56 protein-coding genes (2 of these 56 running past the window's edge) are annotated in these 55,867 nt (G+C 62.5%); 37 read left to right on the top strand and 19 right to left on the bottom strand.

All coding sequences use genetic code 11. The features are described 5' to 3' along the window. Nucleotides 1-236, bottom strand: the start of a protein-coding gene (locus U873_RS0118505; RefSeq protein WP_025129651.1) for an OmpA family protein. 679 nt of this gene lie to the left of the window's left edge; only the first 236 of its 915 coding nucleotides appear in the window; its start codon is at nt 234-236; its stop codon lies off the left edge, out of view. A gap of 155 nt (nt 237-391) precedes the next feature. On the opposite strand from U873_RS0118505, the gene pyrC reads away from it, so the two are divergent. Both pyrC and rnt read left to right on the top strand, forming a co-directional pair. Next, a complete protein-coding gene (gene pyrC / locus U873_RS0118500) occupies nt 392-1,438 on the top strand; it encodes a dihydroorotase (protein ID WP_025129650.1) in 1,047 nt (348 codons plus the stop codon). Then, the gene (rnt, locus tag U873_RS0118495; protein WP_011063110.1) at nt 1,435-2,106 is read left to right on the top strand and encodes a ribonuclease T; all 672 of its coding nucleotides are present in this window, start codon (nt 1,435-1,437) and stop codon (nt 2,104-2,106) included. The genes pyrC and rnt overlap by 4 nt, the downstream gene beginning before the upstream one ends. Before the next feature lie 70 nt (nt 2,107-2,176). On the opposite strand, the gene U873_RS0118490 is transcribed toward rnt, so the two are convergent. Next, nucleotides 2,177-2,779, bottom strand: coding sequence for a peroxiredoxin (locus U873_RS0118490; protein ID WP_007922432.1), 603 nt, complete (start codon nt 2,777-2,779; stop codon nt 2,177-2,179). Between the two features lie 324 nt (nt 2,780-3,103). Between U873_RS0118490 and U873_RS0118485 the strand changes: the two genes are divergently transcribed. Together U873_RS0118485 and bfr are read left to right on the top strand one after the other, a co-directional pair. After that, nucleotides 3,104-3,322 (top strand): bacterioferritin-associated ferredoxin, encoded by a 219-nt coding sequence (locus tag U873_RS0118485; RefSeq protein ID WP_011063112.1) that lies wholly within the window; start codon nt 3,104-3,106, stop codon nt 3,320-3,322. A 212-nt stretch (nt 3,323-3,534) separates the two neighbouring features. Continuing rightward, nucleotides 3,535-4,008, top strand: coding sequence for a bacterioferritin (bfr, locus tag U873_RS0118480; protein ID WP_025129649.1), 474 nt, complete (start codon nt 3,535-3,537; stop codon nt 4,006-4,008). A 205-nt stretch (nt 4,009-4,213) separates the two neighbouring features. Here bfr and grxD read toward each other — a convergent pair whose 3' ends face one another. The 3 genes from grxD to U873_RS0118465 all read right to left on the bottom strand — a co-directional run bounded on the left by grxD (nt 4,214) and on the right by U873_RS0118465 (nt 7,183). Continuing rightward, complete coding sequence (gene grxD, locus U873_RS0118475; protein ID WP_025129648.1) at nt 4,214-4,552, bottom strand: Grx4 family monothiol glutaredoxin; 339 nt, start codon at nt 4,550-4,552, stop codon at nt 4,214-4,216. Nucleotides 4,553-4,648: 96 nt separating this feature from the next. Next, the gene (locus tag U873_RS0118470; RefSeq protein ID WP_025129647.1) at nt 4,649-6,757 is read right to left on the bottom strand and encodes a molybdopterin oxidoreductase family protein; all 2,109 of its coding nucleotides are present in this window, start codon (nt 6,755-6,757) and stop codon (nt 4,649-4,651) included. 135 nt (nt 6,758-6,892) lie between these two features. After that, complete coding sequence (locus U873_RS0118465; RefSeq protein WP_025129646.1) at nt 6,893-7,183, bottom strand: hypothetical protein; 291 nt, start codon at nt 7,181-7,183, stop codon at nt 6,893-6,895. Between the two features lie 414 nt (nt 7,184-7,597). On the opposite strand from U873_RS0118465, the gene argF reads away from it, so the two are divergent. Together argF and U873_RS0118455 are read left to right on the top strand one after the other, a co-directional pair. Further along, nucleotides 7,598-8,518 (top strand): ornithine carbamoyltransferase, encoded by a 921-nt coding sequence (gene argF, locus U873_RS0118460; protein WP_025129645.1) that lies wholly within the window; start codon nt 7,598-7,600, stop codon nt 8,516-8,518. Then, a complete protein-coding gene (locus tag U873_RS0118455) occupies nt 8,515-9,624 on the top strand; it encodes an ABC transporter ATP-binding protein (RefSeq protein ID WP_025129644.1) in 1,110 nt (369 codons plus the stop codon). Before argF ends, U873_RS0118455 begins: the two co-directional genes overlap by 4 nt. 60 nt (nt 9,625-9,684) lie before the next feature. Here U873_RS0118455 and U873_RS0118450 read toward each other — a convergent pair whose 3' ends face one another. Together U873_RS0118450 and ybaK are read right to left on the bottom strand one after the other, a co-directional pair. Beyond that, nucleotides 9,685-10,467, bottom strand: a complete 783-nt coding sequence (locus U873_RS0118450; RefSeq protein WP_025129643.1) for a PhzF family phenazine biosynthesis protein — start codon at nt 10,465-10,467, stop codon at nt 9,685-9,687. Nucleotides 10,468-10,587: 120 nt separating this feature from the next. Next, entirely contained in the window at nt 10,588-11,058 is a 471-nt protein-coding gene (ybaK, locus tag U873_RS0118445) for a Cys-tRNA(Pro) deacylase (protein WP_025129642.1), read from the bottom strand. Nucleotides 11,059-11,429: 371 nt separating this feature from the next. Here ybaK and U873_RS0118440 point away from each other — a divergent pair, with 371 nt between their 5' ends. From U873_RS0118440 to U873_RS0118375, 14 genes are all read left to right on the top strand, one after another. Further along, complete coding sequence (locus tag U873_RS0118440; RefSeq protein WP_025129641.1) at nt 11,430-12,278, top strand: MIP/aquaporin family protein; 849 nt, start codon at nt 11,430-11,432, stop codon at nt 12,276-12,278. Nucleotides 12,279-12,354: 76 nt separating this feature from the next. Further along, nucleotides 12,355-13,860, top strand: coding sequence for a glycerol kinase GlpK (glpK, locus tag U873_RS0118435; protein ID WP_025129640.1), 1,506 nt, complete (start codon nt 12,355-12,357; stop codon nt 13,858-13,860). 95 nt (nt 13,861-13,955) lie between these two features. After that, nucleotides 13,956-14,711 carry a DeoR/GlpR family transcriptional regulator gene (locus U873_RS0118430; protein WP_025129639.1) on the top strand — a complete coding sequence of 252 codons (756 nt, stop codon included), beginning with the start codon at nt 13,956-13,958 and terminating at the stop codon, nt 14,709-14,711. Between the two features lie 273 nt (nt 14,712-14,984). Next, a complete protein-coding gene (glpD, locus tag U873_RS0118425) occupies nt 14,985-16,523 on the top strand; it encodes a glycerol-3-phosphate dehydrogenase (protein WP_025129638.1) in 1,539 nt (512 codons plus the stop codon). Between the two features lie 360 nt (nt 16,524-16,883). Further along, complete coding sequence (locus U873_RS0118420; RefSeq protein ID WP_025129637.1) at nt 16,884-17,798, top strand: glutamate/aspartate ABC transporter substrate-binding protein; 915 nt, start codon at nt 16,884-16,886, stop codon at nt 17,796-17,798. 191 nt (nt 17,799-17,989) lie between these two features. Beyond that, nucleotides 17,990-18,736, top strand: a complete 747-nt coding sequence (locus U873_RS0118415) for an amino acid ABC transporter permease (protein WP_025129636.1) — start codon at nt 17,990-17,992, stop codon at nt 18,734-18,736. Continuing rightward, the gene (locus U873_RS0118410) at nt 18,736-19,407 is read left to right on the top strand and encodes an amino acid ABC transporter permease (protein ID WP_025129635.1); all 672 of its coding nucleotides are present in this window, start codon (nt 18,736-18,738) and stop codon (nt 19,405-19,407) included. Before U873_RS0118415 ends, U873_RS0118410 begins: the two co-directional genes overlap by 1 nt. Further along, nucleotides 19,404-20,138: an amino acid ABC transporter ATP-binding protein gene (locus U873_RS0118405; RefSeq protein ID WP_011063128.1), complete on the top strand. Its 735-nt coding sequence runs from the start codon at nt 19,404-19,406 to the stop codon at nt 20,136-20,138. The genes U873_RS0118410 and U873_RS0118405 overlap by 4 nt, the downstream gene beginning before the upstream one ends. A gap of 133 nt (nt 20,139-20,271) precedes the next feature. Further along, the gene (locus tag U873_RS0118400; protein ID WP_025129634.1) at nt 20,272-22,173 is read left to right on the top strand and encodes a sensor histidine kinase; all 1,902 of its coding nucleotides are present in this window, start codon (nt 20,272-20,274) and stop codon (nt 22,171-22,173) included. Next, the gene (locus U873_RS0118395) at nt 22,170-23,495 is read left to right on the top strand and encodes a sigma-54 dependent transcriptional regulator (protein ID WP_025129633.1); all 1,326 of its coding nucleotides are present in this window, start codon (nt 22,170-22,172) and stop codon (nt 23,493-23,495) included. The genes U873_RS0118400 and U873_RS0118395 overlap by 4 nt, the downstream gene beginning before the upstream one ends. 27 nt (nt 23,496-23,522) lie before the next feature. Then, nucleotides 23,523-23,852, top strand: a complete 330-nt coding sequence (locus U873_RS0118390; RefSeq protein ID WP_177330290.1) for a GlpM family protein — start codon at nt 23,523-23,525, stop codon at nt 23,850-23,852. A 187-nt stretch (nt 23,853-24,039) separates the two neighbouring features. Further along, on the top strand, nt 24,040-24,960 hold the full coding sequence (locus tag U873_RS0118385; RefSeq protein ID WP_025129631.1) for an arginase: 921 nt from the start codon (nt 24,040-24,042) through the stop codon (nt 24,958-24,960). Continuing rightward, nucleotides 24,957-25,331 (top strand): transporter, encoded by a 375-nt coding sequence (locus U873_RS0118380; protein ID WP_025129630.1) that lies wholly within the window; start codon nt 24,957-24,959, stop codon nt 25,329-25,331. The genes U873_RS0118385 and U873_RS0118380 overlap by 4 nt, the downstream gene beginning before the upstream one ends. Nucleotides 25,332-25,362: 31 nt before the next feature. Next, entirely contained in the window at nt 25,363-25,764 is a 402-nt protein-coding gene (locus tag U873_RS0118375; protein ID WP_025129629.1) for an EamA family transporter, read from the top strand. A gap of 441 nt (nt 25,765-26,205) precedes the next feature. On the opposite strand, the gene U873_RS0118370 is transcribed toward U873_RS0118375, so the two are convergent. Then, on the bottom strand, nt 26,206-27,072 hold the full coding sequence (locus tag U873_RS0118370; RefSeq protein WP_025129628.1) for a fatty acid desaturase: 867 nt from the start codon (nt 27,070-27,072) through the stop codon (nt 26,206-26,208). Nucleotides 27,073-27,205: 133 nt separating this feature from the next. Next, nucleotides 27,206-27,976, bottom strand: coding sequence for a MipA/OmpV family protein (locus U873_RS0118365; RefSeq protein WP_025129627.1), 771 nt, complete (start codon nt 27,974-27,976; stop codon nt 27,206-27,208). A gap of 229 nt (nt 27,977-28,205) precedes the next feature. On the opposite strand from U873_RS0118365, the gene U873_RS0118360 reads away from it, so the two are divergent. The 6 genes from U873_RS0118360 to U873_RS0118335 are packed head-to-tail and all read left to right on the top strand — an operon-like array spanning nt 28,206 to nt 35,455. Continuing rightward, nucleotides 28,206-28,901: an HAD-IB family phosphatase gene (locus tag U873_RS0118360; protein WP_025129626.1), complete on the top strand. Its 696-nt coding sequence runs from the start codon at nt 28,206-28,208 to the stop codon at nt 28,899-28,901. Beyond that, on the top strand, nt 28,894-30,288 hold the full coding sequence (locus U873_RS0118355) for an aspartate aminotransferase family protein (RefSeq protein ID WP_025129625.1): 1,395 nt from the start codon (nt 28,894-28,896) through the stop codon (nt 30,286-30,288). The genes U873_RS0118360 and U873_RS0118355 overlap by 8 nt, the downstream gene beginning before the upstream one ends. Next, the gene (locus U873_RS0118350; RefSeq protein ID WP_025129624.1) at nt 30,285-31,151 is read left to right on the top strand and encodes a carboxylesterase; all 867 of its coding nucleotides are present in this window, start codon (nt 30,285-30,287) and stop codon (nt 31,149-31,151) included. The genes U873_RS0118355 and U873_RS0118350 overlap by 4 nt, the downstream gene beginning before the upstream one ends. Before the next feature lie 14 nt (nt 31,152-31,165). Beyond that, nucleotides 31,166-32,293 (top strand): GNAT family N-acetyltransferase, encoded by a 1,128-nt coding sequence (locus U873_RS0118345; RefSeq protein ID WP_025129623.1) that lies wholly within the window; start codon nt 31,166-31,168, stop codon nt 32,291-32,293. Beyond that, nucleotides 32,290-34,068, top strand: coding sequence for a HAMP domain-containing sensor histidine kinase (locus tag U873_RS0118340; protein WP_025129622.1), 1,779 nt, complete (start codon nt 32,290-32,292; stop codon nt 34,066-34,068). Before U873_RS0118345 ends, U873_RS0118340 begins: the two co-directional genes overlap by 4 nt. After that, nucleotides 34,058-35,455 (top strand): sigma-54 dependent transcriptional regulator, encoded by a 1,398-nt coding sequence (locus tag U873_RS0118335; protein WP_025129621.1) that lies wholly within the window; start codon nt 34,058-34,060, stop codon nt 35,453-35,455. The genes U873_RS0118340 and U873_RS0118335 overlap by 11 nt, the downstream gene beginning before the upstream one ends. Nucleotides 35,456-35,521: 66 nt before the next feature. Here the strand turns inward: U873_RS0118335 and U873_RS0118330 are convergent, their stop codons facing one another. After that, entirely contained in the window at nt 35,522-36,556 is a 1,035-nt protein-coding gene (locus U873_RS0118330) for an alpha/beta fold hydrolase (protein WP_025129620.1), read from the bottom strand. Nucleotides 36,557-36,791: 235 nt separating this feature from the next. Here U873_RS0118330 and metR point away from each other — a divergent pair, with 235 nt between their 5' ends. Next, nucleotides 36,792-37,709 (top strand): transcriptional regulator MetR, encoded by a 918-nt coding sequence (metR, locus tag U873_RS0118325; RefSeq protein ID WP_025129619.1) that lies wholly within the window; start codon nt 36,792-36,794, stop codon nt 37,707-37,709. A 138-nt stretch (nt 37,710-37,847) separates the two neighbouring features. On the opposite strand, the gene U873_RS0118320 is transcribed toward metR, so the two are convergent. The 6 genes from U873_RS0118320 to U873_RS0118295 form a co-directional block, all read right to left on the bottom strand. Continuing rightward, entirely contained in the window at nt 37,848-38,357 is a 510-nt protein-coding gene (locus U873_RS0118320; protein WP_025129618.1) for a GNAT family N-acetyltransferase, read from the bottom strand. 2 nt (nt 38,358-38,359) lie between these two features. Further along, nucleotides 38,360-38,725, bottom strand: coding sequence for a nuclear transport factor 2 family protein (locus U873_RS0118315; RefSeq protein WP_025129617.1), 366 nt, complete (start codon nt 38,723-38,725; stop codon nt 38,360-38,362). 15 nt (nt 38,726-38,740) lie between these two features. Next, nucleotides 38,741-39,379, bottom strand: a complete 639-nt coding sequence (locus tag U873_RS0118310; RefSeq protein ID WP_025129616.1) for a LysE family translocator — start codon at nt 39,377-39,379, stop codon at nt 38,741-38,743. A gap of 24 nt (nt 39,380-39,403) precedes the next feature. Beyond that, the gene (locus tag U873_RS0118305; protein ID WP_025129615.1) at nt 39,404-39,838 is read right to left on the bottom strand and encodes an NUDIX domain-containing protein; all 435 of its coding nucleotides are present in this window, start codon (nt 39,836-39,838) and stop codon (nt 39,404-39,406) included. A gap of 100 nt (nt 39,839-39,938) precedes the next feature. Then, nucleotides 39,939-41,285, bottom strand: coding sequence for an HD domain-containing phosphohydrolase (locus U873_RS0118300; protein WP_025129614.1), 1,347 nt, complete (start codon nt 41,283-41,285; stop codon nt 39,939-39,941). A 196-nt stretch (nt 41,286-41,481) separates the two neighbouring features. Continuing rightward, entirely contained in the window at nt 41,482-41,751 is a 270-nt protein-coding gene (locus U873_RS0118295) for a type B 50S ribosomal protein L31 (protein ID WP_025129613.1), read from the bottom strand. Between the two features lie 311 nt (nt 41,752-42,062). On the opposite strand from U873_RS0118295, the gene U873_RS0118285 reads away from it, so the two are divergent. The 6 genes from U873_RS0118285 (at nt 42,063) to U873_RS0118260 (ending at nt 46,926) form a co-directional block, all read left to right on the top strand. Then, entirely contained in the window at nt 42,063-43,682 is a 1,620-nt protein-coding gene (locus U873_RS0118285; RefSeq protein ID WP_025129612.1) for an FMN-binding glutamate synthase family protein, read from the top strand. A 63-nt stretch (nt 43,683-43,745) separates the two neighbouring features. Beyond that, nucleotides 43,746-44,030 carry a putative quinol monooxygenase gene (locus U873_RS0118280; protein ID WP_025129611.1) on the top strand — a complete coding sequence of 95 codons (285 nt, stop codon included), beginning with the start codon at nt 43,746-43,748 and terminating at the stop codon, nt 44,028-44,030. Between the two features lie 71 nt (nt 44,031-44,101). Beyond that, a complete protein-coding gene (locus U873_RS0118275; protein ID WP_025129610.1) occupies nt 44,102-44,413 on the top strand; it encodes a cupin domain-containing protein in 312 nt (103 codons plus the stop codon). 66 nt (nt 44,414-44,479) lie between these two features. Further along, entirely contained in the window at nt 44,480-45,319 is an 840-nt protein-coding gene (locus tag U873_RS0118270) for an alpha/beta fold hydrolase (protein WP_025129609.1), read from the top strand. Between the two features lie 408 nt (nt 45,320-45,727). Further along, nucleotides 45,728-46,318 (top strand): papain-like cysteine protease family protein, encoded by a 591-nt coding sequence (locus tag U873_RS0118265; protein WP_025129608.1) that lies wholly within the window; start codon nt 45,728-45,730, stop codon nt 46,316-46,318. 8 nt (nt 46,319-46,326) lie between these two features. Beyond that, the gene (locus tag U873_RS0118260; RefSeq protein WP_025129607.1) at nt 46,327-46,926 is read left to right on the top strand and encodes a hypothetical protein; all 600 of its coding nucleotides are present in this window, start codon (nt 46,327-46,329) and stop codon (nt 46,924-46,926) included. A gap of 102 nt (nt 46,927-47,028) precedes the next feature. Here U873_RS0118260 and U873_RS0118255 read toward each other — a convergent pair whose 3' ends face one another. Beyond that, entirely contained in the window at nt 47,029-48,444 is a 1,416-nt protein-coding gene (locus U873_RS0118255) for an amino acid permease (protein WP_025129606.1), read from the bottom strand. Between the two features lie 578 nt (nt 48,445-49,022). On the opposite strand from U873_RS0118255, the gene U873_RS0118250 reads away from it, so the two are divergent. The 3 genes from U873_RS0118250 (at nt 49,023) to U873_RS0118240 (ending at nt 53,761) form a co-directional block, all read left to right on the top strand. After that, a complete protein-coding gene (locus U873_RS0118250; protein ID WP_025129605.1) occupies nt 49,023-52,130 on the top strand; it encodes a transglycosylase domain-containing protein in 3,108 nt (1,035 codons plus the stop codon). A gap of 270 nt (nt 52,131-52,400) precedes the next feature. After that, the gene (locus U873_RS0118245) at nt 52,401-52,979 is read left to right on the top strand and encodes a PadR family transcriptional regulator (protein ID WP_025129604.1); all 579 of its coding nucleotides are present in this window, start codon (nt 52,401-52,403) and stop codon (nt 52,977-52,979) included. After that, a complete protein-coding gene (locus tag U873_RS0118240; protein WP_025129603.1) occupies nt 52,976-53,761 on the top strand; it encodes a siderophore-interacting protein in 786 nt (261 codons plus the stop codon). Before U873_RS0118245 ends, U873_RS0118240 begins: the two co-directional genes overlap by 4 nt. 330 nt (nt 53,762-54,091) lie before the next feature. On the opposite strand, the gene U873_RS0118235 is transcribed toward U873_RS0118240, so the two are convergent. Both U873_RS0118235 and U873_RS0118230 read right to left on the bottom strand, forming a co-directional pair. Continuing rightward, entirely contained in the window at nt 54,092-54,760 is a 669-nt protein-coding gene (locus U873_RS0118235) for a Pr6Pr family membrane protein (protein ID WP_025129602.1), read from the bottom strand. An 8-nt stretch (nt 54,761-54,768) separates the two neighbouring features. Beyond that, nucleotides 54,769-54,999, bottom strand: coding sequence for a VF530 family DNA-binding protein (locus U873_RS0118230; protein ID WP_019093117.1), 231 nt, complete (start codon nt 54,997-54,999; stop codon nt 54,769-54,771). Nucleotides 55,000-55,363: 364 nt separating this feature from the next. On the opposite strand from U873_RS0118230, the gene U873_RS0118225 reads away from it, so the two are divergent. Then, nucleotides 55,364-55,867, top strand: partial view of a TonB-dependent receptor gene (locus tag U873_RS0118225; protein ID WP_025129601.1) — the 5' end (the start) only. It continues 1,536 nt past the right edge of the window; 504 of the gene's 2,040 nt are visible here — the first part of the coding sequence; it begins with the start codon at nt 55,364-55,366; its stop codon lies off the right edge, out of view.

The raw sequence follows: 55,867 nt of genomic DNA, 5'->3' as shown, positions 1-55,867 counted from the left end.
GTCGCAGAGCCCCCCGCCTGCATCGGGTTGAAGCTCTTGAGACGGAAAATCGCCTGCTCACCGGCGCGGCGAACGAATTCGCCGGAACCGAAATCGGTGACCGGTTGAATCAGGCGGCACTCGAATTTATCGCCTTCGACCGTCCACTCAATGCTCTCCAGACGCGTCTGGAAAGTGAGAGCCATCGCGGGCAGGCTGGCAAACACACTGAGCAAGGCTAGATAACGCTGGCGCACGGGAGGCTCCACTGACGTGTACTACAAAAATTCTACAGGCGTTATTACGCCATACCTTCGGGATATCGGTTGCTCGTCGCAAAACTTGATAGCGAGTGCCTGGAAGAGTCTTTTCCGGTAGCATTCCCCCGAGTTTTACCCGCCTGGAACCTCCAATGTCCGACCGCCTGACCCTGCTGCGTCCCGACGACTGGCATATTCATCTTCGCGATGGTGCCGTGTTGCCCAATACAGTCGCAGATGTCGCGCGCACCTTTGGCCGCGCCATCATCATGCCCAACCTGGTACCTCCGGTGCGCAACGCCGCGGAAGCCGATGCCTATCGCCAGCGCATTCTCGCTGCGCGCCCGGCCGGCAGCCGCTTCGAGCCGCTGATGGTGCTCTACCTGACCGACCGCACCCAACCGGACGAGATCCGCGCAGCCAAGGCCAGCGGTTTCGTGCACGCCGCCAAGCTGTACCCGGCGGGCGCGACCACCAACTCGGATTCGGGCGTGACCAGCATCGACAAGATCTTCCCGGTACTCGAGGCCATGGATGAAGTCGGTCTGCCGCTGTTGATCCACGGCGAAGTGACCCGCGGTGACGTCGACGTCTTCGATCGCGAAAAAATCTTCATCGATGAACACATGCGCCGTGTGGTCGAACGCTTCCCCAACCTGAAGGTGGTGTTCGAACACATCACCACCGGTGAGGCCGTACAGTTCGTCAAGGAAGCTTCGGCCAACGTCGGCGCTACCATCACTGCGCATCACCTTTTGTACAACCGCAATCACATGCTGGTGGGCGGTATCCGCCCGCACTTCTATTGCCTGCCGATCCTCAAGCGCAACACCCACCAGGAAGCCCTGCTGGATGCGGCCACCAGCGGCAACCAGAAGTTCTTCCTCGGCACCGACTCGGCACCTCATGCCCAGCATGCCAAGGAAGCCGCCTGCGGCTGTGCCGGCTGCTACAGCGCCTATGCAGCCATCGAGCTGTACGCCGAAGCCTTCGAACAGCGCAACGCCCTGGACCAGCTGGAAGCCTTTGCCAGCCTCAACGGCCCGCGCTTCTATGGCCTGCCGGCCAATACTGATCGCATCACCCTGGTTCGTGAAGAATGGACCGCCCCTGCCAGCCTGCCATTCGGCGAGCTGACTGTCATTCCGCTGCGCGCCGGAGAAAAACTGCGCTGGCGCCTGCTGGAGGATCACTCGTGAGTGACGACCATTTCGACGACGAACAAGAAGGTAGCAGCGGCGGCCCCCGCCATCCCATGGCGGCGCGTTTTCGCGGCTACCTGCCGGTAGTCGTCGACGTTGAGACCGGTGGTTTCAACTCGGCCACCGACGCCTTGCTGGAAATTGCCGCCACCACCATCGGCATGGATGAAAAGGGGTTCGTGTTCCCGGAACACACCTACTTCTTCCGGGTCGAGCCGTTTGAAGGCGCGAATATCGAAGCCGCAGCCCTGGAGTTCACCGGGATCAAGCTCGACCATCCGCTGCGCATGGCCGTCAGTGAAGAAACCGCCCTCACCGATATTTTCCGCGGGGTGCGCAAGGCACTGAAGGCCAATGGCTGCAAACGCGCCATCCTGGTAGGTCACAACAGCAGCTTCGACCTGGGCTTCCTCAACGCCGCCGTGGCGCGCCTGGACATGAAGCGCAACCCGTTCCACCCGTTCTCCAGCTTCGACACCGCCACCCTGGCGGGCCTGGCTTACGGTCAGACCGTCCTGGCCAAGGCATGCCAAAGCGCAGACATCGACTTCGACGGTCGTGAGGCCCACTCGGCCCGCTACGACACCGAGAAGACCGCGGAGCTGTTCTGCGGCATCGTCAACCGCTGGAAGCAAATGGGCGGCTGGCAAGACTTCGACGATTGATTGCCAGCTCCAATCGCCTGCATAAAAAAACCGGCCCTGAGGCCGGTTTTTTTATGCGTGAGGCTTGGCCTTACAGCTTGCCAGCGTTCTCGCTCAGGTAAGCAGCGACGCCTTCTGGCGAAGCGGTCATGCCCTTGTCGCCTTTCTTCCAGTTGGCAGGGCAGACTTCGCCGTGCTCTTCGTGGAATTGCAGAGCGTCAACCAGACGGATCAGCTCTTCCATGTTACGGCCCAACGGCAGGTCGTTGACGATCTGCGAACGCACAACACCCTTGTCGTCGATCAGGAACGCGCCACGGAAAGCCACGCCGCCTTCGGACTCTACGTCGTAGGCCTTGGCGATGTCATGCTTCATGTCGGCAGCCATGATGTATTGAACCTGACCGATGCCACCGGCATTGATCGGGGTGTTGCGCCAGGCGTTGTGAGTGAAGTGCGAGTCGATCGATACAGCGATCACTTCGACGTTGCGCGCCTTGAAGTCAGCCATGCGGTGGTCCAGAGCGATCAGCTCGGACGGGCAAACGAAGGTGAAGTCCAGTGGGTAGAAGAACACCAGGCCGTATTTGCCTTTGATGGCCGAGGACAGGGTGAAGCTGTCGACGATTTCGCCATTGCCGAGAACGGCCGGAACGGTGAAGTCAGGGGCTTGTTTGCCTACGAGTACGCTCATTGGATATCTCCTGGTGTGGACGTAGTAAATGAAGAAGGGGATTGGCCTCGAGTCTGCCACGCTGATGCGACAGCCCCATGACGCGACCCCGCTTCGCAAGGACCGACCATCATACACGGCGTTTTTGAGCTGTCCTTAGTGGTTTTTCTTCAGGCCGGCCTGCAAAGCGAAAAATGCGAATGATCTGTCATTAATGGCAAGAAAAGCCGTTCGTCACCCCGGTAAGAATCAGCAACAAAGGCCGTCGAAACCACTTTGACAATCATTCTCGTTAACATTAAGATCCATCGCAATTGAACCCTAACCAGCGACGGTTCTCATCTTATGTATGTCTGCCTCTGCACCGGTGTCACCGACGGACAAATTCGCGAAGCCATCTATGAAGGTTGCTGCAGCTACCGCGAAGTGCGCCAGGCCACCGGCGTTGCCAGCCAATGCGGCAAATGTGCCTGCCTGGCCAAGCAAGTGGTTCGCGAAACCCTGACCGAATTGCAGAGCAGCCAAGCGGCAATCCCCTACCCTGTGGAATTTAATGTCGCCTGATTTGCCGAATAAACAGTAGCGTTTCAAACAACCGGACCTAGCGTCCGGTTTTTTTATGCCTGTAATTCAATCGCTTAGAGGCAAAACGCGGAACACAAACATTCTTATTCCGATTAATTTTCATATATTATTCAATAACTTAGGTTTGACAGTAATGTTTATGCGGCTCAGACTCTGCCCATCTTCCACTAATTAAAGGGCAGGACCCCATCATGAAAGGCGACATTACAGTCATCCAGCATCTCAATAAAATCCTTGCCAATGAACTGGTCGCGATCAATCAGTACTTCCTGCATGCACGCATGTATGAAGATTGGGGCCTGAACAAGCTGGGCAAGCACGAGTACCACGAGTCCATCGACGAGATGAAGCATGCGGACAAGCTAATCAAGCGCATCCTCTTCCTCGAAGGCCTGCCAAACGTTCAGGACCTGGGCAAGCTGCACATCGGCGAACACACCAAGGAAATGCTCGAGTGCGACCTGCGCATCGAGCGTACCGGCCACGCCGACCTCAAGGCAGCGATCGCTCACTGCGAATCGGTCAGTGACTTCGGCAGCCGTGAGCTGCTGGAAGATATCCTCGAATCCGAAGAAGAACATATCGACTGGCTGGAAACCCAATTGGGCCTGATCGATAAAGTAGGTATCGAGAACTATCTGCAATCGCAAATGGGTGACGAGTAACTTAACTCGTAATACCCAGGCAATAAAAAGCCCCGCCTCTCTTACGAGGGCGGGGCTTTTTTATTACGCGCTTATAGTGGCGTAACAGGCAGGAGCGCAATGTCGCAATTAAAACCCTGAGAATGACTAAAGATCCTTGCCGACTCTCAGGGCGTCACTCGCATCAAGCGCGATAGCGCTCGGCGGCTCCTGCAGACAACGTGACTCAGGCTTCGGTCTTGGCAGCGGCTTTTTCAGCAGCGGCCTTGACCAGGGTCTGCAGCTCACCATTGGCGAACATTTCCGCCATGATGTCGCTGCCGCCGACCAGCTCACCGCCCACCCACAGTTGCGGGAAGGTTGGCCAATTGGCGTACTTGGGCAGGTTGGCGCGAATTTCCGGGTTCTGCAGGATGTCCACGTAAGCGAACTTCTCGCCACAGCCCATTACGGCCTGAGCGGCTTTCGCGGAGAAGCCACACTGTGGGGCATTCGGCGAGCCTTTCATGTAAAGCAGAATGGTGTTGTTGGCAATCTGCTCTTTAATAGTTTCGATGATATCCATGGAACACCTCGGCTGAACTTTCCGACTCTGTTGTCGGCACGGTGGCGCATTGTAACGGAATCCTGAGCGCCCTGCTCGGCCTCTCCGACAGACATCTCAGGCCGCCTCTACCCTGACCGGCACGCCATTCAACGCGGCGTTCCCCGACAAGGCATCGAGCTGACGCTCATCCGTCAGGTCATTGGCACTGCAACCCGGCTGCGCCGTGGCAATGCTCATGTGCACACCCGGGCGCCCATGCCCCCACCCATGGGGCAGGCTCACCACCCCGGGCATCATTTCGCCACTAGCCAGTACCTCCACCTCCACCACCCCCACCCGGGAACTGATCCGCACCCGCTGGCCATCACTCAAGCCGCGCCGTGCCAGGTCTTGCGGATGCATCAACAACTGGTGACGAGGCTTGCCCTTCACCAAGCGGTGATAGTTATGCATCCAGGAGTTGTTGCTGCGCACATGGCGACGGCCGATCAACAACAATTCATCCACCGGCGGAGGGCCGAGCGCGGCAAACCGCTCCAGGTCCGCCATGATGGCGGCCGGCGCCGCTTGAATTCGTCGGTTCTCGGTTTTCAAGCGCCCCGCCAGATTCGGTTGCAGCGCTCCCAGATCGATCCCGTGAGGGTGCTGATCCAGGGTGGCCAGAGACAGCCGCAGCGGCGAGGCATCCCCATAGGGCCCGGCTCGCAAGCCCAGCTCGATCATTTGCGCAGGCGCGATGGTGGGTTTGAGCAGGCTTTGGGTTCGCGCGGCAAACGCCTGGGCCAGGCCAACAAATATTTCCCAGTCGTGCAAGGCGCCTTCGGGCTTGGGCAGGATCGCCCGGTTGAAACGGCTGACATTGCGCACCGCGAACAAATTGAACGTGGTGTCGTAGTGATCGTTCTCCAGGGCCGAGGTGGAGGGCAGGATCAGGTCCGCATAGCGCGTGGTCTCATTGATGTACAGGTCGATGCTGAGCATGAACTCCAGTCCGTCCAGGGCCTGCTCCAGCTGTCGACCATTGGGCGTGGACAGCACCGGGTTGCCCGCCACCGTGATCAGGGCCCGCACCTGCCCTTCGCCCTCGGTCAGCATCTCCTCGGCCAAGGCCGAGACCGGCAGCTCGCCGCCGTACTCCGGAAGCCCGGACACCCGACTCTGCCAGGCATTGAAGTGACCGCCCGCGGTCGCGGCCACCAGGTCCACTGCCGGCGAAGTGCACAGGGCTCCCCCCACCCGATCGAGATTCCCGGTCACCAGGTTGAGCAATTGCAGCAACCAGTGGCACAGCGTGCCGAACGCCTGGGTCGAGACCCCCATGCGCCCATAGCAGACCGCCTTGTCCGCCGAGGCAAAGTCCCGGGCCAGTTGGCGGATCTGCGGCGCCGGAATCGCACACAGCGGGCTCATGGCCTCAGCGGTGAAACGGCAAATGGCCTGGCGCACCTGCGCCAGACCGTCCACCTGCAGATGACTGTCGCGGGTCGGCCCTTCTTCGAAAATCGTGTTCAGCAGGCCAAACAGCAAGGCCACATCGCCCCCAGGCCGGACGAACAGGTGCTGATCAGCCATGGCTGCAGTCTCGCTGCGCCGGGGATCGACCACCACCACCTTGCCGCCACGGGCCTGGATCGCCTTCAAGCGTTTCTCCACATCCGGCACGGTCATGATGCTGCCGTTGGACGCCAGGGGATTGCCGCCGAGAATCAGCATGAAATCGGTGTGGTCGATGTCCGGAATCGGCAACAGCAAGCCATGGCCATACATCAGGTAGCTGGCCAGGTGCTGGGGCAACTGATCGACCGAAGTGGCGGAAAAGCGATTGCGAGTCTTGAGCAGGCCGAGAAAGTAATTGCTGTGGGTCATCAGCCCATAGTTGTGGACGCTGGGATTGCCCTGATAGGTCGCCACTGCATTATTGCCGTGGCGCTGCTGGATGCTCGCCAGGCGCTCGGCCACCAAAGCGAATGCCTCATCCCACTCGATGGGCTGCCACTCGTTGCCAACGCGCTGCATCGGTTGGCGCAAGCGATCCGGATCATTCTGGATATCCTGCAGGGCCACCGCCTTGGGGCAGATATGGCCACGGCTGAAGCTGTCCTCGGGGTCGCCCTTGATCGAGGTGATGCGCGGGCCGCTGCCCTGCTCCTCAGTGATTTCCAGGGTCAGGCCGCAAATGGCTTCACACAGGTGGCAGGCACGGTGATGGAGAGTCTTGGTCATGGCCAGTCTCTATTGTTTGAGGGCGGTCCGTATCCGGTCGCAGGGAGCAAAAACTATGGTGCCAGCCTGCAAGGGACGCCAGCGACGTTCGTCACATGAATTCTCCACCATCAGTCCCGACCATGATCGCGCCCTTCAGTTGGGCGGCAACCGTGGCGGCCCCTCCGAGGAAAGCAGCGCCGTCGAGTCGATGGGGCCCTGCTCCCCATAGTTCCCGGCCAGCTCGGCGAGCAGTCGCCAATGCTCGTCCAGACCGGCACTGAGGGTCATCATCCGATCGATCATCTTGCGCGCCGCCGCGCGAGTCACCGGATCCTCACTGCGCAACAGCTCGAATGAGAACGCGGTGACCGAGGCGGTCATATCGGTGAGCGCTCGAGCCGTGAGCCCCAGCAGCGTCATCAGTTGTTGCTCTCTGGACTCCATTGCACACGCATCCCAGCCGCCGATTGGCCTTTATAACCTTCGCACTTTGCATTAGGAAATGTTTCAGATTAGCCACCTGCCGATCGCCTCGCCCCATGAACTCGGCTCACAGGTCAAAAAGCGACTGCAAGCGCCTTTCCAGCGCCGCGCTCGATTGCCAAGTCGCGTCGGGGCAGTGTACAAATGCCGGGCTGCTGTCCGGAAACTGGTCTCAAAAGTGCCAGCGCATTCGCGTCCTGGCCTCTCTGAATGCCCATAATCGATGTAGCACTATTGGTAAGACGCGACATTTAATTATAAGATCGCGCCTTCCCCTATTTCGTCGCCCCGTGCGGCTTTCGCCGCAGGTCCAGCCCGTTGTTCGAATAACAAGGCTTTGAGAATCTGCGGTCTGTTGCAAAAAGGTAGTTAATGATGAGCGCAAGGCACTTTCTCTCCCTGATGGATTGCACGCCCGATGAGCTGGTCAGTGTGATTCGTCGAGGCATCGAGCTGAAGGACCTGCGTAACCGCGGCGTACTCTTCGAGCCCTTGAAAAATCGTGTGCTCGGCATGATTTTCGAGAAGTCGTCGACCCGTACCCGACTGTCTTTCGAAGCCGGCATGATCCAGCTGGGCGGCCAAGCCATCTTCCTTTCGCCACGGGATACCCAACTGGGGCGCGGCGAGCCCATCGGCGACTGCGCCATCGTCATGTCGCGCATGCTCGACGCCGTGATGATCAGGACCTTCGCCCACAGCACCCTGACCGAGTTTGCGGCCAACTCCCGCGTACCGGTGATCAATGGCCTGTCCGATGACCTGCATCCCTGCCAACTGCTGGCCGACATGCAGACCTTCCTCGAGCACCGCGGCTCGATCCAGGGCAAGACCGTGGCCTGGATCGGCGACGGCAACAACATGTGCAACAGCTATATAGAGGCCTCCATCCAGTTCGACTTCCAACTGCGTATCGCCTGCCCCGAAGGCTATGAACCGAACCCGGCCTTTGTCGCCCAGGCCGGCGATCGCGTGACCATCGTCCGCGATCCTCGGCAAGCGGTGGCAGGCGCTCACCTGGTCAGCACCGATGTCTGGACCTCCATGGGCCAGGAAGAGGAAACCGCCAAGCGCCTGAAGCTGTTCGCACCGTTCCAGGTCAACCGCGCCCTGCTCGACCTCGCCGCCGAAGATGTGCTGTTCATGCATTGCCTGCCCGCCCACCGTGGCGAGGAAATCAGCCTCGACCTGCTGGACGACCCTCGTTCAGTAGCTTGGGACCAGGCGGAAAACCGCCTCCACGCACAGAAGGCCCTGCTCGAGTTTCTTGTCGAGCCGGCGTACCACCACGCATGAGCCAACCCTTACTGCTGAACCTGCACAACCTCGCCTGCGGCTACCAGGACCAACGGGTCGTGCAGAACCTCAACCTGCACCTCAATGCCGGCGACATCGGTTGCCTGCTGGGCTCCTCGGGTTGTGGCAAGACCACCACCCTGCGTGCCATCGCCGGATTCGAGCCGGTACACGAAGGGGAAATCCAGCTGGCTGGCGAGACCATTTCCAGTGCCGGGTTCACCCTGGCACCGGAGAAGCGTCGGATCGGCATGGTGTTCCAGGACTACGCCCTGTTCCCGCACCTGAGCGTGGCCGATAACATTGCATTCGGCATCCGCAAGCACCCGCAGAAAGAGCGTGTGGTCGCCGAGCTGCTGGAACTGGTCAACCTGAAGAACCTTGGCCAGCGCTTCCCCCATGAGCTGTCCGGCGGCCAGCAGCAGCGAGTGGCCCTGGCCCGTGCCCTGGCACCGGAACCTCAACTGTTGCTGCTCGATGAACCCTTCTCCAACCTCGACGGTGAACTGCGGCGCAAGCTCAGCCACGAGGTGCGGGACATCCTCAAGGCTCGGGGCACCAGTGCGATCCTGGTGACCCACGACCAGGAGGAAGCCTTTGCCGTGAGCGATCAGGTCGGGGTATTCAAGGAAGGCCGGTTGGAACAGTGGGACACGCCCTACAACCTCTACCATGAACCGCAGACGCCCTTTGTCGCGAGCTTCATCGGCCAGGGCTACTTCATTCGAGGTCAGTTGAGCAGCCCGGAATCGGTGCAGACCGAGCTGGGCATGCTACAGGGCAATCGCGCCTATACCTGGCCAACGGGCGGCGCTGTGGATGTCCTGCTGCGTCCCGACGACATCGTCTACGCACCGGACAGCGCCTTGAAAGCACGGATCGTCGGCAAGACCTTCCTCGGCGCCTCGACCCTGTATCGCCTGCAACTGCCGACCGGCAGCCAGCTGGAATCGATTTTCCCCAGCCACGCCGACCATCAGGTTGGAGCAGACGTCGGCATCCGCGTGGCAGCCGAACACCTGGTGCTGTTCCAGGCCAGCGGTAGCACGGCAGCGCAGATCCCCCACAACGACTCGGGCGTGCGCCGCTACAGCAGCGCCCATTGAGCGTAATCGCCGGCAAGCCAGCTCCCACGGGAACCTGCTTGTCGGCGAAGCCCCAGCGCATTACTCCAGGTGCAGATGGCCACTGGCAATCCGGCGGGCATGACCGCCAATCTTCACCCGCTCGCCTTCCAGCCGGCAGAACAGGGCCCCACCCCGAGGGGAACACTGGAAAGCCGTCAGTTCCTGCTTGTCCAACTGCTGCGCCCAGTAAGGCGTGAGACAGCAATGGGTCGAGCCTGTGACAGGGTCTTCATCGATACCGATGGCGGGAGCAAAGTAGCGAGAAACGAAGTCGTGGCTATCACCTCGGGCAGTGACGATTACACCTGGCCAAGGTAACTGGGCCAACGCCAGCAGATCCGGCCGGCACTCGCGTACCGCCTTTTCCGACTCCAGCACTGCCAACAATTCATTGGCCCCCAACAACTCCACCACCCTGACGCCCAGCGCCTGCGCCACCGTCTCCAGCCCACCCTGGCTGCGAGGGCTGCGCAGGGGGAAGTCCAGCCATAACAAGCCGCCTTCACGGCTAACGCTCAAGGGCCCGGAGCGACTAAGAAAGTCGATGCGCTGCGCCGCCTCACCATAAATCTCCATCAGCACATAGGCACTGGCCAAAGTGGCGTGCCCGCACAAGGGCACCTCGGTCGACGGGGTGAACCAGCGGATCCGCCAGCCTTGCTCTTCGCGCACCAGAAAGGCGGTTTCCGCCAGGTTGTGCTCGGCGGCAATCTGCTGCATCAGCGCGTCGCTGAGCCAGGACTCAAGCCGATAGACCATGGCCGGATTGCCGGCGAACGGGCGGTCGCTGAAAGCGTCGATCTGATGGAACTCGAGCTGCATAAGCTTTCTCCTTGAACGGTCGGGCGCCAGCATGGGGGCCGGGACGCCGCCCGCGACAGACACAGAAGAGAGGATTTTTCAGCATACAGCGGCAGTTGAAAGCGCTGCTGGCTCCCACAATCAAGGACGACCGATATCAGCGAAGCGAGCCTGGGTGTGTTCGGCGAGGACCGCCGCTGCCAGTTCAACTTCCAGGCCTCGGCGGCCGGCACTGACAAAAATGCTGGCGAAGGGTTGCGCGCTGTTGTCGATGAACGTCCGCAGGCGCTTCTTCTGCCCCAGCGGGCTGATCCCGCCCAGCAGATAGCCCGTGGCGCGTTGAGCGGCGGCCGGGTCGGCCATTTCCGCTTTCTTTACCCCGGCCGCCTGGGCCAGTGCCTTCAGGTCGAGGCTTCCGACGACCGGCACCACCGCCACCAGCAATTCGCCCTTTTCGCTGGCGGCCAACAGCGTCTTGAACACTTGCGCCGGGTCGAGGCTGAGCTTTTCCGCCGCCTCCAGGCCATAGGACGCCGCCTTGGGATCATGTTCGTAACTGTGGATGCGATGTTCGGCGCGAACTTTTTTCAGCAGGTCCAGTGCAGGGGTCATGGCAGCTCCAGGGGCGAAATGAAAGGCAAAACAAAGCTCGGGAATTTTAGGCCATTCATCGGCAAAAGGCTCTATTACAAGCCTTGATCGCCACCCCTTGCGCTTGCGAGCTTGGCAACTGCTGGCATTCCCCGGACTACCCCCCAGAATCATTCATTTGATTGATATCTATAAAATGACCACTCGTTCACTTTCGACCTTTGACAGCGGTGTTTCTTGTCTATATTTTTTCGTTTCTGAATATCATGCGTTAGATACAAGGTTGTACCCCGTAGCAAGGCGAAGCCGGAATGGGGATTCCGTCTTCGTTGGAAGTCGCGCTCCCTGCCTTTTGCAGCAGCGCCAGACAACAACAAAAATCGAGGTTCACAATGACAACTGCTCTGCAACAACCGTCGCTATCGGGTCAATGCATCGCCGAATTTCTGGGTACAGCACTGTTGATCTTCTTCGGCACCGGATGTGTCGCCGCGCTCAAGGTCGCGGGAGCCAGCTTCGGCCTATGGGAAATCAGCATCATCTGGGGGATCGGCGTGAGCATGGCGATCTACCTGACCGCCGGCGTCTCCGGCGCTCACCTGAACCCGGCCGTGAGCATTGCCCTGTGCCTGTTCGCCGATTTCGAAAAACGCAAACTGCCGTTCTATATCCTGTCCCAGATCGCCGGCGCCTTCTGCGCGGCGCTGTTGGTTTACACGCTCTACAGCAATCTATTCTTCGATTTCGAACAAGCCCACCAGATGATCCGCGGTTCCCAGGCCAGCCTGGAACTGGCCTCGGTGTTCTCCACCTTCCCCAACCCGGCGTTGTCCACGGCCCAGGCATTCCTGGTGGAATTGGTGATCACTGCGATCCTGATGGGGGTGATCATGTCCCTGACCGACGACAACAACGGCCTGCCTCGCGGCCCGATGGCGCCGCTGCTGATCGGCCTGCTGATCGCCGTGATTGGCAGTGCGATGGGCCCGCTGACCGGCTTTGCGATGAACCCGGCACGGGACTTCGGGCCTAAACTGATGACATTCCTGACTGGCTGGGGTGAGATTTCTTTCACCGGCGGCCGTGATATCCCGTACTTCCTGGTGCCGATCTTTGCCCCGATCCTCGGTGCCTGCCTCGGCGCCGCAGCCTATCGCGGGCTGATTGCCCGCCATCTGCCGAGCGCTGTTGCCGCCCCCGAGGCCGAGCCGTCCGCCGATGGCAAGGTCAAAGCTTCCTGAATAGCATGGCGCGTGATCCTGCCCAATTCGATCCCGCGCCAGTTCCCACTCCCTTATTTCGTCCAAGGCAATCGACATGACCGACATTCAGAATAAGAACTACATCATTGCCCTCGATCAGGGTACGACCAGTTCCCGGGCGATCATTTTCGACCGCGACGCCAACGTGGTCTGCACCGCCCAGCGCGAGTTCGCCCAGCACTACCCGCAAGCCGGCTGGGTCGAACATGACCCGATGGAAATCTTTGCCACCCAGAGCGCGGTGATGGTCGAAGCCCTGGCACAAGCCGGCCTGCATCACGACCAGGTGGCCGCCATCGGCATTACCAACCAGCGCGAAACCACCGTGGTCTGGGACAAGAACACCGGCCGCCCGATCTACAACGCCATCGTCTGGCAGTGCCGCCGCAGCACCGAGATCTGCCAGCAGCTCAAGCGCGATGGCCTGGAAGACTACATCCGCGACACCACCGGCCTGGTTACCGACCCCTACTTCTCCGGCACCAAGCTCAAGTGGATCCTCGACAACGTCGAAGGCAGCCGCGAGCGCGCTCGTAGCGGCGAACTGCTGTTCGGCACCATCGATAGCTGGCTGATCTGGAAATTCACCGGCGGCAAGACCCACGTCACCGACTACACCAACGCCTCGCGCACCATGCTCTTCAACATCCACACCCTGGAGTGGGACGCGAAGATGCTGGAGGTGCTGGACATCCCGCGGGAAATGCTTCCGGAAGTGAAGTCTTCGTCGGAAATCTATGGCCGCACCAAAAGCGGCATCGCCATCGGCGGTATCGCCGGTGACCAGCAAGCGGCGCTGTTCGGCCAGATGTGCGTCGAGCCGGGCCAGGCGAAAAACACCTACGGCACGGGTTGCTTCCTGCTGATGAACACCGGCGACAAGGCGGTGAAATCCCAGCACGGCATGCTCACCACCATCGCCTGCGGCCCCCGTGGCGAAGTGGCCTACGCCCTGGAAGGTGCGGTATTCAACGGCGGCTCCACCGTGCAGTGGCTGCGTGATGAACTGAAGATCATCAACGACGCCCACGACACCGAATACTTCGCCGGCAAGGTCAAGGACAGCAACGGCGTGTACCTGGTGCCGGCCTTCACCGGCCTGGGCGCCCCCTACTGGGACCCCTACGCCCGGGGCGCGCTGTTCGGCCTGACCCGTGGCGTGCGCGTGGACCACATCATCCGCGCCGCCCTGGAATCCATCGCCTACCAGACCCGTGACGTGCTCGACGCCATGCAGCAGGATTCCGGCGAACGCCTCAAGGCCCTGCGGGTGGACGGCGGCGCGGTGGCCAACAACTTCCTCATGCAGTTCCAGGCCGACATCCTCGGCACCCAGGTGGAGCGCCCGCAAATGCGTGAAACCACCGCCCTCGGCGCGGCCTACCTGGCAGGCCTGGCCTGCGGCTTCTGGGGCAGCCTGGAAGAGTTGCGCGGCAAGGCAGTGATCGAGCGCGAGTTCGAACCAACGCTTGCAGAAGCGGAAAAAGAAGGCCTCTACGCAGGCTGGAAGAAAGCGGTCAGCCGCACCCGCGACTGGGAACCCCACGACGAGGCCAAATAAGCCAAGCCGTGGATTGGTAACCGCTTGTAACTGGTCGGGAGGGGATTCCTGCGGCATCATGGGCAAATTTTGCACGGCAGCCCAAAGGAAGCCCCATGAATCTGCCTCCCCGTCAGCAGCAAATCCTCGACCTGGTCCGCGAACGCGGCTACGTCAGCATCGAGGAATTGGCCCAGCTGTTCGTCGTTACCCCGCAAACCATCCGCCGCGATATCAACCAGCTGGCGGAAGCCAATCTGCTGCGCCGCTACCACGGCGGCGCGGCCTATGACTCCAGCGTCGAAAACACCGCCTACGCCATGCGCGCCGACCAGATGCGCGATGAGAAGCAACGCATCGGCGAAGCCATTGCCGCGCAGATCCCCGACCACGCCTCGCTGTTCATCAATATCGGCACCACCACCGAATCCATCGCCCGCGCCCTGCTCAATCACAGCCACCTGAAGATCATCACCAACAACCTGCACGTGGCCTCGATGCTCAGTGCCAAGGACGACTTCGACGTGCTGCTCACCGGCGGCAACGTCCGGCGTGACGGCGGCGTGGTGGGCCAGGCCAGTGTCGACTTCATCAACCAGTTCAAGGTGGACTTCGCCCTGGTGGGCATCAGCGGCATCGATGAAGACGGCAGCCTGCTGGACTTCGACTACCAGGAAGTACGGGTGTCCCAGGCGATCATCGCCAATGCCCGCCAGGTGATCCTCGCCGCCGACTCCAGCAAGTTCGGACGCAACGCCATGATCCGCCTGGGCCCCATCAGCCTGATCGATTGCCTGGTCACCGACCAGCAACCGGTGCCGGCCCTGAGCCAACTGCTGAACCAGCACAAGATCCGTCTCGAAGTGGTCTGACCTTCCCCCTGCGGATCCGGCTGCACTCGAACGCCAAGCCAGCAGGCTGCATCGCTTTCGAAATCGTCGCGGCCGATCCCCGCCATTCAGCCCAAGGCAACAACAGCGGCTACAGTTACCTCCTCGACAATGTTCGAAAACTTTCCTTTCACGCCGCTTCGATCAGTTTTTTCAATCGAAGCGCGCTGGATACAGCCATCTTTATGCGCTAGTATTTTCGAAAATGAACATTAATGTTCGAATTCAAATATCAAAGCAACACGAGGCCTGTCGATGCCCACTTCTACCTTGCCCGCGCGCCCTCTCTCCGAGGTTTACGATATCGCCGTCATCGGCGGTGGGATCAATGGTGTCGGGATTGCCGCCGATGCGGCAGGTCGCGGCCTGTCCGTGTTCCTTTGTGAAAAAGACGACCTGGCCAGCCACACCTCCTCGGCCAGCAGCAAGCTGATCCACGGTGGCCTGCGCTACCTCGAGCATTACGAGTTCCGCCTGGTGCGTGAAGCCCTGGCCGAGCGTGAAGTGCTCCTGGCCAAGGCGCCGCATATCGTCAAGCCCATGCGCTTCGTGCTGCCGCACCGGCCGCACCTGCGTCCGGCCTGGATGATCCGCGCCGGCCTGTTCCTGTATGACCACCTGGGCAAACGGGAAAAGCTCGCCGGCTCGCGCAGCTTGAAGTTCGGTGCCGACAGTGCCCTGAAAGCCGAGATCACCAAGGGTTTCGAATATTCCGACTGCTGGGTCGACGATGCTCGCCTGGTAGTGCTCAACGCCATGGCCGCCCGGGAAAAAGGCGCCCATGTGCACACCCAGACCCGTTGCATCAGCGCCCGTCGCAGCAAGGGCCTGTGGCAGCTGGACCTGGAGCGTGCCGACGGCAGCCTGTTCTCCATCACCGCCAAGGCCCTGGTGAACGCCGCCGGCCCCTGGGTCGCCAAGTTCATCAAGGACGACCTGAAGCTGGAATCACCCTACGGCATCCGCCTGATCCAGGGCAGCCACTTGATCGTGCCCAAGCTGTATGAGGGCGAGCACGCGCACATTCTGCAGAACGAAGACCAGCGCATCGTCTTCACCATTCCCTACCTCGACCAGTTCACCCTGATCGGCACCACCGACCGCGAATACACCGGCGACCCGGCCAAGGTGGCGATCACCGAAGGCGAAACCGACTACCTGCTGCAAGTGGTCAATGCACACTTCAAGAAACAACTGAGCCGCAGTGATATCCAGCACAGCTACTCCGGTGTTCGCCCGCTGTGCAACGACGAATCCGACAACCCTTCGGCCGTGACTCGCGACTACACCCTGGCGCTTTCCGGCACAGGCGAGGAAGCTCCGTTGCTGTCGGTGTTCGGCGGCAAGCTGACCACCTACCGCAAGCTGGCAGAATCGGCGATGGCGCAACTGGCCCCTTACTTCAAGCAGGCCAAGCCAGCCTGGACCGCCCAGGCCACCTTGCCCGGTGGCGAGAACATGAGCACCCCGCAGGCCCTGGCCGAAGCCATCCGCAAGAAATTCGACTGGGTACCCAGCCAGATCGCCCGGCGCTGGGCCACCACCTACGGCAGCCGCACCTGGCGCCTGCTGGAAGGCGTGCACAGCCTGAGCGACATGGGCGAGCACCTGGGTGGTGGGCTCTATACCCGTGAAGTGGACTACCTGTGCGCCGAAGAGTGGGCGATGAAGGCCCAGGACATTCTCTGGCGCCGGAGCAAGCTGGGGCTGTTCACCACCGCGGCTGAACAGCAACAGTTGGAGGACTATCTGCAGAAACTCGAGCACAATCGCGGCAAGATCAAGGCTGCCTGAGCCGCTGGCGTCCGCACAAGCCCCTGTACCGCAAGGTCCAGGGGCTTTTTTATGGACCCAGGATTGAACGCTGGCGCGAAAACCGGCACCTAAAGAAAGGCCAATCGTTCGGTTTTCCGAACGATGCACCTGCAGGGATTCGGTTAACCGGATAACTGGCCGCAAAACCCTGTGCCATAAATATTTAATAACCTTTGAAATCAAGGCTTTGACCATGATCAACTGGTCTGGCACGACTCATGCTCTACACTGTGCGACGAATGCCTGTCGTGCCAACACGCAGGAGCCGTCAAGGCATTCGCTGTATAAAAGAGCCGTCGAACTGGCTTCATAAAAAAAACAAATGTCGAGGAAATATTGATGCGCATCGTTCCCCATCTGTTGGGCGCAGCTATCGCTGCCGCTCTGATTAGCACTCCAGTTTTCGCTGCCGAACTCACCGGCACACTGAAGAAAATCAAAGAGTCCGGCACCATCACCCTCGGACATCGCGACGCTTCCATTCCGTTTTCCTACATCGCTGACGCTTCCGGCGTGCCGGTGGGCTACTCCCACGACATCCAGCTGAAAATCGTCGAAGCGATCAAGAAAGACCTCGACATGCCTGACCTCAAGGTCAAGTACAACCTGGTCACCTCCCAGACCCGTATCCCGCTGGTGCAGAACGGCACCGTGGACGTCGAGTGCGGCTCCACCACCAACAACGTCGAGCGCCAGCAACAGGTCGACTTCTCGGTGGGCATCTTCGAAATCGGTACCCGCCTGCTGTCCAAGAAGGACTCGTCCTACAAGGACTTCGCCGACCTGAAGGGCAAGAACGTGGTGACCACCGCCGGCACCACGTCCGAGCGCATCCTCAAGTCGATGAACGCCGACAAGCAGATGGGCATGAACGTGATCTCCGCCAAGGACCACGGTGAATCCTTCCAGATGCTGGAATCGGGCCGCGCCGTTGCCTTCATGATGGACGACGCATTGCTGGCCGGTGAAATGGCCAAGGCCAAGAAGCCTACCGACTGGGCCGTGACCGGTACTCCGCAGTCCTACGAGATCTACGGCTGCATGGTCCGCAAGGGCGATGCCCCGTTCAAGAAAGCCGTGGATGACGCCATCGTCGCCACCTACAAATCGGGCGAAATCAACAAGATCTACGACAAGTGGTTCCAATCGCCGATCCCGCCAAAAGGCCTGAACCTGATGTTCCCGATGAGCGACGAGCTCAAGGCCCTGATCGCCAACCCGACCGACAAAGCGGCTGACGACAAAAAGTCCTGATTCCTGACTAACCTTATCTCCTGAAGGGGCCCGGCCTCTTCAGGAGCCTGTCACTACCTGCTGGCATTTTTTGGAAACACTCGAACCGGTGGTTGTCGAGCCGATCGCGTGTGCCTGACGGTCAACGTCAGGCGGGAACGGACGTCCCCAGGCGGGTGCTTGTACATCGAACGATCTGAGGGGTAACCCTAATGAATTACAACTGGGACTGGGGCGTGTTCTTCAAGTCCACCGGCGTGGGCAGCGAGACCTATCTCGACTGGTTCATCTCCGGTCTGGGCTGGACCATCGCCATTGCCGTGGTGGCCTGGATCATCGCGCTGCTGCTGGGCTCGATCCTGGGTGTCATGCGCACTGTGCCGAACCGCCTGGTATCGGGCATCGCCACGGTCTACGTGGAGATCTTCCGTAACGTGCCGCTGCTGGTGCAGCTGTTCATCTGGTACTTCCTGGTACCGGACCTGCTGCCGGAAAACATTCAGGAGTGGTACAAGCAGGACCTCAACCCGACCACCTCGGCCTACCTGAGCGTGGTGGTGTGCCTGGGCCTGTTCACCGCTGCGCGGGTCTGCGAACAGGTACGCACCGGTATCCAAGCCCTGCCCCGTGGCCAGGAATCCGCCGCACGCGCCATGGGCTTCTCGCTGCCGCAGATCTACTGGAACGTGCTGCTGCCCCAGGCCTACCGGATCATCATTCCGCCGCTCACCTCGGAATTCCTCAACGTCTTCAAGAACTCCTCCGTGGCCTCGCTGATCGGCCTGATGGAGTTGCTGGCCCAGACCAAGCAGACCGCCGAGTTCTCGGCCAACCTGTTCGAAGCCTTCACCCTGGCCACCCTGATCTACTTCACGCTGAACATGAGCCTGATGCTGCTGATGCGCCTGGTAGAGAAAAAAGTGTCGGTCCCCGGCCTGATCTCCGTGGGGGGTAAATAATGGAATTCGACTTCTCGGGCATCATCCCGGCCATTCCCGGCCTGTGGAACGGCATGCTGATGACCCTCAAGCTGATGGTCATGGGCGTGGTCGGCGGGATCATCCTCGGCACCTTGCTGGCCTTGATGCGCTTGTCTCACAACAAGCTGCTGTCGAACCTGGCGGGCGCCTACGTCAACTACTTCCGCTCGATTCCGCTGCTGCTGGTGATCACCTGGTTCTACCTGGCGGTGCCGTTCGTGCTGCGCTGGATCACCGGCGAAGACACCCCGATCGGCGCATTCACCTCGTGCATCGTGGCCTTCATGATGTTCGAAGCGGCGTACTTCTGCGAAATCGTCCGCGCCGGCGTGCAGTCCATTCCCAAGGGCCAGATGGGCGCCGCCCAGGCACTGGGCATGAGCTACGGCCAGACCATGCGCCTGATCATCCTGCCCCAGGCGTTCCGCAAGATGACCCCGCTGCTGCTGCAGCAGAGCATCATCCTGTTCCAGGACACCTCCCTGGTGTACACCGTGGGCCTGGTGGACTTCCTCAACGCCTCGCGTTCCAGCGGCGACATCATCGGCCGCTCCAATGAATTCCTGATCGTTGCCGGTCTGGTGTATTTCACAATCAGCTTTGCCGCCTCGCTGCTGGTCAAGCGTCTGCAAAAAAGGTTCGCCGTATGATCTCTATCAAGAACATCAACAAGTGGTATGGGGACTTCCAGGTGCTGACCGATTGCAGCACCGAGGTCAAGAAAGGTGAAGTGGTGGTGGTCTGCGGGCCGTCCGGCTCGGGCAAATCCACCCTGATCAAGTGCGTCAACGCCCTGGAGCCCTTCCAGAAGGGCGACATCGTGGTGGACGGCACCTCCATCGCCGATCCGAAGACCAACCTGCCGAAACTGCGCTCGCGAGTGGGCATGGTGTTCCAGCACTTCGAGCTGTTTCCGCACCTGACCATCACCGAGAACCTGACCATCGCGCAGATCAAGGTGCTGGGCCGCAGCAAGGAAGAAGCCACCAAGAAGGGCCTGCAACTGCTGGACCGGGTCGGCCTCGCCGCCCACGCCCACAAGCACCCGGGGCAACTCTCCGGTGGCCAGCAGCAACGTGTGGCCATCGCCCGCGCCCTGGCCATGGACCCGATCGTCATGCTGTTCGACGAACCGACCTCGGCCCTGGACCCGGAAATGGTCAACGAAGTGCTCGACGTCATGGTCCAGCTCGCTCACGAAGGCATGACCATGATGTGCGTGACCCACGAAATGGGCTTCGCCCGCAAAGTGGCGAACCGGGTGATCTTCATGGACAAGGGCCAGATCATCGAGGACTGCCAGAAGGAAGAGTTCTTCGGCGATATCAGCGCCCGTTCCGAACGCGCCCAGCATTTCCTCGAGAAAATCCTGCAGCACTAAAACCCGCGTTCCTGTAGGCGCCGGCTGGCCTGCGATGGGATGGCATCTGACTCCCCTATCGTCAGCGCCGCCCTTATCGCCGGCCAACCGGCTCCTACAGACACTGCGCAGTGGTTGACCCAAGGCATCTGTGATGAAATGCGACCCCACTCTCTATCGCGCCGCACCGCCATCACTTGCCGTGAAACCCCGTCTGATCCGTCATCTGTTCCTGCCGCCCCTGGTCATCCTGCTGATGATCGGCCTGGGTTATGCCGGCTTCTGGATCAGCGAGCACAACGGCATCCGCACCCTCAGTGAAAATGGCCAACGCCAGCTGGAGCTGCACGCCCGCGCCGTGGAAAGCGAGATCAGCAAATACACCTACCTGCCCAGCCTGCTGGAACTGGAATCCAGTGTTTCCCAGCTGCTGGGCGATCCCTCGCCGGAACACCGGCAGACCGTCAACCAATACCTCGAAGGCCTGAACCGCCGCAGCCGCAGCCGGGCCATCTATGTCATGGACACCACCGGCCGGGTACTGGCCACCAGCAACTGGCGCGACGTCGACAGCTACCTGGGTGAAGACCTTTCGTTCCGCGCCTATTACCAGAACGCCGTGCGCGGGCAACCCGGGCGCTTCTACGGCATCGGCAGCACCAACGGCGAACCCGGCTACTACCTGGCCCACGGCCTGGAAGAGCAAGGCAAGATCATCGGCGTGGCGGTGGTCAAGGTACGCCTGGAAGCCCTGGAGGAACGCTGGCAGCGAGCCCGCCTGGAAGCCTTCGTCAGCGACGAGAACGGCATCATCATCCTCTCCAGCGATCCAGCCCGCCGGCTCAAGTCGGTCCGGCCCCTGAGCGAGGACACCAAGGAGCGCCTGGCCCGCAGCCTGCAGTACTACTGGTTCCCCCTCAACGAACTGGAACCCCTGGCCCGAGAGCGCCTGGCCGAAGGCGTGGAGAAGCTGACCTTCCCGGCCAACACCGAACTGGTGTCCGACGACAAGGCCATCAGCTACTTGTCGCAGACTCGCCCCCTGAGCGACACACCATGGAGCTTCACCCTGCTCACCCCCCTCCAGGACCTGCGCCGCGAAGCCATCAACCAGGGCATCCTGGTGGCCGTGGCCTTTGCCCTGGTGGCCTTCCTGCTGATTGCCTGGAACGAACGGCGCAAGGTCATCGCCACCCGCCTGGCCGCCCGGGAGGCGCTGCAGGAAGCCAACAGTCAACTGGAGCGGCGGATCACCGAGCGCACCGCCGACCTGCGAGCCAGCAACGAACGCCTCAAGAGCCAGATCCGCGAACGCCGCCAGGCCGAGGAAACCCTGCGCCGGGCCCAGGATGAGCTGGTCCAGGCCGGCAAGCTGGCAGCCATCGGGCAGATGTCCACCAGCATCGCCCATGAGCTGAACCAGCCCCTGGCGGCCCTGCGCACCCTGTCCGGCAATACCGTGCGCTTTCTCGAGCGCGGGGCCCTGGACACCGCCAGTGCCAACCTCAAGACCATCAACGAACTGATTGACCGCATGGGCCGCATCACCGCCAGCCTGCGCTCCTTCGCCCGCCGCGGCGACGATCAGGGCCAGGCCAGCCTGACCAAGGCAGTGGACGCCGCCCTGCAGATCCTCAACGCCCGCATCGAGCCGCTGCCCCTGCAAGTGCACCGGGACTTCACCGAGCAGGTCCTGCAGATCGACCAGACCCGCCTGGAGCAGATCCTGGTCAACCTGATGGGCAATGCCCTGGATGCCATGCAGGCGCAAGCGGCGCCGGAACTGTGGCTCGAAGGCGAACCCGGCGACGGCAAGTACCGCCTGCGGGTACGCGACAACGGCCACGGCATCGACCTTGAAGCACGCAAGCATCTGTTCGAACCCTTCTTCACCACCAAACCCGGCGAGCAGGGCCTGGGCCTGGGCCTGACCCTGTCTGCCAGCCTCGCCGCCGCCACCGGCGGCAGCCTGGGGGTGGAACACCCGGCAAGCGGCGGCACCGCCTTTGTCCTCAGCTTGCCCCTGGCAAGCCCTATTCAAGCCGAGCCGATATGAACAACGAGCTGACCGTGCTGATCGTCGAAGACGACCCCCATGTCCTGCTGGGTTGCCAGCAGGCCCTGGCCCTGGAAGACATTCCCTGCATCGGCGTGGGCAGCGCCGAAGAAGCCCTGGCCCAGGTCGGGGAGAACTTTCCCGGCATCGTGGTCAGCGATATCCGCCTGCCTGGCATCGACGGCCTGGAACTGCTGACCCAGCTCAAGGCCCGGGATCGCAGCCTGCCGGTGGTGCTGATCACCGGCCACGGCGATATCTCCATGGCCGTAGGAGCGATGCAGAAAGGCGCCTACGACTTCATGGAAAAACCCTTCTCCCCCGAGCGCCTGGTGGACGTGGCCCGCCGCGCCTTGGAACAACGGGGCCTGGCCCGGGAAGTGACCTCCCTGCGCCGCCAACTGGCCGAGCGCAACTCCCTGGAGGGGCGGATCATCGGCCGCTCACCGGCGATGCAGAACCTGCGGGAGTTGATCGCCAACGTCGCCGACACCTCGGCCAACGTGCTGATCGAGGGCGAGACCGGCACCGGCAAGGAACTGGTCGCCCGCTGCCTGCATGACTTCAGCCGCCGTCACCAGCAACAGTTCGTCGCCCTGAACTGCGGCGGCCTGCCGGAAAACCTGTTCGAAAGCGAAATCTTCGGCCATGAGGCCAATGCCTTCACCGGCGCCGGCAAACGCCGCATCGGCAAGATCGAGCACGCCCACCAGGGCACGCTGTTCCTCGATGAAGTGGAAAGCATGCCGATCAACCTGCAGATCAAGCTGCTGCGGGTATTGCAGGAACGAACCCTGGAACGCCTGGGCTCGAACCAGAGCGTGGCCGTGGACTGCCGGGTGATTGCCGCCACCAAGTCCGACCTGGACGAACTGAGCCGGGCCAAGGCGTTTCGCAGTGACCTGTACTACCGCCTCAACGTGGTGACCCTGGAGTTGCCGCCCCTGCGCGAGCGGCGCGAGGACATCCTGCAACTGTTCGAACACTTCCTGCAGCAATCGTCCCTGCGTTTCGACCGCACTGCGCCGGAGCTGGACAACCAGACCCTGTCGACCCTGATGAGCCACGACTGGCCCGGCAACGTGCGCGAGTTGCGCAATGTCGCCGAGCGTTTCGCCCTGGGCCTGCCAGCGTTCAAGAAGCCCGGCAGCAGCAGCGCCCAGGGCCTGGCCTTTGCCGAAGCGGTGGAAGCCTTCGAACGCAACTTGTTGATCGACGCCTTGCAGCGCAGCGGTGGCAACCTGACCCAGGCCAGCCAGGAGCTGGGCATGGCCAAGACCACCCTGTTCGACAAGGTCAAGAAATACGGCCTGAGCCACTAACCCAAGGCGCGAAAAACCATGGATCTATTGTTGAAGGCCGCCCTGGGCGCGGCAGTGGTGGTGATCCTCGCGGCACTGGCCAAGACCCGCAACTACTACATTGCCGGGCTGGTGCCGCTGTTCCCCACCTTCGCCCTGATCGCCCACTACATCGTCGGCAAGGGCCGCTCCCTCGATGACCTGAAGACCACCATCCTGTTCGGCATGTGGTCGATCATTCCCTACTTCGTCTACCTGGCGACCCTCTATGTGATGGTCGACCGCCTGCGCCTGGAAGCCTCCCTGGCGGTGGCGGCCGTGGCCTGGTTGATAGCTGCCAGCATTCTGGTCAGCGTCTGGGTGCGCCTCCACGCCTGAACCGCCCTCCACTCCCGTAGGAGCGAGCTTGCTGGCGAAGCGGCTGACACCGTTCTTCGCCGGCAAGCCGGCTCCTGCAAGCGGCGGCTGGCCCGACCCTTGCATTTACCCGGCAAAGCCCGCCCAGCCTGCGTTTGAGCTTGTTCACGCAGATTTCTGGAGGGCGCTGCCATGGGTAAAGAAGACTTTGAACATCCTTGATCTCGACCACAGCCTGACCGCCCAGGAACCGATCATCCGGCGCCTGAATAGCGGCCAGGCGCGACGCCTCGACCTGCTGGACTTGGGGCCGAAACTGCGTCTCTGGTCCACCGAACGCACCTATCGCCACTTCACCGAACGCCTGCGCCAGCGACCCCGCCACAGCGGCCAGCAGCCAGAAATCTTCTTTGTCGGCTCCGGCGACTATCACCACCTGACGCCAGCCTTCCTCAGCGATCTGCCCGAGCCGGTCAGCCTGATCCACTTCGACAATCACCCGGACTGGGTGCGCTTCGCCCCCCGTCGGCACTGCGGTTCCTGGGTCAACCGAGCGCTGAAACTGCCGAACATCCAGCGCATCGTCACCCTCGGTCCGTGCAGCGAAGACTTGCACAACCCGCAACTGCGCGGCGGCAACCTCGGGGCCCTGAAGCACGGCAAGCTGCAGCTGTTTCCCTGGCAGCACGCGCCGTCCAAGGTCTGGGGCCGGGTCGGCGACGGCGCCGGGCACCAGCAGCAGGAGAACCACCTGCACTGGCGCAACCTGGCCCAACTGGACTGGCCGGCCTTCCTCGCGCAGATGATCGACAGCCTGCCCACCGAGGCGGTGTGGATCACCATCGACAAGGACGTGCTGGCCAGCGAAGACGCCGCCACCAACTGGGACCAGGGCGGCATGCGCCTGACTCACCTGCTGCTGGCCTTGCGCACCCTCGCGGCACGCAAGCGGATCCTCGGCATCGATGTCTGTGGCGAATTTGCCCAGCCGGCCTTCAGCAATGCCTTCAAGCGCTGGGAAGCCAAGTCCGACCAGCCTCCGGCCGAGCGCTGGAGCCCGGACGACCTGCTGCGCAACTCAGTAACCAATGAAGCCCTGATTTCGCTGTTCGAGGAGCTGTTCCCGTGACATTGACCGTTGTTCTGCTGGTGGCCTTTTCCATCGTCCTGGACGTGATCGGCCAACTCTGTTTCAAGCTGGGCCTGGATAGCCTGCCGGAGCTGGAGGGCGGTTTCCGCCTGAATGCCTTCTGGGGCCAGGTGTTCAACGCGCCCTTGCTGTGGTGCGGCATCGGCGCCTATGTGATCGAGTTTTTCGTCTGGCTCGAAGCCCTGTCCCGGGCGCCGCTGAGCCTGCTGTTTCCGGCAGCGGCCCTGGCCTACTGCGGCGTGGTGCTGGCGGGCAAGGTGATGCTCGGGGAGACCGTCAGCCGCCGGCGCTGGCTGGGTACCCTGGTGATCACCGCCGGGGTGATGCTGGTTTGCGTGGCCAGTACCTGAGCCTTATTCAACGAATAGAAGGAAGCGTTTCATGAGTTCCAATACCTCCCATGGCTGGTTGCACGAGCGTCTGGGCACCATCGTGCTCTGGGCCTTGCTGATCGGCTTCGAGAGCGCCGGCCAGATCGCCACCAAGGTCGGCGGCGACCAGTTGGGCCAGATGGACTTCAACCTGCAATGGCTGGCGGCGGTAGCGGTCAATCCGGGCGTGCTGCTGGCGATTGCCTGCTACATCGGCGCGTTTTTCGTGTGGATGCTGATCCTGCGCCGCAGCAGCCTGTCCCTGGCCTTCCCTTTGAGCTCCCTGGTGTTCGTGGTGGTGCTGCTGGGCTCCTGGCTGGGCCTGGGCGAGCAGATCAGCCTGCTGCACTGGGTCGGGGTCTTGGTGATCATCGGCGGGATTGCCCTCCTGGCGGAGGGAGAAGAGGCCTGAGGGCCTCTTTCGCTGGCAAGCCAGCTCCTACAGCGATTGGGGTTGCGTCGGGGGCTGTGTAGGAGCCGGCTTGCCGGCGAAGGCGATCTTGTGGGCCTCTTCGCTGGCAAGCCAGCTCCTACGGCGATTGGGGTTGCGTCGAGGGCTGTGTGGGAGCCGGCTTGCCGGCGAAGGCGATCTTGCGGGCCTCTTTCGCTGGCAAGCCAGCTCCTACGGCGATTGGGGTTGCGTCGGGGGCTGTGTAGGAGCCGGCTTGCCGGCGAAGGCGATCTTGTGGGCCCCTTCGCTGGCAAGCCAGCTCCTACGGCGACTGGGGTTGCGTTGGGGGCTGTGTGGGAGCCGGCTTGCCGGCGAAGGCGATCTTGCGGGCCCCTTCGCTGGCAAGCCAGCTCCTACAGTGATTGGGTTTGGGACGGGGCCGTGTAGACGCCGGGGCGGCCATCAGGCCTTGCGCCGGGACACCAGGAAGCCCAGGCCGTGGGACACGGATATCACTTTCACTCCAGCCGCCCGCTGCTGTTCGCGTATCTCGCGATGGAAGGCCTTGACCTTGGTCCAGTGCATCTTCGGCCGGTAGTGATGCTCGGCGTGGTAGCCGTTGTTCATCCAGAGCAGGTTGTACAGCGGGCTGTAGGAACTCACGCCCCAGGCAATCGGCAGGTCGGGGTTGCCCCCCAGGTGTTCGTAATAGCCATTGAGCGACGACAGCGACTGCCCCAGGTACCAGAACGGCAGCAGCACCAGCACCGCGTGCCAGTCGACCCAGGCCAGCGCCAGATAGAAGGCTATCGTCACGGCAATTTCCACCTTTACCCAGCGCGCGTCATCCGCTCGCTTGCGTTGCATTTCCTGATAGATATCCTTGGGATCGTCGCGAAAAAAGCTCAGGAAGGTGTAGGCCCAGGGGTTGTCCGGCTGGCCATCCTTGCCATGCAGGTAGATCGACAGCGGGTCGATGGTCTTGCCCTGGGCATCGGGCAAGTCGGAATTGCCCCGGTGATGGCGATTGTGGATATCGCGATACAGGGTCTGGGAAAAACCGATGGTCACCGACAGCAGAAGGTCAAAGGCCCGGTTCATCCACGACGGGGTGAAGTAGGGATTGTGGATCTGGTTGTGGGAAATGCTGTTGATGCTCCACGACAGGCTGACCGCGTAGAGCAGCGCGGCCGGGAGGATGACCCACCAGGACAGGGCATGGAAATCCAGCACCAGCCACAGGACAAAGGCGAAATGCGCCAGGGCCATGACAATCGGAATCAGGTCCCAGAGGGAATAGGCGAGCAAACGATAGGCGGGGCGAGCCATGAAGAACTTCCTGAGAAATTGAATTCATGGCGGCTATTGCAAAGGCCAGACCAGCTTTTATCGCCCTGGCCGCGTTCCAGGCCACCGAGATCATCTGCAGGCCTTGGTGTACAAGGCTGCAGCCTGTTTCAGATCAGAATTTGTAGCTGATGGCGGTCTGTACCTGGCCCTGATTGACGTCGCCCTTGTCCCGGACAATGGTGCTGTCCGCCGCCGAGTTGGTCAGGCGGATCCAGCTGGCGCTGGCCATCAGCGACCAGTTGTCCCCCAGGGGAAACTGGAAGTTCTGGGTCAGGGTGACGTTCTGCAAGCCGCCGCCGGCGTTGTATGAGCCGATGCCGGACGCCCGGGACTCTTGGTCACTGACGCCAAAGAAGGTCTGGGTCTGGCGGGCATCGGCAAAGTGCAGGGTCAGGTTGTTGCTGCCGATGATGCCCATGCCCAGTGGATAGCCGATCTCCCCGCCCAGCTTGCCCAGCAGGCCGCCCTGGCCGCCGCCCCCGCCCACCGCCTGGCCCACGGCAGCGAACAGGCGCCAGAAGTCGTCCGGCGCGTACTGCACAAAACCGCCGACATCGGCCATGTCCGGCACGTCCCGCAGCCCGCGCAGCGAGCCATCGGCATTGCGCCCCTGCAGGTAATTGACATAGGGGCCGATGCTCAACCCGTTGCTCTTGAAGGCATCCCAAGTCAGCCCATCATCAGTGCTCAGACTGACATCGCCCCAGTCCAGGTCCAGATAGGGCAAGGGAGCCGTGTCGTAGCGGCTGCCGCTGGGATCGTGGGGCTGATAGCCCAGTCCCAGGCCCAGTTCGCCGCTGATTGCGGAATCGGCGGCAGCACCGCAGGTAGCGCTCAGCGACAACAGGCCGAGCAACAAGGCGGGGAGAGAAAGCCGGGGCATGAATGAGTTTCCTTATCTGAACATGCGCGCATCAATCACCAGAGCCGCCCATGGGCGCAAGCACTGATGTTGTTTGTAGGGACCTACAAAAATTGTAGCAAGAACGCTACAAATCGCCCCGCTCCCTCGCCAAAGCCCCAGCCCTGCTGGGTTAGCGCTACTTGGCACAGTCCCTGCTGTACCCCTGCCGCAAGCGCAAAGAGCGCTCTTATTCAACAGGTACCAGCAGATGATGCACTGGCATATCGTATGTGACTTCGACGGGACCATCTCCCGCGCCGACGTGATCGATAACGTTCTCCAACGCTTTGCCGACCCGAGCTGGGAAGGCATCGAGCAGGAGTGGCTGGACGGTCACATCGGCTCCCGAGAATGCCTCAGCCGCCAACTGGCCCTGGTCAAGGCTTCACCTGCCGAACTGCTCGGCTACTTCGACAGCGTCGAAATCGACCCCGACTTCCCCGACTTCGTCGATCACGTGATCGGGCTCGGGGCTTCCATCGAGGTGGTCAGCGACGGCATCGAACAAGGCATCGCCCGCATCCTGGCACGCAACTACGTGACCCTGCTGCCGATCCTCGCCAACCGCCTGCGCCAGGTCGACCACAACAGCTGGCGCATCGATTTCCCCTACGCCAGCGACGCCTGCCGCGCCGCCTCCGGCAACTGCAAATGCAAATCCACCCCGCGCGGCAAGCGCGTGCTGGTGATTGGCGACGGCCAGTCGGACATGTGCGTGGCCTCCACCGCCGACTTCGTCTTCGCCAAGGATCGGCTGGCCGACTACTGCCAGCGCAACAACATTCCCCATGCGCGGTTCGACTCCTTCGCCGAACTGCCGGCGCTGCTGGCCAAACTGCCGAACAGCGCCGCCAACGCCACCAACTTCTCTCTTGAAACCCAGGAACTCTTCCACCATGTCTGATATCCGCATCGCTACCGCAGAAGACCAGATCCTTCTGGATAAAGAAGCCAAGTACTGCTCCTACGGCGATACCGTTCACTACATCGAACCCCCGCGCATTTTCAGCCGCTGCGAAGGCTCCTACGTCTGGGACACCAGCAACCAGGCCTACCTCGACCTGCAGATGTGGTACTCGGCGGTGAACTTCGGCTACGCCAACCCGCGCCTGAACAACGCCCTGAAACAACAGATCGACACCCTGCCGCAGATCGCCAGCCAGTACCTGCACAAAGGCAAGATCGAGCTCTCGGAAATGATCGCGGTCGATGCCAAGAAGAAATTCGGCCTCGACGGTCGCGTGCACTTCAACGTCGGCGGTTCGCAGTCGGTGGAAGACTCGCTGAAAGTGGTGCGCAACGCCACCAACGGCAAGAGCCTGATGTTCGCCTTCGAGGGCGGCTACCACGGCCGTACCCTGGGTGCTTCGTCGATCACCTCCAGCTACCGCTACCGCCGCCGCTACGGCCATTTCGGCGAGCGTGCGCAATTCATCCCGTTCCCTTACCACTTCCGCGGCCCTAAAGGCATGACCAAGGAAGAGTACGGCAGCCACTGCGTGCAGCAGTTCGCCCGCCTGTTCGAGACCGAATACAACGGCGTCTGGGACCCGAAAGTCGGCCAGAGCGAATACGCCGCCTTCTACGTCGAGCCGATCCAGGGCACCGGCGGCTACGTGATCCCGCCGATGAACTTCTACAGCGAGCTCAAGCACGTGCTGGACCAGCACGGCATCCTGATGGTGGTGGACGAAATCCAGATGGGCTTCTACCGCACCGGCAAGCTGTGGTCGATCGAGCACTTCGACGTCAAGCCGGACGTGATCGTGTTCGGCAAGGCGCTGACCAACGGCCTCAACCCGCTGGGCGGCATCTGGGCCCGTGAAGAGCTGATCAACCCGGGCGTGTTCCCGCCAGGTTCGACCCACTCCACCTTCGCCTCCAACCCGCTGGGCACCGCCGTGGGCCTGGAAATGTTCAAGATGACCAGCGAGATCGACTACGGCGCGATGGTCATGGAAAAGGGCAAGTACTTCCTCGAAGGCCTCAAGGACCTGCAGAAGCGCTACCCGATCATCGGCGACGTCGACGGCCTGGGCCTGGCCCTGCGCTGCGAAATCTGCACCACCGACGGCTTCACCCCGGACAAGGCGACCCTGGACTACATGGTCGAGGAAGGCATGAAGGGCGACATCGAAATCAACGGCCAGCGTCTGGGTCTGATCCTCGATGTGGGCGGCTACTACAAGAACGTCATCACCCTGGCCCCGTCGCTGGAAATCAGCTACGCGGAAATCGATCTGGGCATCGCGCTGCTGGACCGCCTGCTGGATCGGGCCATGAAGCGATGAACAAGGCTGAGATCGATCTGGGCGAAGGCAGCGCCGGCTTCGTTCTCGGCTCGGGTCCGGTCGGGGTCTTGTTGATCCACGGCCTGACCGGCACCCCGACGGAACTCCGTCGGGTGGCCCAGGGCCTGGCCAAGGACGGTACGTGCACGGTGTACGTACCGACCCTGCCCGGGCACTGCGGGGACAACAGCGACCTGCAGGCCACCGGCTGGCAGGACTGGTACCAGGGCGTGCGCAAGACCTTTGTCGGCGTACGGCAGCGTCACGAGCAGGTGTTCGTCGGCGGCCTGTCCATGGGCGCAGTGATGTCCATGTACCTGGCGTCCGAGCACCCGGGACAGATCAGCGGCTTGCTGATGTACTCCACGACCTTGAAGTACGACGGCTGGAGCATCAACAAGCTGGCCTTCCTCACCCCGTTGCTGATGAAGATTCCATTCGGCGTGCACATCTGCCGCTTCGAGGAGAAACCGCCCTACGGCATCAAGAACGAGCGCCTGCGGGCCATCGTCGAGAAGCAGATGAAGGCCGGCGAAAGCAGCAATGCCGGGCTCCTGACCATGGAGGGCGTGACGGTGCGCGAATTGCACCGGATGAACGCCGTGGTCAAGAAGCGCATGCCGTCGATCACGACCCCAGCCCTGGTGCTGCACGCCAGCGAGGACGACATCACCAGTACCTGGAATGCCGACTACGTCGAGCGCAAGCTCGGCGGGCCGGTGGTCAAGATTCTCCTGGACAACTGCTATCACATGATCACCGTGGACCTGCAGTACCAGCGCGTGATCGAGTTGAGCGCGGATTTCATCCAGCAGCAAGTGGTCAGGCCCGCCTTGCGCGAAGACTACCGACAGCTGGCCTAGCTTAAGGACGAGACGTGATTACCGCCCAAGCCTTTTCAACCATCCAGGCCATCGACCGCGGTGCCTGGAATGACTGTTTTCCAGATGCCCTGGAGGATTGGGACTACTACCTGGCCGTGGAAAAAGCCGCCATCGCCGACTTCCAGTGGCGCTACCTGGCGGTCTTCGAAGGCTCGACCCTGGTGGCCGTGGCTCCGGCCTTCACCACCCAGTACCGGCTCGACACCACGGTCTCGGGCCTGGCCAAGCGCTTTACCGAACGCCTGGAGCGGCACTGGCCCGGCGTTCTGCAACTGCGCCTGTACGCCATCGGATCCCCGGTGGCCGAACAGTGCAACGCCGGCACCGCCAGCCATGTACCCGAAGAACGTCGCCAGGCCTTGCTGGATCAGTTGCTGCAACTGGCCCGGCGCGACGCCGACGACTTCGGCATTGGCCTGATGGCGGTCAAGGATGCCCCCAGCAATGACTTGCAGTGGGCGGCCAGTTGCCTGGCCGCCGGCCTGCAAGCCATGCCGAGCCTGCCCAGTGCCCTGTTGCCGGTGCCTTTTGCCTCGATCGACGCCTACCTCGGCACCCTGGGCAAATCCACCCGCAAGGACCTGCGGCGCAAGCTGCGCGCACCGGCCCCCCGCATTGAATGGCGCCACCAGATCGACGACGTCCTGCCGGACATCATGCGTCTGTACGAGGCCACGCTGAACCGCAGCGACCTGCAGTTCGAACGCCTGCCGGCGGACTATTTCACCGGCATCCTCGAACAGTTGGGCGAACGCGCCGCCTGCGTCCTGTACTGGGTCGGCGGGCAGTTGGTGGCGTTCAACCTGATCCTCATCGACCAGCATCGGCTGATCGACAAATTCTTCGCCCACGACCTCAATGTCAGTCGTGAGCACAACCTGTATTTTCGCAGTTGGCTGGCCAACGTCGACTACTGTATTCAGCAGCGAATCCCGCTGTATGAATGCGGCCAGGCGGGTTATGCCAGCAAACTGCGCCTGGGCTGTCGTTTCACCGGTAACATGTTGTTTTTCCGGCATCGCAATCGCTTGCTCAATGCCTTGCTCAAGGTAATAAAACGCTTTGTCCGCCCGGATCGCTCCGACCCCGCCATGGCTGCTGCAATAAGCGAAAGTACATGACCAGAAAAGATCGTCGTCCTCCCCGCCCTTTCGCCATCTCCCGCTGGAGCCTGCAACGCAAGCTGGTGCTGGCGTTCTGGCTGGTCAGCGTGATTCCCACCATGATCGCCGCCGAGCTGGCGGCCACGACCCTGTCGGAAATATTCGACAGCAACGTGCGCATCTGGCTGCAGGAGTCCACCAAGATCGTCGAGGACGAGATCACCGAGATCCTCCATGACAACGCCAGGATCGCTAAGCTGTTCCTGCGTTACACCCGCCCGCCCACGGATCGCAGCGCGGCCAAGCACGACAAGCTCACCGCGGACATCGCCGACTCCATGGGCATCGATGTGGTAGCGCTGATCCGCAAGAACGATCACAAGGTGATGTTCACCACCGTCGCCGATGATGTGGTGGGACAGATCAGCACCGCTTCCAATGCGGTGCTGCAGACCCTCCAGGTCGGCGGCGTGGCCACTGGCGCGGTGGTCTCGACCTTCCAGACCAGCCTCGATGGAGTCGACTACCAACTGCTGATCGCCACCTACCTGGACGCCAGCTTCCTCACCAGCGTGGCCGACGTGCATTCCCTGGACCTGCGCCTGTACCTGGCCAAGGCCGATGACTTCTCGGAGATCTTCGCCACCCAGCGCTTCGAGGACCACCCGCCCAAGGTGCCGCACAAGATTGAAGACATCCTGCGCGCCACCCGCCAGCCCACCGAGCAGTTCACCAGCCGCTACAGCGGCCTGTACCGGCCGATCTTCAATGACAGCGGCGACCTGGTAGGGGTGATTTTCAGTGGCCTGCTGCGCCATAGCAGCCTGGTGGGCCTGGTCAACCAGAGCAACCTGTTCATCCTGATTTTCCTCCTCAGTTCGGCAGCCTCGCTGTGCGTCGGCTGGCTGGTGTCGCAACGCCTGACCCGACCACTGCGGGGCCTGTCCAAGGGCGTGCAGGCGGTGATCGCCGGCGACTACCGGCAACGGGTGCCGGTAATCGGCGGCGATGAGCTGGCGGAGCTGAGCAGCACCTTCAACCACATGACCGAACGCCTGGGAGAACTGCAGCACCTGGAAGCGCAATTGCGCCGCCGCGACCGCCTGCATGCCCTGGGGGAAGTGGCCATGGGCCTGGCCCACGAGATCCGCAACCCGCTGGGCATCATCAAGACCGCGACCCAACTGCTGCACCGCCGGGCCAACCTGCCGGAAAACGACAAGCGCCACCTGGAATACGTGATCAGCGAGGTCAGCCGGATCAATGACCTGATCACCGAATTCCTCGACTTCGCCAAACCCAGCGCGCCGATTCGCTCCACGCAGGCGGCGCGGCCACTGGTGGAGGAACTGCTGGGTTTCTGCACTCCGGAGCTGGCTACCCACAACATCGACGCGCAGATCGACGACCAGGCGCCGGGAGCCACCATCCACGCCGATGCCCGCCAGCTCAAGCAGGCCTGCCTGAACCTGATCCTCAACGCCATCGACGCCATGCCCGACGGCGGCCGCCTGACCCTGGGCATAGCCCAGCAGGAAGATGAAACCATCATCAGCATCAGCGACACCGGCCAGGGCATCGAAGCCGACATGCTGGAGCGCATCTTCACCCCCTTCGTCACCACCAAGGCCTCGGGCACCGGCCTGGGATTGGCTAAAGTCTTCTCGATCATGGAAAGCCATGACGGCCATATAGAATGTGTCAGCGAAAAAGATGCTGGCGCCACCTTCAGCCTGTACATTCCGGCCAACGGTGAAGAGGACGACGAAGACGAGGACAGTGATGACGCATAACCTGCTGGTGGTCGATGATGAACCGAAACTCTGCGACCTGCTGTCCTCGGCCTTGAGCCAGAACGGCGTCCAGGTGTTCACCGCAAGCAATGGCCTGCACGCCCTCAAGGTGCTGGAGCAGGAGGACATCGACCTGGTGATCAGCGACTGGCGCATGCCCGGTATGGACGGCCCGCAGTTGCTGGGGGAAATCAAGCAGCGCTACCCGCAGTTGCCAGTGATCGTGATGACCGCCTACAGCACGGTGAAGAACGCCGTGCAGTCCATGCGCAATGGCGCCTATGACTACATCGCCAAGCCCTTCGACATCGACGAGCTGGACATCACCGTCAGCAAGGCCCTGCAGTTTCGCGACATCCTCAAAGACAACCAGCGCATGCGCGCCGAGCTCGACGAGCATCAGCAGTTCGACAGCCTGGTAGGCGACAGCCCGGCCTTCCGCCGGGTGCTGCAAGCGGTGGATTCGGTGCGCGAAAGCAACGCCACCATCCTCTTGACCGGAGAAAGCGGCACCGGCAAGGAAATGGTCGCCCGCGCCATCCACAAGCACGGCAATCGCGCCGACAAGCCGTTTGTCGCGGTCAATTGCGCAGCGATCCCCGAAGGCTTGCTGGAAAGCGAGATGTTCGGCCACCGCAAGGGCGCCTTCACCGGCGCCGTGGCAGACCGGGTCGGGCGTTTCCAGCAGGCCGACAAGGGCACCCTGTTTCTCGACGAAGTAGGCGACATGCCCCTGGCCCTGCAGGCGAAGATTCTCCGCGCCCTGCAAGAGCGAGTGATCGAGCCGGTAGGCGACCCACGTGAGCGCAAGGTCGATGTGCGAGTGATCGCCGCGACCAACAAGAACCTGTTGGAAGCGGTGGCCAACAAGGAGTTTCGCGAGGACCTGTATTACCGCCTCAACGTCTTTCCCATCCCCCTGCCAGCGCTGCGCGAGCGGGTCGAGGACATCCCCCCGCTGGCCCGACACTTCGCCCACAGCCTGGGCGCCACCGCCGGCAAGCGCATCACCGGGTTCAGCGCGCAAGCCTTGCAGGCCATGGCCAACTACACCTGGCCGGGCAATATCCGCGAACTGCAGAACTGCGTGGAACGGGCCACCATCGTTGCCTCGGGCCAGGTCATCGAAGAGAGCGACCTGCCAGGCTACCTGTTCCACAGCCAGCCCCAGGGCGCGCTAAACGGCGCCGCCATCAGCGTTGGTCCGCAAGTGCCCAGCGACCTGGACTCGGCCCTGGCCGAGGTGGAAAAAGCCTACATCCTCGCCGCGCTGCATCAGAGCAACGGCGTGCAGGCCGCAGCGGCGCAGATGATCGGGATTTCCGAGCGCAGCTTCTGGTATCGCTTGAAGAAGCTGGGCATTCAGGTGGACAAGATTGTCCGCTGACGCGGACAGCTGCAAGCTGCAAGCTGCAAGCTGCAAGCGAAAATCTAGCCGCTTGAGGCTTGCCGCTCAGAGCAAGCGCCCCACTTCCAGCGGTTCGATCTGCACCCAGTGGGAGGTGTCTTCGCGATGGGTTTGCAGGTACGGCAGCACCGCGGCCAGCAACGGTGCCTTGAAGGCTTCCTGGAAACGATGGGCCAGGCCCGGAATCAGCTTCAGCTGGCTGCCCTGGATCTGCGCCGCCAGGTGCACCCCGTGCATCACCGGCAGCAGCGGATCGGCGGTGCCATGCACCACCAGGGTCGGCACCCGCAGTTGCTTGAGCAAAGCCACCCGGCTGGGCTCGGCGAGAATCGCCATGATCTGCCGCTTGACCCCCTCCGGATTGAACGCCCGGTCATAGGACTGCGCAGCCTGCTGGAGCAGGACCTTGCGATCATCGGCCACCTTCGGACTGCCGAGGGCTGCCAGCAGGTCGGCCTGCTGTTCCAGAGCGGCTTCGCGGTTCGGCGCATTGCGCCGGGAAAGCAGTTGCACCAGCGCGGCATTCGGCGCCGGCAGGCCTTCGGCACCGGAGCTGGTCATGATCAGCACCAGGCTCTCCACTCGCTGTGGCGCCATGGCTGCCAGGTGCTGGGCGATCATCCCGCCCATGCTCGCCCCGAGCACGTGAAACTGTTCGATATGCAGCGCATCCATCAGGCCCAGTGCGTCATCGGCCATGTCCGTCAAGGTGTAGGGTGCAGCCACTGGCAGGCCGAGCTTGTAACGCAGCACTTCGAAAGTCAGGTTGGCGCTGGCCGGCGCCTGGCGCCAGGTGGACAGGCCGACATCGCGATTGTCGTAACGGATCACCCGGAACCCCTGCTGACACAGGGCCACCACCACCTCGTCCGGCCAGTGAATCAGTTGCCCGCCCAGGCCCATTACCAGCAGCAGCGCCGGGTCGGAAGTCCGACCGATGCTCTGGTAGGCCAGGCTCACCTGAGGCAGGTCGACTCGTTGGGTCGGGACATTGACATCGCAGCGCGCGGCCGCAAAAGACAGCTGGCCGAGCAAAAGCCCGGCCAGCAGGACGACAGTGGAAAAAAATCTTGCCCGCATGGAAAACACCGAAACGCAGAACCCCAGTAGAGCGCGAGTCTGATGAACTTCGATGATTCGCGCTGCCACAGTTGCGTGACAGTTTGATGAAGTTTGCCCAGCGGTCGTGATCCATTCGATCGCGCTCCCGGCCCTCAGCAGGAGATCAGTGGGGCTGGATGATCGACAGCCCGGCCAACATGAGACAAACTCAACACTTTTATGCTGATCACAAAATTCACTCATGGAGAGCCTGGTGCTAGAGATCCGTCACCTGAAGACCCTGCACGCCTTGCGCGAAGCCGACAGCCTGGTGGAAGCCGCCGAACGCCTGCACCTGACCCAGTCCGCCCTGTCTCACCAGTTCAAGGAACTCGAAGAGCGCCTGGGCATGCCCTTGTTCGTGCGCAAGACCAAGCCGGTGCGCTTCACCAGCGCCGGCCTGCGCCTGCTGCAACTGGCGGACGCGGCCCTGCCGCTGCTGCGGGGCGCCGAGCGCGACATCGCCCGGCTGGCCGGCGGCACCGCCGGGCGCCTGCACATGGCCATCGAGTGCCACAGCTGCTTTCAGTGGCTGATGCCCACCATCGACCAATTCCGTGACGCCTGGCCAGAAGTGGAGCTGGACCTGGCCTCGGGCTTCTCGTTTGCCCCCTTGCCGGCCCTGGCGCGGGGTGACCTGGACCTGGTGGTGACCTCCGATCCCCTGGAATTGGCAGGCATCACCTATGTACCGCTGTTCACCTACGAGGCGATGCTCGCGGTGGCCAACCAGCACGCCCTGGCCAACAAACCCTACATAGCCCCGGAAGACCTGCTCAGCGAAACCCTGATCACCTACCCGGTGGAACGAGACCGCCTGGACATCTTCACCCGTTTCCTCGAGCCCGCGGACATCGAGCCGGCCCAGGTGCGCACCTCGGAACTGACGGTGATGATGATGCAACTGGTAGCCAGTGGTCGTGGCGTCTGCGGCATGCCCCACTGGGCCCTGCACGAATACAGCTCGCGGGGTTATGTGAAGGCCAAGCGGCTGGGGGAAAAGGGGCTGTTCGCCACCCTGTATGCGGCAATTCGCGCCGACATGCTGGATGCGCCCTACATGCGCGACTTCCTGCTGACGGCCAAGGACACTTCATTCTCGACCCTGGACGGCGTCAGCGCGGTGCGTTGAAGCCGACACCCGGCCGCCCTATCGGCGGCCAGTGCAGGGCCTGGGCCGCCGGCGACCACCACCCCGGCAGCGGGTCGAGCCTGCGGTAAATCCACCCCATAGCCGTGGCGGCAACAGGCAGTTGATGGGCGATGCTGCTCAGGTTTCAACAGGCACTTCGCGCCACATGTGGATCTTGTCGAAGTAGTCCTCGCCCACCCTCACCGCCTGGGGTTCAAGACCGAACTGGACAAAGCCGCAGCGCTGGTACAGCGACAGTGCCGCGTCGTTGCCTGCGGTCACGGTCAGTTGCACCAGGCGCAGCCCTTCGCAGCGGCCGGCATGCACCAGCAATTCCTGCAGCAGTCGATAGCCCACCCCGCTGTTGCGCTGCCCGCCGGTGACGTAGAGCCCGAAGAGGGTTGCCTTGTGCCGGGCCTTTTCCCGCAGCTCGAAGGCCAGGCCGACGATGCCCAGCAGGCGCCCCTCGGAAAATGCCCCCAGCAGCAGGTCCAGTTCGCCATCCAGGCGCGAGGCCCACCAGGCCAGGGGTAGTTTTTCCCGCTCGGTGACACTGGAAGTGAACGCCTGGGGATGGCGGTCATAGGCTTCGAGCATCAAGGCCCGGTACTGCTCCACGTCGTCAGGGGTCAAGCGTTGGATCTGCATGTTCAGTCGAGGGTCTTCTGTCCGGTGATGAATGAGGCGGACTGGATCTTGCCCGCCTGCACTTCATAGATAGCCACGGTTTCCAGGGTCCCGCTGCCTTCCGCGAAGGTCCGGCTGATCAGCTCATGATCGACCACCACATTGCCCATCACGCTGCGCTGCAGCAGCCGGGCATGCAGGTTGGGCTCGCGAAAGCGTACCTGCGCTCGGGCGCCAAGTTCCTCATGGCCCTTGGCCAAGAGCGTTGCCGGGTGCTCGTATTGCCGGGCATCCGGCGCATAAGTCGCCAGCCAGGCCGGCAGGTCCTTGCGGTTATAGGCCTGCAATTGCTCCTCGACCACCGCTTCGGGACTGGGAAAACCAGACATGGGATGACTCCTCGATCAATTGACTCGGCGCTGTTCGAACATCAGCCGCACAGCCAGCGCCGCCAGCACGAACCCCATGAAATAGCGCTGCACCGACAGCCAGGTGGGGTTGCTGGCGAACCAGGAAGCGATACCCGCGGCAAACAGCGCGATCAGCAGGTTGACCGAGAAGCTCACGCTGATCTGGGTCAGGCCGAGGATGATGCTCTGGGTAAACACCGAGCCGTGCTCAGGCTGGATGAACTGTGGAAACACCGAGAGGTAGAACACCGCGATCTTGGGGTTCAGCGCACTGGTGAGAAAGCCCATGGTCACCAGCTTGCGCGGCGAGTCCGCAGGCAGCTGCTGGGCCTCGAAAGGCGAGCGGGCACCCGGCTTGAGCGCTTGCCAGGCCAGCCACAACAGGTACAGGGCACCGGCCCACTTGAGCACTTCATAGGCCATGGGCACCGCCATGAACACCGCGGTCAGGCCCAGCGCAGCGGCGAACAGGTGAACGAAGAACCCCGCCACCACCCCCAGCAACGACGTCACTCCAGCCTTGCGCCCCTGGCAGATCGAACGGGAAATCAGGTAGATCATGTTCGGGCCCGGGGTCAGCACCATCAGCAAGGAAGCGGCGGCGAAGATCAGGTAGTCGTGGAGTGGGATCATGGCAGTCCTTGGCGGTGCGGGCAGTCAGGCTGGGGTGGTTGGCAAAGTGCGATAGAACGGCAAGATCAGATCCCGTGTCAACGGCGCCAGGAACAAATCACCGTCGCCGGCCGGATCGATCCAGCGCACTTCTTCGATCTCTGCCGCGGGGGTCACGGGCGTGTCGATGCGAACCAGAAATACCTCGGCTTGCACCACATGCCCCGGCTCATTGGCCGCCGGGGCGGAGAACTGCTGCAGGTAACGCGCCTGGGCCGGATCGATGCGCAGGCCCAGTTCTTCCTCCAGCTCGCGGGCCAGGGCCTGCACCGGCTGCTCGCCGGCTTCGATCTTGCCGCCCGCTTGCATGAAGGCCTGGGTGCCGCGCTTGCGCACCAGCAGGGTGTGTCCGTCGGCACCGATCAACAGCGCGGCAGCAATACGAATGATGGAAGGAACAGCAGAGCAGGACAGTGACATGGGCATCGGGCAACCTTGAAAACGAAGGCGCAAGGATCACATGTCCGGCAGTGGCACGTCATCCGTCAAAGCTCTGCTTGCTCCTGGCAGATGCCTGGGATCATGGGTTCGCTTGGCCTTTATCGGGCAGTTTGACGAACACGCTGTAGCGAGCGCCTTCCATGGTTTCGAAGGCTATCAGCTTGTCCACCAGGGGCAGGTTGAGCACCTTGCCGGCATTGAGCAGCAGCATGCCGTTGTCGGCATTCAGGTTGCGCGCCAGGATCATCCCCGCCATCAGCTCCCGGGTACCCAGGACCTTGACCGACGGATCCCCCAGGGTCACGTCGCTGAGGTACACCGAACAGACCTGGATGAAGCCTTCCACCAGTTGCGGATCGTACAGACGGCCAGCGTACTTGCGAATGAACACCAGGGCCTCGTCGCTGTTCATGTGTCGCTCAAGGACCAGCCCGCATTGCAGCTCGATGAAATCCACCGCCAGCTTGAGCAGACGCGACCCCAGGGGAATCGCCTCGCCCTTGAGGTGATCGGGAAAGCCGCTACCGTCCCAGTGTTCCTGATGATGACGGATCAGCCGCGCGGCATCCTGCACCGGCTCCAGGGTCATCAACAGCGATTCGCTCTGTGCCGGATAGGCCCGGTAGCGTTCACGCTGGTGATGATGCAGCAAGTCGGCCGGGGTGATCATCATGCTGTCGCTCCAACTCAGCTTGCCGATGTTATGCAGTGCCGCGGCCATGGCCAGGTCGCGCTGGATCGGCGCCTCCAGCCCCTGGATCTTGCCGTAGGCGCGCACCAGCTCGATGATCCGCCGGTTGGTCTGCTTCTCCGGCGGCAAGCGCTGGTTCACCAGCAGCGAGAACAGCTCGGCTCCCGTGGCATAGCTGTGCTTGAGCTCCTCATAGGCCAGGTCAAGCATGTCGGCTGTCTGTTGCAGCTCGGCGGTACGGGCCGCCACGCGTTTTTCCAGCAGGGCGTTGAGCGTCTTGAGTTCGTTGTTCTGCTGTTGCGCCAGGCTGTCCAGGCGTCGGCGCTCACGTTCGGAATGCTGATGCTCCAGAGCCTGGCGCAAGGTCAGCAGCAGTTCCTGATCATCCCAGGGCTTGCTCAGGTAACGGTAGATTCCCCCTTCGTTGATGGCCCGGGCAATCAGCTTCGGGTCCGGATCGCCCGTCAGCAGAATGCGCGTGGTGGCAGGGTAATGCTGATGAATGCGCGCCAGCAGGCTCGGGCCGTCCATGTGCGGCAAGTGGGCGGCGCTGATCACCAGGTCCACCTCTTCGGTGGCCATGATGCGCAAGGCCTCGCTGCCGTCATGGGCGCAGTGCAGTTGATAGGGATGGGGCGCGAGTAACTGGCGCAGGCGCTGCAGGATCGCGTCCTGGCCATCCACCAGCAAGACTCCGGGTTGGCGTGTGACAGTGGCAACGTTCAGCTCACCCATGAGACACCTCGGGTCAACGTCGATGAACGCGTCCTTCATTTTGTAGATGGGCAACGGCATTCCCTGTTGCCTGATTCAAGACTAGAAGAATTTCCAATCGAGATGATGGCTTTTTAATGCCATCGGTCCGCTGAAAGGGTTCCAGCGGGCCCGCAAGGCGAACGCAGCCTTGTGCCAACGTTCGCCGGCAATGGCATCACTGAGCAGCTTTGGCGCTGGAGCCGAAGGATGCAAAACGCTTGTTGAAACCGGCAATGCGGCCTTCGGACTGGGTCTTGCGCTGCTGCCCGGTGTACACCGGATGGGAGGCACTGGACACGTCCAGGGCGACGTAGGGGTAGGTCTTGCCGTCGCTGTACTGCTGGGTGCGGTCGGTGTCGACGGTGGAACCGATCAGGAAGTACACATCAGCGGCGGTATCGTGGAACAGCACGGTGCGGTAGTCGGGATGGATATTGGGCTTCATGGGAACCTCCAGCGGATTGGGATGGCAACAATTGTTATACAGTAACAATAAATCTCGATTTAAACGAGAACTTATCGCAATAAGGTTATTCCCCCAAGGTCCCGGCCAGTTGCCACTCCTCGGTTTCAGGCTTGCCCACACGGCGCTGGCGGGCCAGTATGCTCAGCTGCAACGCTCTCACACTGCCGTGAATTCCTATAAGAAATGCCTGTGCAGCCTGCCGTTCCAGCCGTTCGGTGCCGCTGTGTATTACCCGTTTTCCAGGCATCCGCTGCCTGAATGACCTGATGAATCCGAACCAAGGAAACCGTATGAGCCTGTCACTCCTGAGCCGCTACGCCTTCTTTGCCGCCTGCGTGATATTCACCCTCGCCAGCCTGCCCTTTCTCGACAATGACTGGCTCTGGCCATTCACCCTGGTCACCCTGCTGTTGAGCTTGCTGGGGATCTTCGACCTGCTGCAGAGTCCCCATGCGGTACGCCGCAACTACCCGATCCTGGGTAATATCCGCTACCTGGTGGAAGGCATCCGCCCGGAAATCCGCCAGTATCTGCTGGAGTCCGACAGCGACGCGCTGCCGTTTTCCCGGGCCCAGCGTTCCCTGGTGTATTCCCGAGCCAAGAATGAAAGCGCCGACAAACCCTTCGGCACCCTGATCGACGTCTATCAGTCGGGCTTCGAATTCATCGGCCACTCCATGCGCCCCGCGCCCCTGAGCGATCCCAACAGCTTCCGGGTGATCGTCGGCGGCCCTCAGTGCACCCAGCCCTACTCCGCCTCGGTGTTCAATATCTCGGCCATGAGCTTCGGCTCCCTGAGCGCCAACGCCATTCGTGCCCTGAACCAGGGGGCCAAGCTCGGCAACTTCGCCCACGACACCGGTGAAGGCAGCATCAGCCCCTATCACCGCGAGCATGGCGGCGACCTGACCTGGGAGCTGGGCAGCGGTTACTTCGGCTGCCGCACCAGCGACGGCCACTTCGATCCCGAGCGCTTCGCCACCCAGGCGCAGAACCCGCAAGTGCGGATGATCGAGATCAAGATGAGCCAGGGCGCCAAGCCGGGCCACGGCGGCATCCTGCCCAAGCACAAGGTGACCCAGGAAATCGCCGACACCCGGGGTATCCGCATGGGCGAGGACTGCATCTCGCCCTCCAGCCACAGTGCGTTCTCCACCCCCCTGGAAATGATGCATTTCATCCAGCAGCTGCGTGAGCTGTCCGGCGGCAAGCCCGTGGGCTTCAAGTTCTGCCTGGGCCACCCGTGGGAGTTCATGGGGATTGCCAAGGCCATGCTGGAAACCGGCATTCTCCCGGACTTCATCGTGGTCGACGGCAAGGAAGGCGGCACCGGCGCGGCGCCAGTGGAGTTCACCGACCACATCGGCGCGCCGATGCGCGAAGGCCTGCTGTTCGTGCACAACACCCTGGTGGGCCTGAACCTGCGGGACAAGATCAAGCTCGGCGCCAGCGGCAAGATCGTCAGCGCCTTCGACATCGCCAGCGTGCTGGCCATTGGTGCCGACTGGGCCAACTCGGCCCGGGGCTTCATGTTCGCCATCGGCTGCATCCAGTCGCAAAGCTGCCACACCAACAAGTGCCCGACGGGCGTGGCCACCCAGGACAACCTGCGCCAACGCGCCCTGGTGGTGCCGGACAAGGCCCAGCGGGTATTCAGCTTCCACCGCAACACCCTCAAGGCCCTGGCGGAAATGCTCGCGGCCGCCGGCCTGCAGCACCCCTCGCAACTGGAGGCCAAGCACCTGGTGCGACGCATGTCGGCCACGGAGATCAAGCTGTTCTCCCAGTTGCATGTGTTCCTCAAGCCCGGCGAACTGCTGACCGGCGAGGTCAACGGCGAGTTCTACTCGCGCATGTGGCAACTGGCCCGGGCCGACAGCTTCGAACCCAACACCGAAGCCGCCGCTTAAGCCCCATTGCCCAGTGCTCCCCGGTTGCCGGGGAGCGCCGGGCGTCACCCAAGGAAGATTCGAATGCTCAAGGTCATCGCTGAAGATTTCATCCAGCCCGAACACCTGGACACCGTACGCCCGTGGTACGCCGAACTGGTGGAGAAAACCCGCCAGGAACCGCTGTGCATCGCCTACGATCTGTTCGTCGATCAGAAAGACCCGGGGCATTTCATCTTTGTCGAACAGTGGCCGGACCGCGCCGCCCTCGACGCCCACTGCCAGACCGAGCACTTCACCCGTCTGGTGCCGCAGATCAACGCCTTCCAGAGCCGCGAATGCCGCGTGCTGCTGATGGACGAATTCTAGCCCCCCCACAACCAAGCTGACCGGACCACCGAAAGCAGAACGAAACCCCGCTGACGCCTGGGAGATTCGCCATGCCATTACTGCCCTTCGAGTTGCTGTCCCCTCCATTGCCCGAGCCCTGGCAATCCTCGCTGGTGGGCCGGATAGGTCCGGCCCGCATCAAGGTCCTGCGCATGAGCCCGCAGTCCTATCCGGAAGAAACCCATGACTACGACGAAGGCCTGCTGGTGAGCCAGGGTTGCCTGCGCCTGGGTATTGGCCAGGCCACCGTGGAAGTGCAGGCCGGACAGATGTACCTGGTGCCGGCCGGCGAGGCCCACTGCGTGCTGCCTGGCAGCCACGGCACCCTGGTGATCTTCGATGTCGAGCCCCCCAGCGCTTGACCCATAGACGCAAACACCCCAACCACCCGCCCCGGCTCGATCGGGGACCTTTGCACGGAGAGGCTCATGGCTCGTCTACTTGCAGCGCTCGCTCTATTGATCTCCTTCACCAGCACCGTTGCCAGCGAACGCTGGCAAACCCTGCCCCCCACTCCGGCCCCGGTGCCCGGGGCGCAATCGGCCCACGCCGAGGTCAACGGCATCCGCCTCTACTACAGCAGGATCGGCCACGGCTCGCCGGTGGTGCTGCTGCATGGCGGCCTGGGCAACGCCGACTACTGGGGGCATCAGGTCCAGGCCCTGGCCACCCGGCACACGGTGATCAGCATCGACAGCCGCGGTCACGGGCGCAGCAGTCGGGATGCCCGCCCCTACGGCTACGACCTGATGGCCGACGACGTGATCGCCCTGCTCGACCAATTGAAGATCCCCCGCGCCGATTTCGTCGGCTGGAGTGACGGCGCGATTCTCGGCCTGGACCTGGCGATGCGCTATCCGCAACGGGTGGGCAAGGTCTTCGCCTATGCCGCCAACACCCGGACTTCCGGGGTCAAGGAGGGGGTGGAGCAGAACCCGACCTTCGCCGCCTACATCGAGCGCGCCGGCCAGGAATACCGCCGCCTGTCAGCGACGCCCGGGCAGTACGACGCTTTCGTCGAGCAGATCGGCCAGATGTGGGCCAACCAGCCCAACTGGAGCGATGCCGACCTGGCCCGGATCAAGGCCCAAGTGCTGATCGTCGACGGTGATCACGACGAAGCCATCAAGCGCGAGCACACCGAATACATGGCCGCAGCCATTCCTGGCGCCGGGTTGCTGATCTTGCCCAATGTCAGCCACTTCGCCTTCCTCCAGGACCCGGGGTTCTTCAACGCGGCTCTTGAGCACTTCCTCGACGACCAATAGGCCCAGGCCGCCTGAGGCGGTTCAGCCAGGCGATAGGGCGAGCGCAGAGTCACCTGTGGCGAGGGCAGGTGCTCGCCCATGGCCGGCCTGATGCCTCAGCCCACAGCTGCCGCAAAAATGGGGCGGCAACCCAGTCCTGGGCGAACCAGTAAAGCCTTCGACCTCAGGTAATCGCCATGCCCTGGAAGGCCCCTTTTCCGGGGACATTTCTGCTCGCAATAATGCATTTATGCATATTTTAATTGCATTGACGCATGAAGTATCTAAGGTTGGTTTCAGGCCCACCCGGCGCTCGCCATCGAGGCTGGCACAGCACCGCGCCTGGCATCAGGGCCGAATGAACCAGTTGATCGAAACACGCAACAACGACTCAAGCCACAGGCTTGTTTTCATTCATGGAGGATGAACATGTTAAGCACACCCTTGACCCACACCGACATGCCGCAGGCTCTGCCCCAGTGCCTTGCCGGCGCGCTGCTCGACCTCGAACTGGCCGAGGCCGGTTTGAGCGCCGAGCCGGCTCCCCTGGCCGGCACCCGGCTCAACTTCAGCGTGCAGCAGCAGACCATGAGCAACTGGTGCTGGGCCGCCCTGTCCGCCTCGGTGGGCAATTACTACGGCACCGGTTCCTGGACCCAGTGCGGCGTGGCCAACGCCGAGCTGGGCCGCAACACCTGCTGCGGCCAGCCCGGCCCCTGCAACGTCTATGGCTACCTGGACTCGGCGCTGCGGACCACCCGCAGCTATGGCGGCATGCGCGAGGACCGGATGCAGATGCCGGCCATCGAGAACCAGCTCGGCATGGGGCGCCCTGTTGGCCTGCGCTGTGCCTGGTACGGCGGCGGCGCACACTTTTTGACGATCTACGGCAGCGACGGCGGCTACATCCTGGTGGCGGACTCGATCTACGGTTACTCGACCCGTGCCCTGAACAACTTCCCCGGTTCCTACAACGGCGGCGGCAACTGGACCCACACCTACTTCACCCGGAAAAACTAGGAGGCGTCATGCAACTGACTTACCCCAAGGCGCCTGCCACTGGCGTCCAGCAACTGCAACCCGCGCTGCAGGCAGCCCTGCAAACCCAGGGCTTCGGCGTCAACCATGGTTTTACCCGTGCCCGCAGCGGCCACTTGAGCCTGTCCCAGGGGTTCCGGGGCTACGCCCTGAGCCTGGAAGACCTGAGCAGTGGCCATGGCCTGGCCCAGGCCCAGGTGGGCGACTGGCATTACCTGGTGTTCGCCGGCGGCCTGTCGATCGCCGATGCACAGTTGACCGAGGCCGCCGGCACGCTGGATTTCTCGGCGCTGAACCACGGCGCCCTGGCCACGTCGGCGGTCAGGGCCCTGAACCTCGCGGAAAACACCGCCTCGTTGCAGGGCAAATCCTATGAGCTGCGCTTGCTGTTCGTCCCGGCACTGCAGGTCACGGCAATCTGGCTGCACGCAGACGCTGAAGATGTGCTGCTGCCCATCGAACCCACCCCGCCGCAGCTGGCGTCCCGGCCATTGCATGACGAGGCAAGCTTGCTGGCCTTGCTGGCCCCCCTGGCCCGCCAGGCCAAGGCGGTCTTCGACACCGACACCAGCGGCACCCTGGGCGGCTGACCGGGGAGCAAAAAAAATCCGGCGGCCCTTGCGGGGCGCCGGATTCTTCATCCCGGGCTTCAGCCCGGGCGGCTCAAACCAGGAGCCTCTGCGGGCCGCCCGTTACGACGCCGAGCGCGCTGGCTGGGCATTGGTCGGCTGCAGCTTGAACAGGTAGAACAACGCCGTCAGCAGCACCAGGAATGCCGGGCCGATGTACAGCGCCACGCGGGTATCCGGGAAGTAGGCCATCAGCCCCACCACCAGCACCAGGAACGCCAGGGCCAGGTAGGAACTGATCGGGTACAGCCACATGCGGTATTTCAGGCCGGCACGCTCGGCCGGGCTCAGCCCCTTGCGGAACTTGAGCTGGGCCAGAAGGATCATCACCCAGGTCCAGATCGCACCGAAGGTGGCGATGGACGTCACCCAGACGAACACCTTCTCCGGCACCAGGTAGTTCATCAACACCCCCAGCAACAGGGCGAAGATCGACAGCAGCAGGGCCCGACGCGGCACGCCGTTGCTCGAGGTCTTGGCAAAACCGGCCGGGGCCTGGCCATTCTGCGCCAGGCTGTAGAGCATGCGCCCGGTGCTGAAGATGCCGCCGTTGCAGGACGACAGCGCCGCAGTGATCACCACGAAGTTGATGATCCCGGCGGCGGTCTTGATCCCCAGACGCTCGAAGGTCATCACGAAGGGGCTGCCCTGGGTGCCGATTTCGTTCCACGGGTAGATCGACAGGATCACGAACAGCGCGCCCACGTAGAACAGCAGGATGCGCCAGAACACCGAGCCGATGGCATTGGGAATGGTCTTCTGCGGGTTGCGCGCTTCACCGGCGGTGAGGCCGATCATCTCTACGCCCAGGTAGGCAAACATCACCATCTGCAGGGACATCAGCACGCCGGTCACGCCATTGGGCATGAAGCCGCCGTGGGTCCACAGGTTGGAAATCCCCAGGGCCACGCCGTCATTGCCGAAACCGAAAGCGATGATGCCGATGCCGCCGACCACCATGGCGATGATGGTGACGATCTTGATCAGGGCGAACCAGAACTCGAACTCACCGAAGGCCTTGACCGCGATCAGGTTGATCGAGCCCATGCTCACCAGGGCCGCCAGGGCCCAGATCCAGCGCGGCACATCAGGGAACCAGATGCCCATGTACACCGCCACCGCGGTGATTTCCGCGACGCAGGTCACCAGCCACAGGAACCAGTAGTTCCAGCCGGTGAGAAAGCCCGCCAACGGGCCCAGGTAGTCCTGTGCGTAGCGACTGAAGGAGCCGGCGACCGGGTTGTGCACCGCCATCTCGCCGAGAGCGCGCATGATCACCAGGATCGCCAGGCCGCCGATGATGTAGGACAGCATGATGGCCGGACCGGCCATCTCGATGGCCTTGGCCGAGCCGAGGAACAGGCCGACGCCGATACAGGCGCCAAGCGCCATCAAGCGAATATGCCGTTCGCCGAGTTCGCGTTTCAGCGGGCCGCCGTTAGCGGTCTCGCCGTGGGGCAGTTGGTTGCCAACTGGCATAGAGATACAACCTCATTTTGTTATTGGATATGAACCACCGAGTCTTCGAAGCCACGGCGGATAGCCGAAGCCTGCTCAACCGGACCGGCCTTGTGGGACGGTGCGTCTGTAGGACAAAACCTGCCAGATCAGCGGGGTGCGCAGTATAAAAAGCTCCCGACAGGGCTTTTCACTCTATAAGCAGCTAAATTCAGAGAGAAATCTCGGCAAATACCGCTTTCACGGAGAAGCATTACCTGCTTTTTGCCCTGAAACTTCACTCGGAAAGGGCCGCGAGTATTGCACAGCCCCGGTGCATCGTCATGCCCCTACCTAGGGCGTATTTACCTGGCAAAAGCCTCTAGCCTGTGGCCTGGGAGCGTGTTCCCGTTCGGCTGCGCAGCAGGCGCAAACCTGAGCGCGCGTTCTGTCGGGGAGACCACGCTGGCTGGCTTCAGGGCCGCTGCGCAGGCCGGCGGGAGCACGCTCCCTGGCCACAGCAGCAGGGCCGCGTCGTTTTCACAATTTATTCACCGGCCGCCAGCACCGTCTAAGCTTCAGGCAAGTCCGATCAATCTGCGTGAATGGATCAATCGACTATGGGCGCTTTGTGGCAGACCGATTCGCGTAAGAACGCAGCGCCAGACCACAGCGAGGACGAAGCGCCTTCACCCAAAACCTCCAAACCCCGGCGGTACGCCTGGCGCCTGTTCTGGCTGTTGCTGCTGATCGCGCTGATTGCCCTGGGTGTCGCCGCCACCCGCGAAATGCGCACCTCGAAACTCCAGGCCCGGGAGTTCAGCAAGCTCGCCAGTGAGCTGAGCTACTCCCTGCAACCAGGTCCCAGTGATGCCATCTTCTATCCGGGAGCCGGGCCCTTCGATCGGCGCCTGGGCTATAGCGCCCTGGGCGAGTTCCTGCCACGCCTGCTCAAGCGCGGTTACCTGATCGACGCCCAGACGCGTTTTTCCCCGGCGCTGATGGACTACAGCAAGAGCGGCTTTTTCGTGCCCTATACCGAGAAGATCCAGGCTGGCCTGTCCATCACCGATTGCCGCGCCGCACCGCTGTACCAGTTCAAGTACCCGCAACAGCTGTATTCGACCTTTGCCAGCATTCCACCGCTGGTGGTGCACAGTCTGCTGTTCATCGAGAACCGCGACCTGCTGGACCCCAGACTGGGCCAGGCCAACCCGGCGGTGGACTGGCCGCGCTTCGCCAAGGCGGCCTGGTCCCAGGTGGCCAGGCTCCTGCACCTGCCCGGGCAAACCGCCGGCGGCAGCACCCTGGCCACCCAGCTGGAAAAATACCGGCATTCGCCGGATGGCTTGACGGCGTCTGGTGGCGAGAAAATCCGCCAGATGATCTCCGCCAGCGTGCGCGCCTACCAGGACGGCCCCGAAACCCTGCAAGCCCGACGCCGGATCGTCCGTGACTACCTCAACAGCGTGCCGCTGTCGGCCGTTCCCGGACACGGCGAAGTGCATGGCATGGCCGAAGGCCTGCGGGTCTGGTACGGCGCCGACTTCGATCAGGTCAACCAGGCCCTGGCCAGCACCGCCAGTGACTCGAAGAGCCTGGCTCAGCGCGGGCTGGCCTTGCGCCAGGTGCTGTCGCTGATGATCGCCCAGCGTCGTCCGTCCCATTACCTGGCCAAGGGGCACGCCGAACTCGCCGACCTGACCGACAGCCATATCCGCCTGCTGGCGCAGAACAATGTCATAGATCCCGCCCTGACTGCCGCAGCCCTGGCCAGCAAGGTGACGTACCGCGACTGGCAGCAGCAGCCGACCCTGCAGCCGATCGAGACCAACAAGGGCATCAGCGTCGCTCGCAGTCGCCTGGCAGCGCTGCTCAATCGTCCGCTGTATGACCTGGACCGTCTCGACCTGTCCGCCACCAGCACTTTGCAGAGCGACCTGCAACGCCAGGCCACCGAGTACCTCAAGCACCTCGCCGATCCGGCTTTCGCCGCCCAGGTCGGGGTGCTCGGCGAACGGCTGCTGACGCCTTCGAGCACCACCCAGGTGCGCTACAGCTTCACCCTGTTCGAACTCACCCCCGACGGCTCGCGGGTGCGGGTACAAACCGACAGCACCGACCAGCCGTTCGATATCAACGAGGGCAGCAAGCTGGAGCTGGGGTCGACCGCCAAGCTGCGGGTGCTGACCACCTACCTGCAGATCATTTCCGAACTGCACGACAAGTACGCCGGGCAAACACCCGCACAGTTGAAAAAGGTAGCGGTGAACGATCAGGACCGCCTGAGCCGCTGGTCCCTCGACTACCTGATGCAGAACAGCGACCGCAGCCTGCCGAAAATGCTCGATGCGGCCCTGAACCGCACCTACTCCGCGAGCCCCGGTGAGGCCTTCTTCACCGGCGGCGGGGTCCATCACTTCCACAACTTTCGCAATGAGGACAACGGCCGTAGCCCTACCCTGCGCGATGCCTTGCGCGAATCCATCAACCTGCCATTCATTCGCCTGATGCGTGACCTGGTGCGCTACAGCACCTATGGCGGCGACAGCAGCAGCGCCGAATTGCTCAAGGACGACCAGGACCCGCGGCGCCAGGAATACCTGGCACGCTTCGCTGACCGCGAAGGCACTTCGTTCCTGCTGCGCTTTTGGAAAAAGTACCGCAACAAGGACACTCAAGCGCGCCTGGAAACCTTCCTCGACAGCCTGCACCCCACGGCGATCCGCCTCGCCGCCGTGCACCGCTACCTGCTGCCGGACGCCAGCCAGGAGAGCTTCAACCGCTTTGTCCGAGCCCACATGAAAAACGCCAAGGTCAGCGAAAAGCTCACCGATGAACGCCTGGACAAGCTCTATGCCAGCTACGGCCCTGGGGCCTACAACCTGCCGGACCAGGGCTACATCGCCAAGGTCCACCCCCTGGACCTGTGGCTGCTGGGCTACCTGATGAGCAACCCCGACGCCACCTTCAGCCAGATCGTCAAGGCCAGCGAGTTCGAGCGCCAGGAGGTCTACAGCTGGCTGTTCAAGAGCCGCCACCGCAGCGCCCGGGACAGCCGCATCCGCACCATGCTGGAGATCGAAGCGTTCCTCGATATCCACCAGCGCTGGCAGAGCGTCGGTTATCCCTTCGACCACCTGGTGCCCTCCCTGGCCACCGCCATCGGCAGCTCCGGCGACCGTCCGGCGGCCCTGGCCGAGTTGGTGGGGACCATCCTCAACGACGGCGTACGCCTGCCGACCTTGCGCATCGACAGCCTGCATTTCGCCGCCGGCACACCCTATGAAACCCGCTTGAGCAACGACCCGGACAAAGGCAAGCGAGTGATGCCCTCGGAGGTGGCCACAGCGCTACGCGGCGCCCTGTCGCAAGTGGTGGATGCCGGCACCGCGAAACGCGTGGCCGGGAGCTTCAAGCTGGCCGACGGCACCGCGCTGGCCATGGGCGGCAAGACCGGCACCGGCGACAACCGCATCGAGGCCATTGGCGCCGGAGGCCGGGTACTGAGTTCGAAGTCGATCAACCGCACCGCCACCTTCGTGTTCTATATCGGTGAGCACCATTTCGGCACCCTCACCGCCTATGTCCCTGGGGCCTCGGCCCAGGCCTTCAAGTTCACCTCGGCATTGCCGGTGCAAGTCCTCAAGGGCATGGCACCGATCCTCATGCCCTACCTGCAGCCAGGCAGCGCCACTCAATGCCTGGGGAGCCTTGCCCAGCGCTGAACCCTGGACTGTCTCGTAGCCAAGGGATCGTGCGGTTCTTGAAAATCTGCCGAGCCCCTCCGGGGCCCGGCAGTACGCCATGCCTGCAGCGGTCTGGAGGCCGCAGCCTGCCTGAGGCCTGGCGTTCCTTGCGATAACACCCTCGGCCTTCACTCCTTCCTCTGCGCTTTTTCGTCTCCGACAAACGGCAGCCTCGCTCGGCGTAGAACTGCTTGCGTCGCCAATAAGATATATCTTAAGTTATGTCTAAATCACGACGGAGAAGAGAAAATGAGAGAGCACCACCCCCATTCCCACCGCGAACACGGTGACAGCCACGACGGTTTTGAACGCCGCCCCGGTCGCGAACGCGGCGGCCGCGGTCCCCGGGTGTTTGCCCCCGGTGACTTGAAACTGCTGCTGCTGGCGTTGATCGCCGAGCAGCCTTGCCACGGCTACGACCTGATCCGCCAGATCGAAGGCATGTTCGATGGCGCCTACAGCCCCAGCCCTGGAGTCATCTACCCGACCCTGACCTTTCTTGAAGAAAGCGAAATGATCCAGGGCGATGCCGCTGGCGGAAAAAAAAGCTACAGCGTGACCGACGCCGGTCGTCTGTCCCTGCAGGAGCAGGCGATTGCCCTGGAGGGTGTGCGGATGCGCATCGAGGTCAGCAAGCGTTCCCTGGGCGGCCATGATCGTCCGGCACAAATCCATGAGGCGGTGCACAACCTGCGCCATGCCCTGCACATGCACCACGGCCGCTGGACCCCGGAAGAAATCCTCCGGGTGCGCGACCTGCTCAACAATACCGCCAAGGCCATTGTCGATGGTCCTGTCAGCCACTCTGCCCAGGAGAAATCCGAATGACTGCAACCCCAGAACTGTCCATTCACCGGGTCATGCACGAGATCAAGCGCCGGCGCCTGAAGGTCTTGCGCGTCGTCGACCTGACCCCGCGCATGCGCCGCATCACCCTTGGCGGGCCAGAGCTGGCCGGGTTCATCAGCCTGGGCAGCGACGATCATGTGAAGCTGCTGTTCCCCGAGAACGCCGAACAGCAAGCCGCCCTGGAAACCCTGGTACTGGGCCCGGGCAAGGACAGCGGGCCAATGCCCGCCATGCGCGACTACACCCCGCGGCGCTATGACCTGGAACTGGGCGAGCTGGACATCGACTTCGTCCTTCACGGCGACGGTCCTGCCTCGACCTGGGCCGAGCAGGCCGAACCCGGCCAGTACCTGCACATCGGCGGCCCACGGGGCTCGATGGTGGTGCCGGATATCTTCGACAGCTATTTGCTGATCGGCGATGAAACCGCCCTGCCCGCGATTGCCCGGCGCCTGGAGGAACTGCCGGCCGGACGCCAGGTACTGGCGGTGATCGAAGTGCAGGACAGAGCCGAACGCCAACTGCTGCAGAGCGCCGCCGAGGTCGAGGTGATCTGGGTCGAGCGCACTGGCGGCGGCCAGGATCTGATCAGCACCGTGCGTCAGTTGCAGGTCCCGCCAGGCAAGCTGTACGCCTGGGTAGCCACCGAGAGCAAAGTTTCGCGCCAGGTTCGTCGAGTGTTGCTGGATGAGCACCAGCTCAACGACGAATTCGTCAAGGCTGCCGGCTACTGGCGCCTGGACGGCAGCGAAGAGGAATAACCCCGCGCCGCTGCAGACGCTGGCGAAGGCGAAGGCGATCGCAAGGGCCCCTTCGCCGGCAAGCCGGCTCCTACGGGATCGCGGGGATGCCTTTCTTGTAGGAGCTGGCTTGCCAGCGAAAGCGGTCGCACGGCCCCCTTCGCCGGCAAGCCGGCTCCTACGGGGTCGCGGGGATGCCTTTCTTGTAGGAGCTGGCTTGCCAGCGAAAGCGATCGCAAGGGCCCCTCCGCCGGCAAGCCGGCTCCTACGGGATCGCGGGGATGCACTTCTTGTAAGAGCTGGCTTGCCAGCGAAAGCGGTCGCAAGGCCCCTTCGCCGGCAAGCCGGCTCCTACGGGGCGCGGCGGGGACGTTTGCCCAGCCGGCGGTCCAGGTCCAGCAGTATCAGGGACACCAGGACGAATCCCGCCAGTATCCCCAGGGCATTGAGCAATACCTGGGGGTAGCCCAGCCGGTCCACGGCAAGAAAGGGATAGGGGTACAACCCCAGCAAGTGCCCGCGCAGCAGCAAGTAGGCGAAATACACCACCGGGTAGAGCATCCACCACCCGAGGTGCCTGAGGCGTAACCGGCCCTTGGGTACGCAGCACCACCAATAGACCAGGAACAGCAGCGGCATCACATCATGCAGCAGCTCGTCCGCCAGCCATTGCCAGCCCTGGGGATGCCACAGGTGACGCAGCAGCAGGCTGTAGGCCAGGCCCACCAGCACAATACTCGCCGCCACCCCGCCACTGACCCAGGGCTGGAGCATGAAGGCCTGACCCCGGGACAGCCGCAGGTTCAGGGCACAGGTCAGCACACTGGCCACCAGGGTGTTACTGAGCACGGTGAAGAAACTGAAGAAGTTCACCAGCCCGCCCAACAGGCTGGCCCCGGCGTCCCAGCGCACCAGCAGGATCAGGTACAGCTGCACCGTCAGCCCCAGCCAACCCAGCACTGCGGCAATGGCAATCAGCCCGCGCCGGCTGAACAGCCCCTGCAGCGATACACCGGCCATGGGATTCCTCAGAGTGGACGCTTGGTGCGCTGCAACTTCACATAGAGCTTCTCGACTTTCTCCCGGGCCCAGGGCGTCTTGCGCAGGAAGGTCAGGCTCGACTTGATGCTCGGATCGCTCTTGAAACAGCGGATATCGATGCGCTCGGCCAGCCCCGACCATTCGTAGTGTTCCACCAGCGCCTTGAGGATCTGTTCCAGGGTCACGCCATGCAGCGGGTCGGTGTGGGTGTCGGTCATGCCAGGCCTTTGCGCAAAGAAGTTGGGAAAGCCGCGCACCTTAGCCGAGGGCATGCGCCCGCGCCAGCGTGCCTGGATAACTGTAGTCGCTGCCGAAGGCCGCGAGCGCTCCGACAAGGTGACCTCAGGCATCTCCTGTTGCCGCAGGTGCTGTCGGCCCGGCACCCGAACACTGCCCAGGCTGGCAACAATGGCGACAGAAAACACGTGCGGCATGAAAACAAAAAAGTTCCTGGCTTTTCGAAATAAAAGTGATGTTATATTGTATCAATAAATATCACTCAGCTCGCACTTCAGGCACCCCCGTGCCTCGCCTGTTTTCTGACTCAAAGCGCTCTGCGCAACGCTTGCCAAGGAATGATCGATGTCCCTCTTCTACCCTCGCCCTGCTCGCCCCCTGCTGTGGCGCCTGTCGCCGTTGTCCGCCGCCTTGCTGATCGCCTCCCAGGCCCACGCCGTGGAATTGCCGCAGCAGGTCATCACCGCCAACCCCCTGGGCAGTACGCAACTGGCGGCGCCCGCTACGGTGCTGGAAGGCGACCAACTGACCCTGGAGCAGAAAGGCAGCCTGGGTGAGACCCTGAACAAGCAGCCGGGGGTGTCCTCGTCCTACTTCGGTCCTGGCGCCAGCCGTCCGATCATCCGCGGCCTGGACGGCGACCGCATCCGCATTCTGCAGAACGGTGTCGGCGCTCTGGATGCGTCCTCGCTGTCCTACGACCACGCGGTGCCCCTGGATCCGGTCAACGTCGAACGCATTGAAATCGTCCGCGGGCCGGCAGCCCTGCTGTACGGCGGCAACGCCATCGGCGGAGTGATCAACAGCTTCGACAACCGAATTCCCACCGAGGCCATCGAAGGCATTCAT

It is taken from the genome of Pseudomonas sp. PH1b (assembly GCF_000633395.1).
Taxonomy (GTDB): domain Bacteria; phylum Pseudomonadota; class Gammaproteobacteria; order Pseudomonadales; family Pseudomonadaceae; genus Aquipseudomonas.
This window is presented reverse-complemented; position numbering and strand designations above follow the sequence as displayed.

What these genes read in the sequence shown, in the direction of transcription:
- pyrC (WP_025129650.1), top strand. Translation starts at nt 392, where the DNA reads ATGTCCGACCGCCTGACCCTGCTGCGTCCCGACGACTGGCATATTCAT.
- U873_RS0118490 (WP_007922432.1), bottom strand. Translation starts at nt 2,779, where the DNA reads ATGAGCGTACTCGTAGGCAAACAAGCCCCTGACTTCACCGTTCCGGCC.
- U873_RS0118485 (WP_011063112.1), top strand. Translation starts at nt 3,104, where the DNA reads ATGTATGTCTGCCTCTGCACCGGTGTCACCGACGGACAAATTCGCGAA.
- bfr (WP_025129649.1), top strand. Translation starts at nt 3,535, where the DNA reads ATGAAAGGCGACATTACAGTCATCCAGCATCTCAATAAAATCCTTGCC.
- grxD (WP_025129648.1), bottom strand. Translation starts at nt 4,552, where the DNA reads ATGGATATCATCGAAACTATTAAAGAGCAGATTGCCAACAACACCATT.
- U873_RS0118470 (WP_025129647.1), bottom strand. Translation starts at nt 6,757, where the DNA reads ATGACCAAGACTCTCCATCACCGTGCCTGCCACCTGTGTGAAGCCATT.
- U873_RS0118465 (WP_025129646.1), bottom strand. Translation starts at nt 7,183, where the DNA reads ATGGAGTCCAGAGAGCAACAACTGATGACGCTGCTGGGGCTCACGGCT.
- argF (WP_025129645.1), top strand. Translation starts at nt 7,598, where the DNA reads ATGAGCGCAAGGCACTTTCTCTCCCTGATGGATTGCACGCCCGATGAG.
- U873_RS0118455 (WP_025129644.1), top strand. Translation starts at nt 8,515, where the DNA reads ATGAGCCAACCCTTACTGCTGAACCTGCACAACCTCGCCTGCGGCTAC.
- U873_RS0118450 (WP_025129643.1), bottom strand. Translation starts at nt 10,467, where the DNA reads ATGCAGCTCGAGTTCCATCAGATCGACGCTTTCAGCGACCGCCCGTTC.
- ybaK (WP_025129642.1), bottom strand. Translation starts at nt 11,058, where the DNA reads ATGACCCCTGCACTGGACCTGCTGAAAAAAGTTCGCGCCGAACATCGC.
- U873_RS0118440 (WP_025129641.1), top strand. Translation starts at nt 11,430, where the DNA reads ATGACAACTGCTCTGCAACAACCGTCGCTATCGGGTCAATGCATCGCC.
- glpK (WP_025129640.1), top strand. Translation starts at nt 12,355, where the DNA reads ATGACCGACATTCAGAATAAGAACTACATCATTGCCCTCGATCAGGGT.
- U873_RS0118430 (WP_025129639.1), top strand. Translation starts at nt 13,956, where the DNA reads ATGAATCTGCCTCCCCGTCAGCAGCAAATCCTCGACCTGGTCCGCGAA.
- glpD (WP_025129638.1), top strand. Translation starts at nt 14,985, where the DNA reads ATGCCCACTTCTACCTTGCCCGCGCGCCCTCTCTCCGAGGTTTACGAT.
- U873_RS0118420 (WP_025129637.1), top strand. Translation starts at nt 16,884, where the DNA reads ATGCGCATCGTTCCCCATCTGTTGGGCGCAGCTATCGCTGCCGCTCTG.
- U873_RS0118415 (WP_025129636.1), top strand. Translation starts at nt 17,990, where the DNA reads ATGAATTACAACTGGGACTGGGGCGTGTTCTTCAAGTCCACCGGCGTG.
- U873_RS0118410 (WP_025129635.1), top strand. Translation starts at nt 18,736, where the DNA reads ATGGAATTCGACTTCTCGGGCATCATCCCGGCCATTCCCGGCCTGTGG.
- U873_RS0118405 (WP_011063128.1), top strand. Translation starts at nt 19,404, where the DNA reads ATGATCTCTATCAAGAACATCAACAAGTGGTATGGGGACTTCCAGGTG.
- U873_RS0118400 (WP_025129634.1), top strand. Translation starts at nt 20,272, where the DNA reads ATGAAATGCGACCCCACTCTCTATCGCGCCGCACCGCCATCACTTGCC.
- U873_RS0118395 (WP_025129633.1), top strand. Translation starts at nt 22,170, where the DNA reads ATGAACAACGAGCTGACCGTGCTGATCGTCGAAGACGACCCCCATGTC.
- U873_RS0118375 (WP_025129629.1), top strand. Translation starts at nt 25,363, where the DNA reads ATGAGTTCCAATACCTCCCATGGCTGGTTGCACGAGCGTCTGGGCACC.
- U873_RS0118370 (WP_025129628.1), bottom strand. Translation starts at nt 27,072, where the DNA reads ATGGCTCGCCCCGCCTATCGTTTGCTCGCCTATTCCCTCTGGGACCTG.
- U873_RS0118365 (WP_025129627.1), bottom strand. Translation starts at nt 27,976, where the DNA reads ATGCCCCGGCTTTCTCTCCCCGCCTTGTTGCTCGGCCTGTTGTCGCTG.
- U873_RS0118360 (WP_025129626.1), top strand. Translation starts at nt 28,206, where the DNA reads ATGATGCACTGGCATATCGTATGTGACTTCGACGGGACCATCTCCCGC.
- U873_RS0118355 (WP_025129625.1), top strand. Translation starts at nt 28,894, where the DNA reads ATGTCTGATATCCGCATCGCTACCGCAGAAGACCAGATCCTTCTGGAT.
- U873_RS0118350 (WP_025129624.1), top strand. Translation starts at nt 30,285, where the DNA reads ATGAACAAGGCTGAGATCGATCTGGGCGAAGGCAGCGCCGGCTTCGTT.
- U873_RS0118340 (WP_025129622.1), top strand. Translation starts at nt 32,290, where the DNA reads ATGACCAGAAAAGATCGTCGTCCTCCCCGCCCTTTCGCCATCTCCCGC.
- U873_RS0118335 (WP_025129621.1), top strand. Translation starts at nt 34,058, where the DNA reads ATGACGCATAACCTGCTGGTGGTCGATGATGAACCGAAACTCTGCGAC.
- U873_RS0118330 (WP_025129620.1), bottom strand. Translation starts at nt 36,556, where the DNA reads ATGCGGGCAAGATTTTTTTCCACTGTCGTCCTGCTGGCCGGGCTTTTG.
- U873_RS0118320 (WP_025129618.1), bottom strand. Translation starts at nt 38,357, where the DNA reads ATGCAGATCCAACGCTTGACCCCTGACGACGTGGAGCAGTACCGGGCC.
- U873_RS0118315 (WP_025129617.1), bottom strand. Translation starts at nt 38,725, where the DNA reads ATGTCTGGTTTTCCCAGTCCCGAAGCGGTGGTCGAGGAGCAATTGCAG.
- U873_RS0118310 (WP_025129616.1), bottom strand. Translation starts at nt 39,379, where the DNA reads ATGATCCCACTCCACGACTACCTGATCTTCGCCGCCGCTTCCTTGCTG.
- U873_RS0118305 (WP_025129615.1), bottom strand. Translation starts at nt 39,838, where the DNA reads ATGTCACTGTCCTGCTCTGCTGTTCCTTCCATCATTCGTATTGCTGCC.
- U873_RS0118300 (WP_025129614.1), bottom strand. Translation starts at nt 41,285, where the DNA reads ATGGGTGAGCTGAACGTTGCCACTGTCACACGCCAACCCGGAGTCTTG.
- U873_RS0118295 (WP_025129613.1), bottom strand. Translation starts at nt 41,751, where the DNA reads ATGAAGCCCAATATCCATCCCGACTACCGCACCGTGCTGTTCCACGAT.
- U873_RS0118285 (WP_025129612.1), top strand. Translation starts at nt 42,063, where the DNA reads ATGAGCCTGTCACTCCTGAGCCGCTACGCCTTCTTTGCCGCCTGCGTG.
- U873_RS0118280 (WP_025129611.1), top strand. Translation starts at nt 43,746, where the DNA reads ATGCTCAAGGTCATCGCTGAAGATTTCATCCAGCCCGAACACCTGGAC.
- U873_RS0118275 (WP_025129610.1), top strand. Translation starts at nt 44,102, where the DNA reads ATGCCATTACTGCCCTTCGAGTTGCTGTCCCCTCCATTGCCCGAGCCC.
- U873_RS0118270 (WP_025129609.1), top strand. Translation starts at nt 44,480, where the DNA reads ATGGCTCGTCTACTTGCAGCGCTCGCTCTATTGATCTCCTTCACCAGC.
- U873_RS0118265 (WP_025129608.1), top strand. Translation starts at nt 45,728, where the DNA reads ATGTTAAGCACACCCTTGACCCACACCGACATGCCGCAGGCTCTGCCC.
- U873_RS0118260 (WP_025129607.1), top strand. Translation starts at nt 46,327, where the DNA reads ATGCAACTGACTTACCCCAAGGCGCCTGCCACTGGCGTCCAGCAACTG.
- U873_RS0118255 (WP_025129606.1), bottom strand. Translation starts at nt 48,444, where the DNA reads ATGCCAGTTGGCAACCAACTGCCCCACGGCGAGACCGCTAACGGCGGC.
- U873_RS0118250 (WP_025129605.1), top strand. Translation starts at nt 49,023, where the DNA reads ATGGGCGCTTTGTGGCAGACCGATTCGCGTAAGAACGCAGCGCCAGAC.
- U873_RS0118245 (WP_025129604.1), top strand. Translation starts at nt 52,401, where the DNA reads ATGAGAGAGCACCACCCCCATTCCCACCGCGAACACGGTGACAGCCAC.
- U873_RS0118240 (WP_025129603.1), top strand. Translation starts at nt 52,976, where the DNA reads ATGACTGCAACCCCAGAACTGTCCATTCACCGGGTCATGCACGAGATC.
- U873_RS0118235 (WP_025129602.1), bottom strand. Translation starts at nt 54,760, where the DNA reads ATGGCCGGTGTATCGCTGCAGGGGCTGTTCAGCCGGCGCGGGCTGATT.
- U873_RS0118230 (WP_019093117.1), bottom strand. Translation starts at nt 54,999, where the DNA reads ATGACCGACACCCACACCGACCCGCTGCATGGCGTGACCCTGGAACAG.